Below are 57104 nucleotides of genomic sequence, written 5' to 3' on the forward strand. Positions count from 1 at the left end.
CGACACCACCGGCACGAACGACAGCGGCTCCGCCGAAGCCGGCAGCACCAACTGGCCCAAACGCGCCCGGCGCCGCCAGTCGTGCACCTGCTGGGGCCGGCAGCCATGGCGACGGGCGACGTCTGTGACAACCGCCCCCGGCTCGAGGCTTTCCGCGGCAATCTGTGCCTTCAAATCATCCGGCCACCGCTTGCGACCTGCGCCAGCATACACTTCGATACGCGGCGACAACGGTCGTCTTATGTCATCCGAATGGTCGTCCATTGTAAGCACCCTTGCTGAAGAAGACTCTTCTAACGGTGCTCTTAAGACCCCGCACAAACAATCCGACGGGCCTCTGCGCTACGCTTACGGTTCATCCTTATGGAATGTGACTATTTGAACGCTATCGGCCACCATAAAGGTAGACAATACCCCAATGCCGAATCGGCTGATCGCGGAGAAATTGGGGTAAGTCTCTCTAAACTTTGCATCTTGATACCGAGATGAGCCCACGTTCAGAAGATGATTAACAATGATGTCCTGGGTCATGCCGGTGCCATTGTCCTGAACGGACAAAGTCAGATCTTGCGAGTTCCAAGTAATCAGAATCTTACCTGAAACTTCAGAATCTACCGCATCCATTGCAGCTTGGAGTCGCACCGCATCGATCGCGTTCTGTACTAGCTCGCGAATAGCAACGGAGCTATCATTGTATAACGTGTGCCCCGTAAGAAGATCGAGTATTCTGGCCTGATCGATATGGAACTCGAATGGACTGGGAATGAAGCCAACTGCTTCGACCTCCGAGTCGTCGATTTCGCGCCAAGGAAAGACTAGCTTGTTGACCGTAGCAGCGTTTGCTCTCTGAACAGCGCCATACGAATATTCTAGCTGCTTTGCAGCGTAACTGAGATACGATGTGAGACCAAAGAACCCGTTCTCGTTGTCGAATTTGGCATAAACGGCGATCGTATTTGACTGCACGTCCGACGTTGCGGCTCCTGTCCTGTCCAATGCTGGTTTTGGAGATCCCTCTTACTGCGTTTTGCTTCGTCCATTCGATCTGACTAATGGGATCGGTCGGATTGATCATCCTAAACATAACAGATGGCGCCCGCTGCCTCGTTATCTGTAGAAGATCGACCGTGCGTAGAATGACTGCTGCATAAAGAACATTCGCTGTCTCTGGGGGAGTGCGTCCGTAGGGACGAAAGGGTCGATACTTCTGAAGATCATCTAGATCATCTAGATTGTGGCTTTCGCAAACGTTAGCTAAATCTCTCCGAAATTCGGAGTCGAGGCCACTGAGCAACCGATCAAGTTCTACGGCTTGCGCCCTTGCATAACCCAACTCAGTTGCTGCCCTGCCCTCAATCCAGGCACGCACTCTCTTGGCATGATTGAAACGAACAAACTCTTGATAAAAAAATCGCTCAGCTCGCTCCTTCCCCAAGGCCTCGACTTTCTGCCTATAATCCTTGCCGTCGTTGTGCTTGAACAACACTCCGTTGCAGAATTCGTCGAAGTTGGCCACATCTCGATTTTGAAACTCCTCTTCGGTAACTATTAGGCCAAGATCGTGAAAATAGATTGCTAGTGTGATCAATAGCCAATCGGCTGCGGTCATAACTTCCTTGGTCGATTCAGGAATAATCCATTCGAGATCCTCCAGCATAGCTTCAACATGTGAGAAATCATGAACAGTATACTCCGCAAAGAAGCTATTCCTGCCGAATAAATCCAGAATTTGCTTTACGGATCGCCGTACCTCATGAAGCTGTATCGCAAATGGAATGTATTGAGTTGCAACAAATGCCCGTTCTTCAGCCTTCGAAAGACCTTCCATAGTTTCCCCCAACTTGCCTGCTCGAATTCAAAGCGATTCATCTAACAGTAGCAACCAAAACATCGTTTCAATCCTCAACCGTCGATCGACTAGCAATTTTGCTACCGCACCGACCATCAAGCGTGGCCCGAAGGGCGCCATCGTCATGCTGCTAAAAGCGCGTCGAATACTGCTTCGGCAATATCATCGAGGCGTGCGGTAGCATCATGCCACGGAAGCAGATGCAGGTTCGATCCGAGCGGTTCGGGTTGAAGAACGCGGAAATGAGGCTGCGATCAGATAGTCCTAATGGCCGATCGGCGTGCTTTTGCTTTCCAGGTCGGCACGGATTTCGCCGGCATGCATCGCATCGTCGGTTTCGAACGGGAGAACATCGATGCCCAGATCAAGAAACCGCTCGAGCAGGCGTTCGTTGTGCTCGCGCCGGCCGCTCTTGGCGAAGCCATAGCGCATCTCAAAGAGCGCGACGACCGGCAGCGCAACCGGAGTGCCGGCCCGTATCTGCTCTCCGAGCCGATGGCGAAGCGATGAATGTCGCCTGTTCAAGATCCAGATGACGATGTTGGTGTCGAGGCAGATCATTCGTCGAAGAAGACGCGCGGATCCGGTTCGGCCGGCGGCTCGTCCGGGATGCCGTCGGGCAGAAAGTCCTTCGCCCCGAGCGCGTCAAGCTCGGCCCAGAACTTGTCGAGATCAATCGGCGGCTTCTTGATCGGCTCGAGGATCACCTTGTCGCCGATCTTGCTGACACGCACCTCGCTGCCCTCGAAACGAAACTCCTTGGGCAAGCGCACGGCCTGGCTGCGGCCATGCATGAACAATTTGGCGGTTGCAGTCATGATCCGCCTCTCCGATTTTGATAGATACTCGTGGTATATGTCGCGGTTCGCTTGGCGCGTTCAAGGACCAAAAACCCGCACGCTTTACGCCGTGCGTTCAACAAACGGATTGATGATCCTTACCCCGCCGATGGCGCGGCCGTGCTGCATGTCCTCGCTGTAGACGGTCGCACAGCCGGCCTCGATCGCGGCTGCGACGATCAGGGCGTCGTAGAAGGACAGACGATTTTCTTCGGCAAGCGTTCGCGCCAAGACGTGGAGTTCGAATGTCAGCGCGAGTGGAGGATCGAGCACAGTAAGGATGTCGGAGATGGCGTCGGAAATATCGTCCCAATCGTGCTGCAGCTTGCATCGCGCGACCGCGGTGAACTCATTGAGCACCTGGACGCTGAGCTTGCCGCCTTGGGCCAGCAAGGCGCGCGACTGGTCGGCTTTGGGACCGGTCTGTTGGGCGTAGATCAGGATGTTGGTGTCGAGGAAAGCGCTCACCGCGCGTTGGCCTCGTCGCGATCGAACCGATAGCCTTCGGGGAGCGTCCAGTTGCGCGCGGCCATCCGTTCAAGCGCGCGGCGGCGCTGAGCTTCCCTGGTTTCGACCTCGATCGTGCCGGCCTTGGCGGCGACCACGCGGAGTTCGTCGCCCTCCTTGAGGCCGAGTTGATCGACCAGCGCCTTGGGCAGGCGCACCGCAAGGCTGTTACCCCATCTCGAAACCTGCATTGCCGCCTCCACCATATACATTTTCAGCATGTAGATCATATAAAGGATCCGCACCCGCCTTCAAGTGTTCAACCGCGACACCCCGCGGACGGCGAGAACGGTGCGCCGCTTGGCTGGCGCGACGGTCATCTGATATCGATAGCGGCCCGATTTTCGCAGTGGAACGCAGATGATGCCTCGCGCGCACGATGTTTTGGCGAAATTGCCAACTTTGCTGCTTGGATCGGCGCTTCTCCTCTCTGCCCAACCCACCCTCGCCGCCGAGGAGCCCGAGTCCCCCAAAGGCGCCACGGTCACCGTGCTCAAAGCCTCGAAAACCTGCTTCGGCAATATCGTCGAGGTGTCCGGGATCATCATGCCGCGGGAGGAGACGCAGGTGCGCCCCGAGCGGTTCGGGCTGAAGGTGGCGGAGGTGATGGCGGACCCGGGGGATAATGTTACCGCGGGGCAGCAGCTGGCGCGGCTGAACCTGCCGGAGGGCGGGCAGCTCAACATCACCGCGCCCGTGGCGGGGACGATCTCGACCTCGAGCGCGATCGTCGGCACGATCGCCGGCGGCAAAGGCGAGGCGCTGTTCTCGATCATCGCGCGCAACGAGTTCGACCTGATCGGCATGGTGCCGACGCGGGATCTCGGCAAGCTGCAGCCGAACCAGACGGCGCAGATCACGGTCATCGGCGCCGGCGAGATGGACGGCAAGGTGCGGCGCGTGGCGCCGACGGTGGAGCCGAACAGCCAGCTCGGCCAGGTGGTCGTCGGCATCAACGCCCCCCGGCGGCTGCTGGTGAATTCATCCGGCCGCGCGCAGATCAAGACCGGGCAGAGCTGCGGCGTCGCGCTGCCGCTGACCGCGATCCTCTATGGCTCCGCCGGCACCGTGGTGCAGGTGGTCAAGCACGACCGCGTCGAGACACGGCGGGTGGAGACCGGGCTGATGCAGGCCGGCCAGGTCGAGATCCGCAACGGCGTGCAGGAAGGCGACATCGTGGTGGCGCGCGCCGGCGCGCTGCTGCGCGAGGGCGACCCGGTGCGGCCGGTGATGGCGGAAGCGAAATAGCGAGTGGCGAATAGCAGGATGGGCGAATAGGGAGTGGCGAATAGCGAAGGAAGTGGCTGACTTCTTCCCTATTCGCTATTCGCTACTCGCCGACCGCTATTCGCCAATCTCACCCGCCGATGCGGATGTCTTCCAGGAGCGAGGAGGAGACGGAGGGGACCTGCTCGCCTTCGCTGGAGCGGGAGATCGAGACGCGGGTCTTGTTGAAGGCGGACTCGATGCCGGGCTGGGTCTTCAGATTGGTGAGGAGCTCGGAGACCAGCACGCTGTTGGCGACCTTGGGCTCGTCGATGACCTTGCCCGGCGTTGCCGATGATATCACCAGCGTGTTCTCGGGCGGGCTGATCGGGGCGAGGCCGTGGCTGTAGGAGCGAAAGCGGCGCTCATAGGGGTTGCGGCGGGAGGCATCGAGCACCACGAGCTTGGCCTTCGCGCCCTTCTCGTCCATCGCGCTCAGGATCCGCTCGACGCTGAGGCCATCGCGGCGGACATCGGATTCCTTCCAGATCGCGGCGTCGACCGGGAGCATGAAGCTCTCGCTGCCGGCCTGCACGCCGAAGCCGCCGAAGAACAGCATCACCACGGTGTCCGGCCCGACCTTCGCCTTCAGGCGGTCGACGGCGCGGCTCATGTCGTCCTTGGTGGCGTCCTCGACCACGTCGACATCGAAGCCGCTCGCCCGCAGCGCCGCGCCCAGGTCGCGGGCATCGTTGATCGGCTGCTGCAGCGGATGGTTCGCGTCGGGGTAATGGCCGTTGCCGATGATCAGCGCAACGCGGGACGACTGGGCGGGCACGCCGCCCTGCTCGGTCGTGACAACCTTGGGGGCTTCGAGCGGCCGCTTGTTCAGCGCAGCATGCGCACCGATCGCCAGCGACACCATCGCAACGCAGGCGGCGGCGACGATGAACGTGCGGTGGGAAAGGGAAAGCTGCCTGAGCTTCATGCGTTTCTGATCCCAATCGTTGACCAAGGCGCGACTGTATAGTCGCGTCAAAGCCGTCTGTGGTTTTAGGGGTTGCCTGATCGAGTGCCGTCAGATTGTGCTCAATTTGCGGCGCCGCAACACAGAAACCCTTAACCTGCGAAGCCTTCCGGGGCAACCTGATTCGCCCCTCCAGCCTTATCCGTAATGCACCGGAGGTAGGATTGTGCCAAAACGCGGCAATGTATGTGACTAACATCACATTTGTGTTTTGCGCGATTTTGTGCTGCGATTCAAAGGTTTGGGGGGCTTCTGGGTGGGGCCTCCTTGGATAGCGCAGGATTTTTTCGGGCCGAGGCCGGTTCCCGGCCTCGCGAGAAGATCATGCGTGCCAGAAAGGGGTCGCATGGGCTTTCATGACATTGCGGGGGCGGTATGCCGGTCGCTGACGGTCCGGAAGGACGGGCCGTCGCTTTATGACGTCTGCGATCCCCTATTGCTGAAATATCGCGGCGGCGATGCGCATCTGGGAAAATTCTACCGGACCGCGATCGGTAATCCGGCACTACGCGGCCTGCTGCGGCGGACCGGCCTGTCGGCGCTCCGCGACAACGCGCGGCTCGGCGCGCTGCAGGCAGCGCTGCGCGAGGCGCGCGACGCCGAGGCGCCGGACTGGATGGCGATCGGCGCGCCTGTCGCCGCGCTGATGGAAGACATCGACGTGCGGCATCCTCAGCCCGCAGCCGCGGCTCCGGCGCAGGCGCCCGCGGCCGCCGAGATCGAGCGCGTGATCCGGGCCTGCGGCGCGCATCTGTTGCGTGCGTATGCCAAGAACGGCTTCATCCCGACCTATGCGGCGTTCAACCTGATCGGCGATGCCGACATGGGCGGGCGCGAACTGTCGATGGCGCTGACCGGGCTGAACTCGCGCGGCTACAAGAATTCGACATTGCTGTTCAACCTCGCGCGCATCTTCATCGCGCATTCGCCGGCGCGCGCGCTGATCAACCCGCCCTGGCGCGGGATCGCCGAGCCGATGTGGCAGCCGATGCAGATCCGCCACCGCTCGGCCTATTACGATGCGTTCTTCACCGAGGCGCTGCTCGGCTTCATCGAGACCGGGCTCGCCTCGAGCGCGGAGACCAGCGCCGCGCGCGGGGCGATCGCCGACATGGTCGACTTCTGCCTGTCGGTCAGCGCCGAGGAGGTGCCCTCGCACGACGGCTCGACGGTGAATGTGATCACGGCGCTGGCCCCTCTGCCGCATCCGCGCTTCTCGCGCTTCTTTGCCCATATCAAGCAGGATCTCGGCTTCGGCATCTATGTGCCTGACTGTGACACCACCGCCTGCTCGTTCTCGGCGGCGACGCAGGCCGGCAGCGAGCATCCGATCCTCAAGCAGCCGCTTTTGGATTTCTATCGCGGCTACCAGGTGCGGAGTGGCGCGAACGAGCCGCGCGTCACCGTGCCGCTGAACGACAATGTCGATTACGAGGGCGGCGTCGTCACCTGGATCGACAATCTCGCCGGCGACCGTCCCTACGGCAACGACCTCGATCCTACGCTCAATCTCGACATCCTCGAAGTCAGCTTCCGCAACCTCAAGCGCTGGCGGATTTTGGAGACGCCGCAGCGATTGGAGACGGTGCACCGCATCATCGATTTCCAGCGGCGGCTGGTGGAAAGCGGCGCGTTCAGGAATCCGCGCTCGCATATCTACTACCTGCCGGAGCTTTATTGCGCCTATTTCGGCCGCTGCTACGCCGCCTTCATCGCGCTGCCGCTGGCGGCGCAGCGCGTGATCGATCCGACCGGGGCGTTCGCGATGATCCGCGCGCAGGTGCTGCTCTACGTGCAGCAGGAATTGATCGCCTATGAGATGAACGCGTTTGACGCCGCGCTGGCGCTGATGGCGCTGGCGCACCTCGGCGCCGAGGTCGCAACGTTCACGCCGGCGCTGCACTGCGTCGTCGCGAGCTTCGGCGAAGGCGGCGGGCGCTCCCCGTACAAGGCCTATGAGTGGAACAAGATGAAGACGCCGACGCGGATCCTGGTGGGCGGGCCGGAGGTGACCTCGGCCTTCGTGCTGATGGCGCTGGCGCTGGCACGGAAGCGAATGGTGAGTGGCGAATAGCGAATGGAGAATGTGGGGCATGGTCGGACCTTCCCCTACTCGCCACTCCCTATTCGCCATTCGCCACCCGATGACGCGAAGTTGAAATGGCTGCGGCGTTCGCGCTACTGGTTTGCCTGCTCGAATCTCCGCACAATCGGGTCACCAATCCGTGAACTTGCCGATGCGATCCCTGCTCCTCACCGCCACCCTCCTGCTGTTGTCGCCCGCGCTGGCGCAGGCCGCCGAGCTCACCGGCGTGCCGAAGATCCGCGAGGGCGACCAGATCCAGATCGGCAGCACTCGCATCCGGCTCGGCGGCATCGACGCGCCTTCCACTGACCAGCTCTGCCTCAACACCCACGGCGAGCGCTGGACCTGCGGGGTCGCCGCGCGCGACGAGTTGATCAAGCATGCCGGCGGCAAAAGCTGGACCTGCCATCCCCGCACGACCGACCGCCGCGGCCGCGTTGTGGCCCGCTGCGAAGTCGAGGGGCAGGACATCCAGAGATGGCTGGTCGCCAATGGCTGGGCGCTCGCCTATACGCGCCTGACGCACGATTATGAGGCCGACGAGAAAGCCGCGCGCGAGGCCAAGGCCGGGATGTGGCAGGGCGCTTTCATCGCGCCCTGGGACTGGCGCATCCGCAACAAGAAGACGCCGATCCTCGGCGCGGTGAAGCCGCCGGAGAACGCGCGCAACATCCTGCTCGCTTCCGCATCCGGCCCGGTCGCGCCCTCACCGGATTGCACCATCAAGGGCAACGTCAACACTTCGGGCGAATGCATCTTCCACACGCCGCAAAGCCGCTGGTACGCCAAGATCCAGATGAAGATCGCCAAGGGTACGCGCTGGTTCTGCTCGGTCGAAGAAGCGGAAGCCGCAGGCTGCCGCGAGACGAGGCGATAGGTTAGACTGGCTGCGCAACCTCCGTTTGAGAGCGCGGCACGGTGACAGAGCTTGACGACAAGGCACAACCTTCGGCGCGGCGGGGACGGGTCCGGCGCATCCAATTGCTGCTGGCGGTGACGGTCGCGATCTATGCGCTTGCCGCCTATCTCGTGCTGCCGGCGCTCTGGACCCATCACGAGCACCAGAAGGGCCTCGCCAACCTGCCCATGGTGACGCGCACCGCGCAGGGGATTCCCGGCGATCCCATGAACATCGGATTGATCGGCGACAAGTATGACGTGGTCTGCGCCATGCACGCCGCCGGCTGGTACCCCGCCGATCCGATCACGCTGAAATCGTCGATCGAGATCGTCGGCAGCGTGCTGCTCGACCGCCCCTACCGCGACGCGCCGGTCAGCAATCTCTTCTATCTCGGCCGCCGCGAAGACCTCGCGTTCGAGAAGCCGATCGGAAACAGCGCCGATCGCCGCAACCATGTCCGCTATTGGCAGGTGCTCGACAAGGGCGAGGAGGGCCGGCCGGTGTGGCTCGGCGCCGCCACGCAAGATCGCAGCGTCGGCGTCAGCCATTATACCGGTGCGATCACGCATCACATCGGTCCCGATCTCGATGCCGAGCGGGCCTTGCTCGCCTCCGATCTGGAAACGGCCCGCATGGTGACCGCGAAATATCAGGTCACCGGCATTGGTCCGACGATCGCCGGCCGCAATGGCGGCGGTGACCTCTATTACACCGATGGCGAAATCTGGATCCTGACGCTGGTCGAAGCATGCAAACCGCGCGATGGCCCGGCGACGACGATCCCGAGCCCGCCCGCGGTCGAGATCAAGGATCAGATCTGGCATGCAGTCGCCAATGCGATCGGAAAATAACGCCTCTGTGGGTTGAAATTTGCAGCCAATCCCTGCATCCACGTGTGCAAGGCAGATCAAGCAGGAAGCCAACAATGACCGTTCGCGCGGGCCGGGAATTTCTGGCCATCCCCGGACCCACCACGATGCCCGACGAGGTGCTGCAGGCGATGCATCGCCCGGCGCTCGATATCTACTCGGCAGAGATGGTCGAATTGACCGAGAGCCTGCTGCGCGATCTCTCCAAGCTGTTCTCCACCAAGGGCAATTCCTACATCTATATCGCCAACGGCCATGGCGCCTGGGAGGCGACGCTCTCGAACGTGCTGTCGCGCGGCGACAAGGTGCTGGTGCTGGAAAGCGGCCGCTTCGCGATCGGCTGGGGTCTTGCCGCATCCGCGATGGGCGCCGAGGTCGAAGTGTTGAAGGGCGACTGGCGCCGCGCGATCCGGCCCGCTGAAGTGGAAGAACGGCTGCGGCGCGACAAGGAGCACGCGATCAAGGCGATCCTCGCGGTGCAGGTCGACACCGCCTCCGGCGCCTATAACGACATCGAAGCGATCGGCAAGGCGATCAAGGCGAGCGGCCATCCGGCGCTGTTCATGGTCGACACCGTGGCCTCGCTCGGCTGCATGCCGTTCGAGATGGACGCCTGGGGCATCGACGTTGCGATGTCCGGCTCACAGAAGGGCTTGATGACGCCGCCGGGCCTCGGCTTCGTTGCCGCGAACGCCCGCGCGCAGGAAGTGCACAAGTGCGCCAATCTGCGCACGCCCTATTGGGACTGGACCGAGCGCGGAGGCACCGAGCACTATCGCAAATATGCCGGCACCGCGCCGGTGCATCTGTTGTTCGCCTTGCGCAAGGCGATCGACATGCTCACCGCCGAAGGACTGGAGAATGCACATCTGCGCCATCGCCTGCTCGCGGAAGCGGTGCGGCGCGCGGTGGCAGTCTGGGCCGAGGGACAGGTGCTCGGCTTCAACATCACTGAACCCTCTGAGCGCTCGAACACGGTGACGACAGTCACGATGAACGGCCATGACCCGGCGGCGCTGCAACGCTACTGCAAGGAGAAATGCGGCGTCGTGCTCGGCACCGGCATCGGCGACCTGCAGGGCCAGGCCTTCCGCATCGCCCATATGGGCCATGTCAACGCGCCGATGATCCTGGGCACGCTCGGCGTGGTCGAGGTCGCGCTGAACGCGCTCGGCATTCCCCATGGCAAGGGTGGAACCGAGGCCGCGATCGAGTGGCTCGGCGAGAGCGTCGGAGCCGATTGACTTTGTAGCCCGGGTGAAGCGCAGCGTAACCCGGGACCGTCGCTACAGGTGGTGGGAGACCCCGGGTTGCGCTGCGCTCCACCCGGGCTACGGTTCGCGCATCTGGCAATCCTCGCCTGCGTCCCGATATAAGGCATAGCCTTTGAAACGGAACGAGGACCGAGTGGACCAATCCGCCAGCAAGAAACCTGCCCACCCTGCGCCCGTCGCGCCGCGACGGCCGCATTCCTTCACGCGGCACGGCATCACCGTAACCGACGATTATGCCTGGCTGAAGGATCCGAGGTGGCAGGAGGTGCTGCGCGATCCCTCGATCCTCGATCCCGACATCCGCACCTATCTCGAAGCAGAGAACGGCTATACCGAGAGCCTGCTCGGCCATACCACGCCATTGCAGAAGAAGCTGGTCGCCGAGATGCGCGGGCGGATCAAGGAGGACGATTCCAGCGTCCCCTCGCCCGATGGTCCCTTCGCTTATTTCCGCAAATTCCGTGACGGCGGACAGCACGAGATGTTCGGCCGCATGCCGCGCGACGGCGGCGAGGCGCATTTCGTACTCGACGGCGATGAGCTCGCAAAGGACCGCGACTATTTCAGGTTCGGCGGCAGCCGGCATTCGCCCGACCACAGGCTGCATGCCTGGAGCGCCGACACCAAGGGCTCGGAATATTTCTCGATCCGTGTGCGCGACTGGGCAACCGGCGCCGATCTCGACGACATCGTCGAGGAGACCGATGGCGGCGTGGTCTGGAGCGCGGACGCAAAGAGCTTCTTCTACGTCAAGCTCGACGACAATCATCGCCCGATGCAGGTCTGGCGCCATCGTCTCGGCACCAGGCAGGCCGAGGACGCGCTGATATACGAAGAGCAGGATTCGGGATGGTTCACCCATCTGCATGAGAGCGCGAGCGGGCGCTTCTGCGTGATCGCGGGCGGCGATCATGAGACCTCGGAACAGCGGCTGATCGATCTCGCCACTCCCGAGACGCCGCCGCGGCTGATCGCCGAGCGCGAAGAGGGCGTGCAATATTCAATCGCCGACCTCGGCGACGAACTGTTCATCCTCACCAATGCCGATGGCGCGATCGACTTCAAGGTGGTGACGGCGCCGCTTGGCTCACCGGAGCGCAAGAACTGGCGCGACCTGATCCCGCATCGCGAGGGCATCTACATCATCGACCTCGAACTTTTCTCTGGCCACATGGTGCGGCTGGAGCGCGCCAATGCGCTGCCGGCAATCGTGATCCGCGATCTGGCCACCAGCGAGGAGCATGCGATCGCCTTCGATGAGGCCGCCTACTCGCTCGACACCATGGGCTCCTACGAGTTCGAGACGACGAATCTCCGCTTCTCCTATTCGTCGATGACGACGCCGTCGGAAGTCTACGACTACGACATGACGAAGCGGACACGGGTGCTGCGCAAGCGCCAGGAGATCCCCTCCGGCCACGACCCGGCCAACTACGTCACCACGCGCATCATGGCGACCTCGCATGACGGTGCGCAGGTCCCCGTCTCGATCCTGCACCGCAAGGATTTCGTCCGCGACGGCAAGGCGCCGCTATTGCTCTACGGCTACGGCTCCTACGGCATGGCGATGCCCGCGTCCTTCAGCACCAACCGCCTGTCGCTGGTCGACCGCGGCTTCGTCTATGCGATCGCGCATATCCGCGGCGGCGCCGACAAGGGCTGGGGCTGGTATCTCGATGGCAAGCGCGAGAAGAAGACCAACAGCTTCGATGATTTCGCGGCCTCCGCCCGCGCGCTGTGTGAGGCAAAGTACACGAGCACGAAACGCATCGTCGGCCATGGCGGCTCGGCCGGCGGCATGCTGATGGGAGCGGTCGCGAACCGCGCCGGCGAATTGTTCGGCGGCATCGTCGCCGAAGTGCCCTTCGTCGACGTACTCAACACCATGCTCGACGACACGCTGCCGCTGACGCCGCCGGAATGGCCGGAATGGGGTAATCCGATCGAGAGCGAAAAGGACTTTCGCACTATCCTGTCCTATTCGCCCTACGACAATGTCGCGGCGAAGGATTATCCCGCGATCCTCGCCATGGGCGGCCTCACCGATCCACGCGTCACCTATTGGGAGCCGGCGAAATGGATCGCGCGATTGCGCGCGACCATGACCGGCGGCGGTCCGGTGCTGCTCCGCACCAATATGGGCGCGGGACACGGCGGCGCATCGGGCCGCTTCAACCGTCTCGATGAGGTCGCGATCGTCTACGCCTTCGCGCTGTGGGCGGTAGGGATGGCGGAAGCGAAGATATCGTAGCCCGGATGGAGCGCAGCGAAATCCGGGGTTCGCACGCGCGGACGCAACCCCGGATTACGCTGCGCTCCATCCGGGCTACGAATCCTGAAATGCCTCTCCGCTCTCGCCGCACCGTCGTCCCGGCTCGCGCTTCGCTTGGCCGGGACGACGGCGGAGTTTGAAGCACAAAACGACGGCGACGATTGTGAGGACGGCTGATGCCGCTACACCAAGACGGATTTCCCCGTCGATAACGTTCGCCGCTTTCTCGAGCCGGGGCCGATCGTGCTGGTCTCCTCCGCGCACCGGAATGAGACCAACATCATGACCATGGGCTGGCACATGATCATGGAGTTTCAGCCCTCGCTGATCGGCTGCTACATCTGGGACGCCAATCACTCCTTCGAATTGATCCGCCGCAGCAAACAGTGCGTGATCAACGTGCCGACTGTCGAGCTGGCGCCGACGGTCGTGAAGATCGGCAACAGCTCCGGACGTGACATCGACAAGTTCGCCGAGTTTGGCCTGACGCCGAAGCCAGGCGAGCAGGTGCGCGTGCCGTTGATCGAGGAGTGCTACGCCAATTTCGAATGCCGGCTGATCGATTCAAGCCTGATCAAGAAATACAGCCTGTTCGTGCTGGAGGTGGTGAAGGCGCATGTCGCGACCTCGCCCAAATATCCGAAGACGATCCACTATCGTGGCGACGGCGAGTTCATGATCTCCGGCGAGAACACGCGCAAATATCGCAAACTGTTCAAGCCGGAGATGCTGTAGCGGCGCGACTAGAGCCTGAGCCGATCAGGTTAATGCAGCCACGATGAAGCTGCGCTCCCTCTCCCGCTTGCGGGGGAGGGCTGGGGTGGGGGTATCTCCGCATTGGGACTCCCCGAGTGGAGAGAGCCCTCACCCGGCGCTACGCCATAGCCGAAGCTTCGCTTCGGCGTTTTTTAAGTACGGGCCGCCAAGGCGGCCTACGCCTCTCCCGCAAGCGGGAGAGGTGAAGATTCAGCCCGATCGGATCATGCTCTACGGATTCGTATAGGCGGTCTTCACCGTCGTGTAGAACTCGGCCGCGTATTTGCCCTGCTCGCGCGGACCATAGCTCGAGCCCTTTCGGCCGCCGAACGGGACGTGATAGTCCACGCCGGCGATCGGCAGGTTGACCATCACCATGCCGGCCTCGGCGTTGCGCTTGAAGTCGCTGGCGTATTTCAGGCTGGTGGTGCAAATGCCGGCCGAGAGACCGAACTCGGTATCGTTTGCGGTGGCCAGCGCCTCGGCGTAGTCGTTGACGCGAATGACGCCCGCGACCGGTCCGAAGATTTCCTCGCGCGCGATCCGCATCTTGTTGGTCACTTCGGTGAACAGCGCCGGCTGCAGATAGAAGCCGGGCGCATCGCGCTTCAGCCGATCGCCGCCGAACACCAGCTTCGCCCCCTCGTCCTTGCCGATCGAAAGATATTTGAGGTCCTGATCGAGCTGGCTCTGGTCGACCACGGGACCGATGTCGGTGCCGGCCTTCAGGGCATCGTCGACCTTGAGGCCGCCCAGGCGCTCGGTGAGCGCGGCGACGAACTTGTCATGAATGCCCTTGGTGACGATCAGGCGCGAGGCCGCCGTGCAGCGCTGGCCCGTGGAGAAGAACGCGCTGTTGACGGCGCATTCGACCGCGACCTTCAAGTCGGCGTCATCGAGAATGACCAGCGGATTCTTGCCGCCCATCTCGAGCTGGAACTTCTTCATCGGCCGCGACGCCACGCAGGCCGCGGCGACCTTTTGGCCGGTCGCCACCGAGCCGGTGAAGCTGATCGCGGTGACATCGGGATGTTCGAGCAGCGCGGCGCCGACCTCGGAGCCGCGGCCGATCACGAGGTTGAGCACGCCTTTGGGCAGGCCGGCGCGCTGCAGGATATCGACCAGCGCCCAGGTCGAGCCCGGCACCAGGTCAGCCGGCTTGATCACGACCGAGTTGCCATAGGCGAGCGCGGGCGCGATCTTCCAGGCCGGAATCGCGATCGGGAAATTCCAGGGCGTGATCAGGCCGACGACGCCCAAGGCCTCGCGGGTGATCTCGACGTCGACGCCGGGCCGCACGGACGAAAGCTTCTCGCCGGCCATGCGCAGGCACTCGCCGGCAAAGAACGCAAAAATCTGCCCCGCGCGCGCGGCCTCGCCGATACCCTCGGGCAAGGTCTTGCCTTCCTCGCGCGACAGCAGACGGCCCAGCTCATCCTTGCGCGCCAGAATCTCATCGGACGCTTTTTTGAGGATGTCGTAGCGGACCTGCGGGGTCGCGCGCGACCATGCGGGGAATGCCGCCTTGGCGGCAGCGACCGCAGCATCAAGCTGGGCGCGGGTGCCGCGCACGGCCTCGCCGACGATGTCGTTGGTATCGGATGGATTGACGTTGGGCGAGCGCGCGCCGTCCGACATCCATTCGCCGTCGATCAGATTGTTGAACATCAGCATGGCTTTCCTCCGTCTTGATCGGGCTTGGTGCCGACGATGCTTGAGAACTGGATTAGAGCACGATCCGGAAACGTTTGCCCGGCGATCATGCTCCAACAAAAGGATCTAGCGTCCGTTCCTTTTCCGCCACGCCGCGAAATCGGTCAATGTCTGCGGATCGGTGGCGGGGTAGAGGCCGAAGATGCCGCGGCCGTTGCGGACTTCCTCGGCGACGAAATCCTCGAATGCGGTCATCTCGAAGGCTTCCTCGGCGATCTCGTCGGCAAGATGCGCCGGGATGACGATGACGCCGTCGGCATCGCCAAGGATCACATCGCCGGGAAACACCGGCGCGTCGCCGCAGCCGATCGGCACGTTGATCTCGATCGCCTGGTGCAGCGTCAAATTGGTCGGCGCGCTCGGACGATGATGATAGGCGGGAAAGCCAAGCCCGGCAATTTCAGCGGAGTCGCGAAAGCCGCCGTCGGTGACGACGCCGGCAACGCCGCGCTTCATCAAGCGCGTCACCAGGATAGCGCCGGCAGAGGCGGCGCGCGCATCCTTGCGGCTGTCCATCACCAGCACCGCGCCGGGCGGGCAATCCTCGATCGCCTTGCGCTGCGGATGCGAATGGTCACGGAACACCTCGAGCTTGTTGAGGTCCTCGCGCGCCGGCATGTAGCGCAGCGTGAAGGCTTCGCCGACCATGGTCGGCTGGTCCCGGCTCAAGGGGTGCACGTCCTGGATGCACTGGATGCGGAGGACGCGCTTGTAGAGCGCGGTAGCAACGGTGGCGGTGGAGATGGTTTTCAGCTTGTTGCGGGTGGCGTCGCTGAGTTGTGGCATGGTGTTCGCCCTCTTTCTCTTGTCATTCCGGGATGGACGCTGGGCTCCCTCTCCCGCTTGCGGGAGAGGGCGGGGTGAGGGTGCCTCCGCGACGAAGACTCGTCGTGGGGAGAGAGCCCTCACCCGGCGCTGACGCGCCGACCTCTCCCGCAAGCGGGAGAGGTGAAGAGCACCGCGTCAATAAATCGACGGCTCGTCGACCGGCTTGCCGAAACCGGTTTCAAGAAAATCGAAATCGCAGCCTTCATTGGCTTGCTTGATATGGCGCGAGAACATCCAGCCATAGCCGCGCTCGTAGCGGCGCTCCGGCGGCTTCCAGGCGGCGCGGCGGCGCTCGAGCTCCTGCTCCGGCACATCGAGGGTGATGCTGCGGGCGGCGACGTCGAGCGTGATGCGGTCGCCGTTCTTCACCAGCGCGAGCGGGCCGCCGACGTAAGCTTCGGGCGCCACATGCAGGATGCAGGCGCCGTAGCTGGTGCCGCTCATGCGCGCGTCCGAGATCCGCACCATGTCGCGCACGCCCTGCTTCACGAGCTTGGTCGGGATCGGCAGCATGCCCCATTCCGGCATGCCCGGCCCGCCCTGCGGCCCGGCGTTGCGCAGGATCAGGACATGATCGGCCGTCACGTCCAGATCGGGATCGTCGACCGCCTTCTTCATCGCGGGGTAATCGTCGAACACCAGCGCCGGACCTGAATGCTTCAGGAAGCGTGGCTCGCAGGCGCTGGGCTTGATCACGCAGCCGTCGGGGGCGAGATTGCCCTTGAGCACCGCGAGCGCTCCCTCCTTGTAGATCGGGTTCGCGACGTCGCGGATGACATCGTCATTATAGACTTCGGCGCGGGCGATATTCTCACCCAACGTCCTGCCGGTGACGGTCAGGCAGTCGAGATGCAGATGATCCTTGATCCGGCTCATCAGCGCCGGCAGGCCGCCGGCATAGAAGAAATCTTCCATCAGATAGAGATCGCCGCTCGGTCGGACATTGGCGATGACAGGCACCTCGCGGCTGGCCTTCTCGAAATCGTCGAGGGAGATGTCCTGACCGGCGCGGCGGGCCTGTGCGATCAGATGGATGATCGCGTTGGTCGAGCAGCCCATCGCCATCGCGACCGTGATCGCATTCTCGAACGCTTTCCGCGTCTGGATCTGTTGCGGGGTCAGATCCTCCCAGACCATCTCGACGACGCGGCGGCCGCATTCGGACGCCATGCGGATATGACCGGCATCCGCCGCCGGAATCGAGGAGGCGCCCGGCAGCGTCATGCCGACCGATTCGGCGATCGCGGTCATGGTGGAGGCGGTGCCCATGGTCATGCAGGTACCGTAGCTGCGGGCGATGCCGGCTTCCATGTCGACCCAGTCATCATCGGAAATCTTCCCCGCGCGCCGCTCGTCCCAATATTTCCAGGCGTCCGATCCCGAACCCAGCGTGCGGCCCTTCCAGTTGCCGCGCAGCATCGGGCCGGCCGGCAGATAGATGGTGGGCAGGTTCATGGAGGTGGCGCCGAGCAACAGCGCCGGCGTGGTCTTGTCGCAGCCGCCCATCAGCACGACGCCGTCAACCGGATGGCCGCGCAATAGCTCCTCCGCGTCCATTGCCAGCATGTTGCGGTAGAGCATGGTGGTCGGCTTGAGCAGCGATTCTGACAGCGACAGCGCCGGCAGCTCCATCGGAAAGCCGCCGGCCATCAACACGCCACGCTTGACGTCGTCGACCCGGCTCTTGAAATGCATGTGGCAGGGCTGGGCGTCCGACCAGGTGTTGACGATCGCGATCACCGGCCGGTCCTTCCACTCCTCCGGCGCGTAGCCCATCTGCATGGCGCGCGAACGGTGGCCGAAGGCGCGCAAATCATCGGGCGCGAACCAGCGCGCGCTGCGGAGTTGGTCGGGGCGTTTCGTCTTGTCGCTCATGTCTGGGTGCCCCACTTCTGGACCGTGTTTCGCTCGATTGTACGGAAGATCAGGTTTTCGACGATCAGGCCGATGATGATCACTGTCAACAATCCGGCGAACACGGCAGGAATGTCGAGCAGGTTGCGGTTCTCAAAGATGTACCAGCCGAGGCCCCCCTGCCCAGACGACACCCCGAACACGAGTTCGGCGGCGATCAACGTGCGCCAGGCAAAGGCCCAACCGATCTTCAGCCCGGTCAGGATCGAACTGAAAGCCGCCGGGATCAGGATGCGCGCCACATAGGGCAGTCCGCGCAGACCATAATTGCGGCCGACCATGCGCAGCGTGTTGGATACGCTCTTGAAACCCGAATGGGTGTTGAGCGCCACCGGCCAGAGAACGGAATGAATCAGCACGAACACAAGACTGCCATTGCCAAGCCCGAACCAGATCAGTGCAAGCGGCAAGAGCGCAATCGCCGGCAACGGGTTGAACATCGCCGTGATCGTCTCGAGGAAATCCGTGCCGATGCGGGTCGAGATCGCGAGGATGGTCAAGATCGCGGCCAGGGCGATGCTGGCGGAATAACCCATAAACAGGACTTTTAGCGACGCCCAGGCCCGCATCGGGATAGTGCCGTCGCGCACCTTCTCGAACATGGTGATGACGGTGTCATGGAAGGTCGGGAACAGCAGGGGATTGTCGAGCAACAGACCGTAAGCTTCCCAGGCTGCCGCCAGGAGAACAATGATGAGCCCCTTGCGCACAAATCCGTCGTTCCAGAGCAACTCCCACACACTCAGCTTGCGCTCGACCTCGCTTGCCGCCGGCGCGGCCACTGCATTGCCCTCGCGCAGCAGGATGGTTGCCTCTCGCATCGCGCCCCTCCTCAATGTGCGGTTGCCGCATCGGCGAACAGCAGATCGTGTATCTGCTTCTCCAGCCGCGCAGCGCTGCCGTCTTCGCTGGAGACGCGGTCGACATCTGCGACCTCGGCCTTCACCCGCCCCGGATGCGGCGACAGCAGCAGGATGCGGTTGCCGATCTTGATAGCTTCCGCGATTGAATGGGTGACGAACAGCACGGTGAATTTGGTCTCGGACCAGAGCAGCAGCAATTCGTCCTGGCAGGTCCGACGCGTCATCGCATCCAGCGCCGCGAACGGCTCGTCCATCAGGAGAATGTCCGGCTCCATCGCCATGCCGCGCGCGATCGCGACGCGTTGCTTCATGCCGCCAGACAGCGTGTGCGGATAGCCATCGACCACGCGCGTCAGCCCGACTTTCTCGATATAGGCCCGCGCCTTCGCCTCGGCTTCCTTGCGAGGTAGCCGCCGCGCCGTCAGGAGCGGAAACATCACATTCTCCAGCACGGTTTTCCACGGCAGGAGCTGATCGAATTCCTGAAAGATCATCATCCGATCGGCGCCCGGCTCGACGATCTCGCGGCCGTCAATCCGCATCTTGCCCTCGCTGGGCTGCAAGTACCCGCCGACCGCCTTCAGCAGCGTGGATTTGCCGCAGCCGGACGGCCCGAGCAGCACGAAGCGATCGGAGCGATCGACCGTGAAGGAGACGCGTTCGGTCGCTGTGATGACCGCGCTCGACGTCTTGTAGCGCAGCGTCACGTCGGAGACGTCAAGGAGTGGCGCCATGGGATCAGCTGCCCTTCAGGTCATGCGCGACCGGCAGGTAATAGTCGGTCCACGCCTTGGGCTGCGTCTTCAGCGTGCCCGTCTTGAAGAGATGATTGGCGAATTTCATGGTGCCCTGCGGCTCCAGATTCCACTCCATCATGCCGGGTTCCTTCAGCCAGGCCTGCAGATCTTCAACTGACGTCTTGTCGCCAGTGATCTCCTTGTAGATTTCGAACGCGAGCTTGGGATCGCTTCGGATCAGGTCATGCGCTTCCTCGGTCGCCAGCCGCACGGCCTGGATGATTTTTGGATTGGCGTCGGCGAATTTCGTCGTGGTGAAGAATTGCGCCTGGCTGAGCGGGCCGCCCATCACGTCGGGCGAGTTCAGCACGACATGCGCGCCCGGCACATTCTTCAACTCAAGGAAGGTATAAGGAGGGATCGAGAAATGACTGTGCACCTCATGCTGCGGATTGGACATTGCTGCATAGGCATCGGGGTGGCCGAGCTGGACGGTGTTGGGATCGAGCTTCGACCATTGATCCGCGCCGAACAACTCGCCTGCCGCGATCTGCAGCACGATGGCCTGCGTCGAGACCTTCACCGTCGGCAACGCGATTTTATCGTTCGGCCCAAAATCCTTCAGCGACTTGATGTTGGGATCGCGGCTGATCAGCGTCATCGGCTGCGCAGAAGTGGCGACAATGCCTTTCACGCCACCGCGGGTACGATCCCATAGCAGCAAGAGATTGCCGGTGCCGGTGTTGAGGATGTCGACGCCGCCCGCAAGCAGCGCATCGGTCTGCGCGCCGCCGCTGGAGAATGTCAGCCATTTGGTGGTGACGCCGGGCACGCCAAGCGAAGCGGCGTATTTCTCGATCAGCTTCTGCTTCTCGATAATGTGGCTCGGAATGTAGAAGATGCCCGGCTGCCGCGAGAGGGCGATTTCCGTCTTTTGCTGCGCCAGCGCCGCCGATCCTTGCACCAAACCGATCGCCACGACGGCGCTCGCAAGCGTCCGCCATATCATCCTGTTCATTACGCGCTTCCTCTGAGGGTTGCGGATTGACCACTTTGGGGAGATGCACTAATGTATTAGTGTATCTTTGGCAAGCCTCTCGCCGGGCATAGCGGCAATTCAAATGGGTCAACCCGTCATCGGCCAGCGTCGTGTCGTCCCGCGATCGAGCGGGCTGCTCGACCGCGACCGTCAGGCGGCGCCGCAGGTGTTCGAGCGCCTTCGCGGCATGATCATCGCGCTGGAACTGCCGCCGGGCTCACCGCTGTCGCGCGCCGCGCTGGCAGAACAGTTCGGGGTGTCCTCGACGCCTATCCGCGATGCGCTGAAGCGGCTCGAGGAGGAAGGTCTCGTCGAGGTATTCCCGCAATATGCGACGGTCGTCAGCCGGATCGACGTGCGCCGCGCGCAGCAGGCACATTTCCTGCGCCAGGCGCTCGAGCTGGAGATCGTGCGCATGCTCGCGCTGAAACCGGACGAGGCGCTCGTCGCCCAGCTCAACTCCACCATCGCGCGGCAACAGCAGTTTGCAAAGGCCGGCGCCTTCGAGAAATTCATGGCCGCCGACAACGAGTTCCACGCGCAGCTATACGAGGCCGCCGACAAGCAAGAGATCTGGACCCTCATACGCAGCCGCAGCGGGCATATCGACCGGTTGCGCCGGCTGCATCTGCCCTCGCCCGGCAAGGCGCAGGATATCGTCCGCCATCACAAGCTTATCGCCGAGGCCATCGCCGGCGGCGAGCCGGAGGAGGCGCAAAAACATCTGCGAACCCATTTGTCGGGGACGCTGAGCGAGATCGCGCATATCCGCGCGCGGCATCCGCACTACCTCAACGACTGATCTGCGGCGCCGGCGAGCGAAAACCGCTCCGGCTCCGCAGCGACCCATAAAAATGCGTAAACCAAGCCGAGCCGAGAGGCGCGGGAACCGGTTGCATAAACCGGCCGGTTTCAGGAAAATCAACAACGTGCCGTTGCTGGATTGCGGAGAAGAGCGGTTGGCGACCATCCGGAAAACCGGTTTCCACTTTTCCGGATCATGTTCTAGCATCGGCTGTGCCAGGCTTGGCCGCAACTCCAAGGCCCCGTCGCCTGGTCCGGACGGAGGAAGGCTGCAGCCGCACAGATGACGCTCACAACCAGGCTCGCCATCTCGATGATTGCGCTGGTTGCGATCGCAGTGGGCGCGGTCGCGTGGCTGAGCTATCGCAACCTGGAACTGGCGATCGTGCCGCGCGTGCTCGACCGGATCGAGGCGCATTCGCGCTTCGTCGCGGGCGACCTCGCCACCTATGCCGACAGCGCGCGCACCGATATCGTGATCTTCCGCGATTTCGCCGCGGTGACCGGGATGATGCGGGCCCGTCTCAATGACGGGACGGATCCGGTCGATCATGTCAGCGAGGCGCTGTGGCGGGAGCGGCTGGAGAGCCGCCTCGCTGCGCAGCTTGCGATCAAGCCGGCATATGCGCGGCTGCGCTTTATCGGCGTTGCCGATGGCGGACGGGAAATCGTCCGCGTCGACCGTGCGGGGCCAAATGGCGCGGTTCGCGCCGTGCCGGAAGCGGAGTTGCCTCGCGCCGGCGATGCGCCTTATTTCCGCAACACGCTCGCACTTGGCGTCGGCGGGATCTACGTCTCGCCGGTCGAATTGGACAAGGATGCCGGCGCAGCGCAGCCGGCGCCGATCCTGCGGGTGGCGACGACGGTGCCGGCGAGCGACGGCAAGCCGTTCGGGATCATCCTGATCGAGATCGACATGCGCAGCGAGCTGGAGCGCGCGCGGGGCTCTGTGCGCTCGGGCGAAACGGCGTATGTGGTCGACGGCCAGGGCAACTACCTCGTCCATCCTGACCGGGCGCGCGAATTCGGCGGGCAGCCGGGAACGGGAGCCGACTGGCGGCGCGACTTCCCCTATCTGGCGTCGGCGCTGGGTGCGCCGCAGGGCTTCTCGCGCATGGTCGAAGGTGCCGGCGGACGGCCGAACGGCGTGGCGCTGGCGCCCGTGCTGCTTGTCGACAATCAATGGATCGCGGTGATCGAGACGGTTCCCAACGCGGTGTTCATGGCGCCGGCGGCGACCATCCGCAACAGCTCGATCGTGGTCGGCCTGCTCGCCGTGCTGGCCGCGGCAGGAATGGCGATCCTGATCGCGAGGTCGCTGATGCGGCCGATCAAGCAATTGACGGCGGCGATCGAGGGCGTCGCCCAGAAGGGCACGGACGCTATTCCGGTCGACGCACCGGGCGAGACCGGCGTGCTGGCGCGCGCCTTCGTGCGCGTCATCAACGAGGCGAACGCCAAGACAGTTGCGCTCGAGCGCGAGGTGGTCGAGCATCTGCGCACCGAAGCCGCGCGCGACCGCCTCGCCGGGCGCGAGCGCCTGTTCAGCGCCGCGGTCGAGTCCGCCAACGACGCCGTCATCACGGAGTCGCTGGAGGGCATCGTCACCGGCTGGAATCCGGCCGCCGAGCGGCTGTTCGGCTACACCGCGGCGGAAGCGGTAGGCCGGCACATCTCGCTGCTCGTGCCGCCCGACCGCACCTGGGAGACAGACGACGAACTCCGCCGGATCGGCGGGGGCGAGACGATCGCGAACAACGAGACCGTACGGCTGCGCAAGAACGGCACGCCGGTCGAGGTATCGCTCTCGATCTCGCCGATCAAATCGGCATCCGGCGCCATCATCGGCATCTGCAAGACTGCCCGCGACATGACCGAATGCCGCAAGGCGCAGGAGAATTTGCTCGAGAGCGAGCAACTGGCGCGCGGCATCATCAACAGCGCGCTCGACGCCTTCGTGCAGATCGATCAGAAGGGCGTCATCCGCTACTGGAATCCGCAAGCCGCAAGCCTGTTCGGATGGCCCCGCGAGGAGGCGCTCGGCAAGAACGTATTCCAGCTCCTGGGCCGGCCGGACGGCCCGCTGAAGGCGGCGCTGGCGCTCTTCCTGCAATCAGGCGGCGTGCAGTTGCAACAGCCGCGCCGCGAGGTGCTGGCACGGCGGCGCGACGGCACCGAGTTCACCGCGGAACTGAGCATCGCTGCGCTGAAGACCCGCGACGGTTTCGTGTTCAACGGCTTCGTCCGCGACCTCACCGAGAAGATCGCCGCCGAGGAACGCATGAGGCAGGCGGAGAAGATGGAGGCCGTCGGCCAGCTCACCGGCGGCATCGCGCATGATTTCAACAATATCCTCACCGTCATCACCGGTACGATCGAGATCCTGGCCGACGCGGTGAAGAACGAGCCGCAGCTTGCCGCGATCACCAAGATGATCGACGAAGCGGCCGCGCGCGGCGCCGAGCTCACCCAGCATCTGCTGGCATTCGCCCGCAAGCAGCCGCTGGAGCCGCGCGAGATCGACGTCAACCTGCTGATCGTCGAAACCACCAAGCTGTTACAGCGAACGCTCGGCGAGCATGTCGAGATCGAATCGATCTTCGAGGACGAGACCTGCCTTGCGATCGTCGACCCCAACCAGCTCGTCACCGCGATCCTCAACCTGGCGCTCAACGCCCGCGATGCGATGCCTGACGGCGGCAAGCTCGTGCTCGAGACCGGCACCGTCTTCCTCGACGAGACCTACGCCAAACTGCAGGGCGACGTCCGGCCGGGACGCTATGCGATGATCGCGGTGAGCGACACCGGCACCGGAATCCCCTCCGACATCATCGACAAGGTGTTCAATCCGTTCTTCACGTCGAAAGGTCCCGGCAAGGGCACCGGCCTCGGCCTGAGCATGGTCTATGGCTTCATCAAGCAGTCGGCGGGGCACATCAAGATCTACAGCGAGCAAGGCCACGGCACCACGGTCAGGATGTACCTGCCGCCTGCGACCCGCGCGACGGCCACGATCGAGCCGACGCTCGCAGGCAGGCTCGAGGGCGGCAACGAGACCATCCTCGTCGTCGAGGACGACAAGCTGGTGCGCGACTATGTGCTGACGCAATTGCACTCGCTCGGCTATGTCACGCTGGATGCCGCAAACGCGGCGGAGGCGCTCGCGATCACGCGCGCCGACCGGCTGTTCGACCTCTTGTTCACCGATGTGATCATGCCCGGCATGAACGGCCGCCAGCTCGCCGAGGAGATCCACAAGCTGAAGCCCGACGTGAAGGTGCTGTTCACCTCGGGCTATACCGAGAATGCCATCATCCATCACGGCCGGCTCGACGAGGGCGTGCTCTTGCTGGCGAAGCCCTATCGCAAGTCGGACATGGCGAGCATGATCCGCAAGGCGCTGAGCGGATAGAGCGGGAACCCATAACCACAGGCGCTTGTGGTTTGCTCCGCTGCAGCCCCTTGCTTGCGTCACAACCAGCACTTGTGGTTATGGGTCCCCGTTTTCGCGGGGACGACGGCTAGGCCGAGCGCTGCTGTTGCTGCTGCGCGGTCATCACGATGCGCACGAGGTCGGCGGCATTCCGAGCGCCGAGCTTCTTCATGATGTTGGCGCGGTGGTCCTCGATCGTGCGCGGGCTGATGCCGAGGTGACGTCCCGCTTCCTTGTTGGAAGCGCCCGCCGTGAATTGTTCCAGCACCTCGCGCTCGCGCCGCGTCAATGGCTCGCGTCCCGGAAAATGCAGCGTCGAAATCGGTGACGCGGAACTGTCCGCCTGCCGCCGCGTGAAGGCGCCGATCGCCTCATCGAGGCGAGCGACGATTTCGCTGCCGCGGAACGGTTTTTCGATGAAGTCGAGCGCGCCGTTCTTGATGGCGCTGACGGCCATCGCGATGTCGCCCTGTCCCGAGATCATGAAGATCGGCGCCGGATAATCCTCGCCGTGCAGTTCCCTCAGAATATCGAGGCCGGATTTGCCGGGGATGTGCACGTCGAGCAGGATGCAGGACGGCGTCCTGCTTCGCGCCACCGACAACAGCGCGGCACCGTCGGCAAAACAGATCACCCGATAGCCGGCTGCGGACAGAACCATCGAAAGCGTGTCGCGGACGGCTGGATCGTCGTCGACTACGAAAATCTCCCCGCGGGAGGGGGCACTCTCAGCCATGGGTCATGCGTCCCTGAGTGGTGAAACCTGCAACCGAAACAATGACTCCGATCGACATCGCATCGTATCGGCCCGTATTTGTACGGGACGGCGGCTTAACGCACAAGTAGCACCGCGTTCCCTAAAGATGGGGTCCCGTGGAGAATGCGCATGCAGAAAGCCGCAGAAAAGGACATCGCCACCGAGGCCTTCGACGGAAACGACGCCTATCAATCCATCGTCTCCGACCTGATGTGCCTGATCGGGCAGGTGCAGGCGAGCCTGTTTCGGATCGAGAGCGCGATCGCCTGCGAGACCTCGCTTGCGTCCGCTGATGCCGCCGACGCCGAGATTGTCGTGCTTGATGACATCACGCCCCGCTACGCCAAAGCGGGGGCGGCGCTGAAGGCATGCAACTCCGGCCTTGGCGCGGCCCTCGAGTTCCTGCTCGAGGCGAAGGCCATGGAGCGCCGGCTGAACTAGAGCATTTTCGGTTCTGATGGAATCAGCACCGAAGCCCTGGATTCTCTGGAGCGTTTTCGGTTCTGATTGAATCAGAACCGAAGCTCTAGATTCTTGTTTTGACGCGTTTTCTTCACGCGAACCGGTATCCACTTCGCTCGAAAACGCTCTAGCTGGAGGTTTTGCCGGTTTCGGTTCCATCCGTTGGAGCGACGCGCCCCTTCACGGGTTTGCCCCGGATGAACTGGATGTCCATCTCGGTGCCGTTGACGCGGACCAGTTCGCAGCGGCGGTAGGCAAGCCCGGTCGAGGACAACAGGAGGAAGAACTCCTTGAGGTTAAGGCCCTGGATCGAGCCTTCGACATTCAGGGCGGCGTCATTCTCGGAGATGGCGTTGAGCACGCAATCGCGCCGCCAGGTTCCATCGATAGCCATGATGCATACGTCGTAGCCGCGGCTGAATGTCACCCGCTCCGCTCGCCTGCTGGTCTCCTTCATCTGTCAACGTCCCCCGATCGCAGCCATCCTGGGCATGGCGGGAGGCGCCATCGGCACGACCGCCGGACGCGCGCCGGTCGGCCGATAGAGGCCACGCTTTTCAGGACAGGGTTTGAAGACGTCGGTCAGGCCGACGACGGTTTCGGCGGCGCCGAGCGCCAGGAAGCCATCTGCCTCGAGCGACCTGGCGAGGCGGTTGAAGACGTTGGTCTTGGTGTCCTGGTCGAAATAGATCAGGACGTTACGGCAGAAGATGACGTCGAAAGTGCCGAGCTGCGAGAAGTCATGCAGCAGGTTGAGCTGCCGGTGCTGCACCATGGCGCGGATGTCGGCATTGATCTGCCAGGGCTCGCCCTTCTGCTTGAAGTACTTGACCAGCAGTTGGATCGGCAGGCCGCGCTGCACCTCGAACTGGCTGTAGATTCCGGCCCTGGATTTCTCGAGCACTTCCTGCGACAGGTCGGTCGCGAGGATCTCGGTGCGCCAGCCTGCAAGCTGTGCGCTCATCTCCTTCAGGCACATCGCCAGCGAATACGGCTCCTGCCCGGTCGAGCCGGCGGCGCACCAGATCCGGATCGTCCTGCGGCTCGCCCGTGCCTTCAACAGCTCCGGGATGATCGTATCGCGGAAATGATCGAACGGCGCCTTGTCGCGAAAGAAGAAGGTTTCGTTGGTCGTCATGGCATCGACCGCCTGCGCGATATGGCCGGCCGATCCGCCCTTCATCTTCTGCACGAGATCGTCGATCGAGGAGAGGCCGCATTTGCGCGACAGCGGCAGCAGGCGGCTTTCGATCAGATATTGCTTGTCCGCGGACAGATCGAGACCGGAATGATCCTTGAACAATCTACGCAGATACTCGTAGTCGGAAGCGTTCACGACAGCCTCTCAGCGCGAGGGAATTTTCGAACGATCAAGCAGGCGTCGCGGCTGCGATCAGACCGACTTCGTGGAATTTGTCGGTGATGATGTCCCTGTCGAACGGCTTCATGATGTATTCGTCGGCGCCCGCCTCGAGCGCGCGCGAGATGTGATCGATGTTGTTCTCGGTCGTGCAGAACACGACCTTGGGCAAGTCGCCGCCGGGCAGCCGACGCAGCTCAAGCAGGAATTGATGGCCGTCCATCACCGGCATGTTCCAGTCGAGCAGCACCGCGGTGGGCATGGCGCGCCGGCAGGCCTCCAGTGCCCGCTCGCCGTTCTCCGCCTCGATGATCTGGAAATTGAGCTCTTCCAGGATGCGGCGCGCGATCTTCCGCACCACGCTGGAATCATCGACGACAAGGCAGGTCCGCACCTGCCCGCCGATCCGAACGTCGTCCATCTGACTTCGCCTCTCGATTATTCTTGTAGACGCTCGACAATCGATAGGCCCCAGGCGGCTCACAACCACTTAATTTTACCGCCCGTGCGAATACGGATGGCATGCTGATACCGCTCTGCTTGGGCTGCGCCGGATGCGCGGAAATCCATCGCCGCCGCGCGGCCGCCCGAAAGCAATGAATTCGTTGGAGTTTTCGCGCGCGAGCGGCGCCGGCCTGCTCACGCCGCGGCGCGCTGCATCAGCTTGCGGATTTCCTTGAGCGCCTTGTAGAGCGCACCGTCCGCCACGTGACGGTTAACCAGGTCGAGCGCCTCGCGCGCGGTGGCATCGGCCTCCCGCAGTTCCCTGGCGAAGCCGAGATAGGCGGTCCGATAACGCTGGACCTCGTTCTTCAGATACATGGTCTGGACGCAATGATAGAGCCGCCTCGCCGGGGTATTGGCGGTCTCCGCGGTCACGGTGTCCCTTTCGCGCAGGATCGGCGCTTCGCCGTCGATCAGGAAGGAGGTGCGGGTGCCGGAATTGATCAGCACGGTCTCGCCGATGACGATCCGTTCAAACGGCTTCAACTCGACGCGCAACGGCATGATCGTCTCCTTTTCTAGGCAACGGCTTTTCCAGGTAAGGGCGCGGACGTCTGATCGCCCTCGATCTTCGACGCGCGAACCGGCAGCAGGCGCGCCACCATCCGGTCTGGTAATTCGTCAGTCCGAAAGCGGCGGAGTTGTCTCCGCCGCTTTCGTGTTCGATTTGGTCGCAGGGCTCAGCGGAGCAACTGCAGCACGCTCTGCTGGCTCTGGTTGGCCAGTGCCAGCGCGGACACCGCGATCGACTGGCGGGTCGACAGCGCCTGGCTGTTGGCCGCTTCCTCGTTGGTGTCGGCCAGCGTCAGGTTGGACGAGCCGGTCTGCAGCACGTTGATCAGGTTCTTGGAGAAGTCCTGACGGATCTGCACCACCGACAGGTTCGAACCGAAGGCCGACGCCTGCGAACGCAACGTGCTCGACGCATCGTTCAGCGACGTGAGAACCTTCTGGGTGGTGTCGTTGTCGATGAAGTCGGTCCCTGCGGTCAGCGACGAAAGGCCGAGGCCGGCCGGATCGTCAACCACGCCGTTGATCGTCAGCGACGACTTGCCGGTTTCGTTGAACACCAGCTTGAGCTGATCGCCGTTCAGCAGGTTGACGCCGTTGAAGGAGGCATCCTGCGCCGTCGTCTTGATCTGGTCGATCACGATATTGTACTGGCGGACCAGATCCGCGCGGGTGTTCTGCGCATTGACGTCCTTGACCGGAGCGGTCGTGCTGAGGGCTCCGAGCAGAGTGCCGGCGCCGGTGGCGCTGCCGGTGATCTTGCCGGTCAGATCAATCGACGCATCGTCGTTCGCAGTTGTGATGCTGAGCTTGCCGTCGCTGGACAGCGATGCCACCAGGTTGCTGTCGGCGAGCTTCTTGTTCAGATCGTCGAGCGTGTTCACCGCACCGGCACCGGTTCCGATGGTGATGGACTGAGCCGCCTTGCTGCCGATCGCAGCAATGTTCAGGACCTGACCATCCGTGGCGTCGGCCGGCCTCGTCGTACCAGCCGTAAGGCCAAGCTTCGCCAGAACGGTGCTGGCTCCACCGAGGACGATGCTGTTGCTCTTGTCGGTGGTGGCGTTGCTGATGGTGAGGGCGTTCGTGGCAATTGTTGTCGTACCGCCGGTGATGCCATTGATCGCAGAAATGACATCCGCCACGGTCGTGTCGGTGCTGCCCGCGCCGTACTTCAGGTTGATCGTGACGTTGCCGTTGGCGTCCGTGGTCGAGGCCGCGGTGGCGCTGGTGCCGCCGGTCGCGAACGTGATCGTCTTGCCGTTCACCGTGAACGAGTCGCCGTCGGCAAATGTAGCCGTGGTGGTGGTTGTACCGGTGGTGAGACCGCCCGCAACCGCAGTACCGGTCACGGTCGCTGCCGTATCGCCATCGCCGAGCAGGTTGTTGGCAGTCGCGCCGGTGATGACTGCCGAAGTGGCCGTCGACTTCGACGAATAGCCCGTGGTCGCCTGCAGCGCCTGGTTGGCGATCGACTTGGCGCTGTCGACCAGCTTCTGCAACGAGGTGATGCCGGTGTTGGCCGCCTGCAGCACCTGCACGCCATTGCCGATGCCATCGAGCAGATTGTTGATGTCGCTCGCACGATTGTCGAGCGAAGCGGCGGTGAAATAGTTGGTTGGATTGTCGAGGGCCGAGTTGACCTTCTTGCCGGTGGAGAGACGGCTCTGCGTGGTGGCGAGCAGATCAGCGGTCGACTGCAGCGAGAGCAGGTTCTGGCGAACCGAAGCCGAAAGAACAATGCCGGACATAGTTTGATACCCTTCTGGATGAACACAATTGACGCAGCCGCCGGAAATTTCACTCCGGCGACCGAGCCACACTGTTCCAGCGACGCTAACCCGTTCGTTAAATCGCCCCTCAGTACAACTACCCAGAAAACGCGTGCGCAGACGCATTTCTCAGTAGTTCTACTGAGATCATCGCATGCGTGAATGCACAGATCGAAACGGCGGCGCGCATCTTGGATCGCGATCGTGGATCTCGCGCAGCAGACAATCCCGTCGACGACGGATCGAGCGAGCGTCAAGCGCTCGCGCTGTTCACGACGATCGAGAGAACGTTGCGCAATGACTTTTATTCAAATCGTCGGCGCGCGACTTTCTTGTTTGAATTCTGCGCTGCTCGAATTCTGCGCGAACGCTTCGTGCCTGTCTCCTCGCGCCAGACAATCGCCTTGCATAGAAAAGTTCGACTCAATCTCGCCGAGCAGTATTTCGCATAGGCCGGTGATCGCGCCATTCTGCACAGCCGCCGATTGCTTGTCCGCGCGCCGTCGATGTCATCAGCGGCTTGCTCGCAAGAACGAATCAGCGCGCCATTTCCTTTCGCGTGCAAACGACGCGATCTGTCTGCCCGGTAGGGTGTATAGCGACGAACGCGTAACCCTTGTGCAATCGTGCGAGAAAGCTATTCTTCGTGCCATCCGACATGCCAAGAGTAGGTGACGCGAGACCGTGAGCTCCCGCCTTTCGGCAGGAGAGGGAATGTCTGGATCTTCGCGTCCATCCAATCATCTATTGCAGACTCTGCCAGCGGCGGAATTCGAGTTGTTGCGGCCGCATCTCGCGACCGTCGAACTGACGAAGGAGACCGTGCTGTTCGAGACCGGCGCGCTGATCAGCGAAGTCTATCTGCCGCACAGCGGCGTGGTTTCGATGATCGTCGGCTTCGCGGAAGGAGAGACTGTCGAAGTCGCCAAGATTGGCCGCGACAGCATTGTCGGCACCACTGCCGTGTTCCATGACGGACCATCGCTGGCGGACGCGGTCGTCGTCGTACCCGGCATTGCATCGATTCTCGCAACTGATCGCCTGCATGCCGTAATGCAAGGAAGCTGCACCCTGCGGCACCTTCTGATCAGGCATCAACAGGCGCTGTCCGTGCAGGCCCAGCAGGCCGCGACATGCCACGCATCTCACACGGTCGAATCCCGCCTGGCGCGCTGGCTGCTCCACGCGCGGGAGTTGTGTGAAGGCGGGCCACTGCCGCTGACCCAGGAATCTCTGGCACAGTTGCTCGGCGTTCGGCGCAATGCCATTTCGATCGTGGCACACGCATTCCAGGAAGCCGGCCTGATCCGCTACAGCCGCGGGAACATCGAAATCATCGATCTCGACGGCCTGCAAAAAGCCGCCTGCGAGTGCTACGCCGCGGTGAGGACGCAATGCGATCGGCTGCTCAATGCGGGATGAGAGGGTCTGCAGGTGGCGGAACCTGCGTCGCCGAGGCCACAGTCGTGGACGAGTATCGAACGGCATTGGGTAAATGGCAGGTTTTCCTTGCCCGCGATACGTGACAAGGTCATCCTGCAACTCGGGCAGCGTGTGTCGGCTGCCCGGCCGAGAGACGCGCAAGCTATGAGGCAGGAGACTGCTTTGAATTCGGTTCCTCGTCCGCCGAACGGATTCTTGTCCGCGCTGTCGGCATCCGACTTCGAACTGATCCGCCCGCATCTGCGAACCGTCGATCTCACCCAGGACACGGTTCTGGTCGAGGTCGACGAAGTGCTCAAGCGAGCCTACCTGCCCCACAAGGGTGCGATCTCCCTGGTCGTCAAGCTCGCGCGCGGCGAGCAGGTGCAGATCGCCCTGGTTGGGCGTGACAGCATCCTCGGTGCGTTCGCCGCGCTCGGAGACGCGACCGCGCTGAACAGCGCGGTGGTGGTGGTGCCTGGCATCGCTTCGACGATCGAACTCGAGCAGCTCCGCCTCGCCGCCGACCGGAGCGCGACGTTGCGCTACGCGCTGGCGCGGCACGGACTCGCGGTCGATGCTCAGATCCAGCAGACCGCCGGCTGCAACGCGTCGCACACAGTGGAATCACGGCTCGCGCGATGCCTCCTGCACACCCGCGACCTGTCCGGAAGCGACAAGATCGTGCTGACGCAGGAAGCAATGGCGCAGATGATCGGCGCGCGCCGCAACAGCGTCTCGCTGGTCGCGCACACGCTTCAGCAGGCGGATTTCATCCATTACAGCCGAGGCCATATCGAGATCACCAATCTCGACGGCCTGATGAAGACCTCATGCGAATGCTACGCGACGGTGAAAGCCCAATACACGCGCCTGATTCAGGGGGGCGCGTCGATCACGGCATGAGCGCAATGGCGCGCGTGCTCCCCGCGTGGAAATCCGGCCGTACTTCTACGGTTCCAAATTTTCACGGACGGCTAAGCTTAACCGGCGATAATCGGCGTGAACACGGGAGAGTTGACATGTTCACGTTCGAAACGACGGACCAGAAGGAAGTCAGGCGTTTTCGTATCGCACAGTTCAACGGCAGGACCGCGACGGCGCGTTCGGCCGGCGCGACGGTCACGGGTCACGTTCGATCCATCGTGGAAAAGAAGGCGAGCGTTCCGGCGGTCTGGACCATCACGATCATCCCGGAAGCGCCGAAGCGCGCCACCGTGAACTTGCGCACAGCCCCGCGCGTTCGTACCTTCGCGGAAGATTATCTCTGAATGCGCTCGCAGCCCGGCGACGCAAACGCGTGACCGGCCCAGAGCATTTTCGGTGCTGATTGGATCAGAACCGAAGCTCTAGATTCTTTTTGACGCGCTGCGCGGATGCGCTGCGAAATTCGAACATTATCAATTTGAATCGAATCGTTGTTTGCTTGAGCGCAAACTTCGCGCAAATGCACCGTGCTCTATATCGCTTTCGCGATCAGGAGGACTGCATCAGCGCCTTGCGGACGAGATCGGCGGTGTTGCGCGCGCCGAGCTTGCGCATCGCTTCGGCGCGATGGCTTTCGAAGGTGCGCGGGCTGATCTTCATGCGCAGCGCGCCCTGCTTGTTCGAATAGCCTTCGCTGATGAGGCGGAGCACCTCGCGCTCGCGCCTGGTAAGCGGCTTCTGGCCGGCCTTGGATGCAACCGTCAGCTTTGGCGGACGGCTTTCACCCTTGATGCGTGCGGGCGAATTGTCCCACCCCGTCTGCTGATCGATGACGGGAGCGGATCCGGAATGAACGTCGGAAATCTGCTTCAGCATCGCACAGACGCGCTCAGTCTGCTGCAGTGCGTTCTCGACCACCTGCTGCAGGTAGATTTGCGCTGCCGGCGAATGCGCGAACTGATGACTGTGCTGCTTGATCTCGTTCATGTAGAGCAGGAGCGCCGTCATCGGACCGTTGAACTGGCGCGCGATCGCAGCGCCCGCCTCTTCCGTCGCCCGCGCGCGCTGTGCAGCGAGTTCCACAATCTCACGATTGCTCTCGAATGGGGCGCGGTCTTCCATCCACTTTGATAGATGAGACCCGTCGGCTCGATGCTCGTGCTGTGTCATGCGACCGATCTAGCGACCCTAAGGCTGTTCCCGCGTTAACTCGGCACTCGGTAGGAATACTGAGAACGCGACCATGTGTTGCCAGCTCACAAGGAAATAGAGGCAGACGCGCCTAGAGTTTGCAACAATTCTCGCAGGAATGTGGCAAATCTCAGTATTTCTACTCATCGGGAAAATACTGAAATTACGGCGGAATATCGTAGTTTCACGAACATGTTTGTGAGTTCCAGCCCCCGAATGTTGGCGATTCCCGGGCGCGCGGCGAATCACCGATGAAGCGAATGCGATCGCGCGCGTTCGAGAACTTCCCAGAGAATCCTTTTGCGGACCTGACGACGAAACACGCGGCGCTCGCGCGAACATGACGCAGGAGCGGAACGACGCTTGCGCGAGAAGTCATGCGGCGGCAGAGAGCCGTCGCACGATTTGTGATCGATGCACGACACCTCGCGCCGGAGCTTTACAGCTTTCACCGGCACCACGATGATCGCGATCTCAATCCTCACAACAATGAAGGAAGACGGCGATGGCGCGAGCAACGGGATCATGGATGACGATGTCGGCGCTCGCATGCGCGCTGACCTTCACATCAGTCGCGAATGCCCAGACCGCACCCGCGGAGAACACGACGCCGCCGACCGCCGACAATGCGGTGATGATCACGGTGTTCCTGAAGCATGATCAGTCGCGCCCGCTCGGCGAACTCAACGCGCAGCTCGAGAAGCAGGGCTACTACAAGGCGTTTCCACCTGCGGGCGTCGAGGTCGTAAGCTGGTATGTGATGATGGGCATCGGCCAGGTGGTGACGCTGCGGCTGCCGGCGTCGCGGCTCCGCGAGGTCAATCGCGTGCTCGAGGACAAGGCCTGGGGCGCCTATCGCACCGAATTCTATCCGACCTATGATTACAAAGCGGTCGGCATTGCCGCGCACGAGAAGGCGCAGTAGCGCGGAGGGTGCGAAGGAGTTTTCGGTCCCCTGGAGTCAGCCGCGCGCCACTCCCCGCCCCACCGCCAGGTGAGCGCGCTCAGGCCACGGACGACCGCCTCAGGCGTGCGCCCTCGGCTGCTGGCTCAGCTTCTTCGCCAGCGTCTTCAAATCGTCAACCCGCCGGCTGCACAAGAGCCGGGCGAATTCGTCGGCATCGATGGAGGGTTGCGGAAAGACGGGCGATTGGCGCAACTCCCGGCGCCGCCAGAACAGCCGGGAGAGACGCTGCAGCAGCTTCATTTTCTTGAGCCTCGATGAAAGCCTGCGCGGATAAGTCGCCGGGCCCGTCCTTGGTTCCGCGCGTTACCCCTTCCTCCGTTCTTTTCCGCAAAGAGCGCCAAGTCCCCGGTCCTGCCGGGCCTCCTTTCGCATCCGCGTAATAATGGTGGGCGACAATCTTGCCGGCCGCTGCCGCCGGGCTCATTCTTCCGGGCGCCACGCGTTCAGGGGGAGGACAGATGCCTGGGCCGGATCTCACCCGTGCTCCGATGGGCGGCACGCTCGTGCCGGGCGGGGCGACATTCCGGGTCTGGGCGCCGCGGGCCAGCGCGGTCCATGTCTCCGGCGACTTCAACGATTGGAGGCAGGATGCCAGCTCGCTGATGTCGGAGATCGGCGGCGGACACTGGGCCTGCTTCGTGCCTGACCTGAAGGACGGCGATGCCTACCTGTTCTATGTGGAGGGCGTCGGCTCATCCGGTTTCAAGCGCGATCCGCGGGCACGGCTGTTGAGCGTGCAACCGTCCTTTCCTGCCTGCAATTCCCTGCTGCGCGATGCCTCGCGATTTCCCTGGCACCTCGAGCGCTTCGTGCCGCCGGCATTCAACGACCTCGTCGTCTACCAGCTTCACGTCGGGACCTTCGCGCCGCATCCGGAAAACGCGGACGGCAAGTTCTTTGACGTGATCGAGCGCGTGCCGCACCTCGCCGCGCTCGGGGTCAACGCCATCGAGCTGTTGCCGATCCAGGAATTCCCGACCACGTTCAGCATGGGCTATAACGGCGTCGATCTCTACAGCCCGGAGAACCAATACGCCGAGGCCAACGAGGCCAAACTCAGCCGCTACGTGGACCGCACCAACGCGATCCTGCGGGCCGCCGGCCACGCGCCCTATCCCGGCGTCGACACACTCAGGCACAGCGACGACCAGCTCCGCGCGCTGATCGACATCTGCCATATCCATGGCATCGCCGTGATCTTCGACGTCGTCTACAACCACGCCGGTGGCGGGTTCGACGACAAGAGCATGTGGTTCCTCGACCGTGAGATACCCGGCGACAACAACAACAGCCTGTATTTCACCGACCAGGGCTGGGCAGGCGGCCTCGTGTTCGCGTTCTGGAACGATGGCGTCAAACAGTTCCTGATCGACAACGCCACGTTCCTTTATGAGGAGTATCGGATCGACGGCTTCCGTTTCGATGAAGTCAGCGTGATCGATCGCTTCGGCGGCTGGGCCACCTGCCAGGACCTCACCTCGACCTTGCGCGCGCAAAAACCCGAGGCGATCCAGATCGCCGAATATTGGCCGGTCAATGCGTGGATCGTGAAGGATCGCAGCGAAGGCGGAGCGGGCTTCGACGCCACCTGGAGCGACGGCATCCGCAACAGCGTGCGGGCGGCGATTGCGAGCGCGTCGCAGGGCGCCACCGCGCGCGTGCCGATGTCAGCGATCGCGGACGCGATCGCTGCGATGAGCCTGCGCAATCGCTGGCGCGCGGTGCACGCACTCGAGAACCACGACATCGTCTATGCCGGTCGCGACGAGCGGATCGCGGCGCTTGCCGACGGCAGCAATCCACGATCCTGGTATGCGCGCAGCCGCAGCCGCGTTGCGCTTGGGCTGCTGCTGACCGCGCCGGGCATTCCCATGCTGTTCATGGGCCAGGAGATACTGGCGTCAAAGCCATGGAGCGACACGCCGGGCACGGACACCGAAATCGACTGGGCGGCGTTCGACCGCGGCGATGACGTGATGGCCGGCTTCCTGCGCTTTGCCCGCGACCTGATCGGCCTGCGCCTGACGACGCCGGGGCTGCGCGGCGAAGGCAGCGCCGTCGTCCATGTCCAGGACGACAACCGCGTGCTGGCGTTCCAGCGCTGGGTCGAGGGTGACGGCGGCGACGTCGTGGTGGTCTGCAGTCTCAACGAAAGCCCGCTCCACAACTACGCGATCGGCTTTCCCGCTGGGGGCCGCTGGCGCGAAATGTTCAACAGCGACATTTACGACCGCGAGGCAGGCCCGACCGTCACCGCCGATGGCAGCGTACGTGCCGACGGCCCGCCGCTGCACGGCCTGCCCGTGTCGGCTGCAGTGACGATTCCGGCAAACGGGCTGCTGGTTTTCGCAAGAGGCTGACACCGTCAGCAGACTCCTCGGGCGCCGGGCGATGACATTCCCGCGCGGACTGCGTTATGCTAGAGCGTTTTCGAGCGAAGTGGACACGGGTTCGCGTGAAGAAAACGCGTCAAAACAAGAATCTAGAGCTTCGGTTCTGATTCCATCAGAACCGAAAATGCTCTAGGGCTTTCGTTCGAGCGGCACTCCCCGCCGCGATGCAAGTCGAAGAACAATGGCCGCACCTTACGTTCCGCAGATCGCCCTTTATCGCCGCTGGCTCGAGGAGCAGCGCGGCCTGAGCTTTTCCAGCTTCGAGGACATGCGCCAGTGGTCGGTTCGCGACCTCGACGCCTACTGGCAGAGCATCTGGGATTATTTCGACCTGCGCTCGCCGACGCCGCATCGCGCGGTGCTGGCGGAACGGAAGATGCCGGGCGCGGTCTGGTTTCCCGGCGCGTCCGTCAATTACGCCCAGCAGGTGTTCCGCCACGTCAAGGCCGCCGATGCCGCGGGCCTGCCGGCGATCGTGAGCAGCGGCGAAGACGGCGCGCTGAAGGAAGCGAGCTGGCCCGAATTGCGGCGACAGGCGGCCGCGCTTGCGGTTCACCTGCGGGAGAAGGGCGTCAAGCCCGGCGACCGCGTCGCGGCCTATCTGCCCAACATCCCCGAGACCATCATCGCCTTCCTCGCCACCGCGAGCCTCGGCGCGATCTGGAGCGTCTGCGCGCCCGACATGGCGGCGCCGGCGGTGATCGATCGCTTCAAGCAGATCGAACCGAAAGTGCTGATCGCCTGCGATGCCGTCACCTATGCCGGCCGGCGGCATGACCGCCACGCCGTGATCGACGAGCTCCGGCGCTCGCTTCCGACGGTCAAGCACTTCATTCTGCACAGTGACGCGGAGAACGCCGAGACAGCCGATCCGCTGTTGTCGGCGATCTTCACCCGCCGGAGTCCCGCGATCGATGCGTTCGAGCCGGTGTGGCTGCCGTTCGATCATCCGCTCTGGATCGTCTACTCCAGCGGCACCACCGGCCTGCCGAAGCCGATCGTGCACAGCCATGGCGGCATCATCATCGTGGTGCTGGCGCTGAACACGCTGCACAACGACATCGGCTGCAGCTATCAGCCGAACTCGCTTGGCGAGCGCTTTCACTGGTACAGCTCGACCGGTTGGATCATGTGGAACTGCCAGGTCAACGCGCTCCTGGGCGGCACCACCTGCTGCATCTTCGACGGCAGCCCGGGCGGATCAAAGGACAGACCGGACTGGACCACGTTGTGGCGCTTCGTCGCCGACGCTGAGGTGACGGTGTTCGGCGCCGGCGCGGCGTTCTTTGCCAATTGCACGAAAGCCGAGATCGATCTCGCCACCGTCGACGACCTCTCGCGCCTGCGTGCGCTCGGCTCGACCGGATCACCGCTGAGCGCCGACACCCAGGCCTGGTTCAACGAGCGCTTCGCCGCGCTCTCGAAGGTCAATGGCAACACCGCGCAGGCGGACATGTGGTGGGCGAACATTTCCGGCGGCACCGACTTCGCCGGCGCCTTCATCGGCGGCAACAGGGAATTGCCGCAGACGCCGGGCACGATGCAATGCCGGATCCTGGGCTGTGCCGTGGAGGCGTTCAACGAGCAGGGACGGCCCGTGATCGACGAGGTCGGCGAGCTCGTCTGCACCGAGCCGCTGCCGTCGATGCCGCTGCGCTTCTGGAACGATCCTGATGATGCGCGCTATCGCGCCAGCTATTTCGAGACCTATCCGGACAATTTCGACGGCAGCGGACGCGGTCCGGTGTGGCGGCATGGCGACTGGCTCAAGGTCGCCGCCGACGGTTCCTGCGTGATCTATGGCCGGAGTGATGCGACCATCAACCGGCACGGCCTGCGCATGGGAACGAGCGAACTTTACTCGGCGATCGAGGCGCTGCCGGAGATCCTGGATTCGATGGTGGTCGATCTCGAATATCTCGGGCGCGAAAGCTACATGCCGCTGTTCGTGGTGCTGCGCGACGGCCTCGCGCTCGACGAGGCGGTGCAGGCACGGATCAACAAGGCGATCGAAGCCGGCCTGTCGCGCCGCTTCCTCCCCAACGAGATCTTCCAGGTGCCCGAAATCCCGCGCACGCTATCGGGCAAGAAGCAGGAGCTGCCGATCAAGAAGCTCCTGCTCGGCCATCCGATCGAGAAGGTCATCAACAGGGACGCGATGGCCAATCCCGGATGTTTGGAGTGGTATCTCGCCTTTGCGGATAGCTATCTGCAAAAGAATGCAGGCGCCGCATAAGGCAGCGCCTGTTACTTCGCCTGCTCCTTCGCCAGTTCCAGCCACTCGCGCGTGAGCACGAGGTCGGCCCGCGCGAGTTGATGCCCGACCGGCAGGGTCCGGTACGTGACATCGGCGCCGGCATCGAGCAGGATGTCCGCGAGTTTCGCCGAGTTGGAGCTCGGCACGATCGGGTCCATCTGTCCCGAAGCGATCAGCACCGGTATGCCGCCCAAGTCAGCGCGCGGTGGATCGGACAGCGGGACCATCGCGCGCAGCAGCGCTGCGCCCGAAAGGGTGCCGGGGCGAAGCAGCATCATCGCCGCGGCGATGTTGGCGCCGTTGGAATAGCCCACTGCCACCGGCGCGCCGATGCCAAGACGGCCGCGCGTCTCGTCGACGAAATCAGCCAGCTCGATGGCGCGCCGCCGAACGTCGTCCTCGTCGAACACCCCTTCCGCAAGACGGCGGAAGAAGCGCGGCATCCCGTTCTCCAGCACGCGGCCGCGCGGCGACAGCAGCGCCGAACCCGGCGACAGCATCCTGCCGAGATCCAGCAGGTCGTTCTCGTCGCCGCCGGTGCCGTGGAGCAGCAGAAGGGGCGGAGCGCCCGCCCCTTCCGCCGGCTCGAAGCGATAGACAAAGGCTGTCTCGTTGGTCATGCGACCTCTCCCAGATCCGGCAGCGCGCTTTCGATCTCCTCGCGATGCCGCTCGAGAAACGCCGGCAGCTTCAACGCGTGGCCGAGACTCTCGACGGGTTCATCCACCGCGAAGCCGGGAATGTCGGTCGCGATCTCGAACAGCACGCCGCCGGGCTCGCGGAAGTAGATCGAGCGGAAGTAGTTCCGATCCCTCTGCTCGGTCGGATGCAGGCCATGGGCGGCGACCAGCTTCTGCGCCATCTGGCCCTGTTCCGCGTCGTCCACCGCGCGGAACGCGATGTGATGCACCGAGCCGACGCCCTGGCGGCCGCGCAGGAAGCCCTTGGCCTCGTAGATATCGACGATGCTTCCCTTGACGTCACCGGGAGTAGCAAAGCGGATCACCGAACCCTCGCGCGCGACCTCGCGGAACCCGAACACATCGATGAGGACGGCGGCGGTCTTGGCTGCACTCTCGAGCAGCAGGGTCACGCCGTGGAAGCCGCGGATCGCGTGCTCGGCCGGGACATCGCCATTGCTCCAGGCCGGCTCGTCTTCAGCGCCGGGAATGCCGACCAGAGCGAGCGCAGTGCCATCGGGATCAGTGAAGGGAAGGACCGACTCCCCAAAGCGCTTCTCCAGCGGCTGATGGGGGATGCCCTTCGCGACGAAGCGCTGCACCCAATAGCCGAGCGATCGTGCAGGCACGCGGAACGCGGTCTGGTGGGTCTCGCCAACGCCACGGCGGCCGGCCGGCGCGCCCTCCCAGGGGAAGAACGTCAGGATGGTTCCGGGATGGCCGACCTCGTCGCCGTAGTAGAAATGATAGGTGGTGGGATCGTCGAAATTGACGGTCTTCTTGACGAAGCGCAGGCCGAGGTCGCGCGTGTAGAAATCGAAATTCCTCAGCGCGTTGCCGGCGATCGCGGTGACATGATGAATGCCAGACATTGGTTTTTCCTCCTCAACTCGAGAGCCCGACCGGGCTCGTTGGGCTGAATATCGGCCCGCTATATTCCGAGAACAATCCATGCTTTCATGGCGCCTATGTCTACGATTTGAGGACAATCGGCCGGAGGCTAGATGGACAAGGTCGCGAGCTTGCGGGCGTTCGTGAAGGTCGCGGAGACCGGCAGTTTCGCCGAGGCCGGCCGGCAGCTTCGGCTCTCCCGCTCCGCTGTCAGCAAGTATGTGGCCGAGCTCGAAGAGAGCCTGGGCGTGCAGCTCCTCAACCGGACCACCCGCCACGTCAGCACCAATGAGAGCGGCCAGATGTATTTCGAGCGCGCGCTCTCGATCCTGTCCGAACTCGACGCGGCGGATCAGGCAGTGTCGCAGGCGCAATCGACGCCGCACGGACTGCTTCGCGTCAACGCGCCGATGTCGTTCGGCACGCTGCGGCTCGGCCCGGCGGTCGCGGACTTCATGGAGAAATATCCCAAGATCCAGCTCCAGCTCGTCCTGAGCGACGACCTGCTCGATCCCGTGCAGGACGGCTTCGACGTCACGTTACGGATCGCGGAGCTGGAATCGTCGAGCCTGATCGCGCGCAGGATCGTACCGATCGGCCGCGTCGTCTGCGCCTCGCCGGGCTACCTGGCCCAGCATGGCATGCCGGCCCATCCGCGCGATCTTCGCGATCATACGGCGCTGACTTACGGCTTCCTGCTCACCGGCAACCAATGGAAGCTGACCGGCGCGGATGGCGATCACTGGATTCAGCCATCATGGTCCCTGTGCGCGAACAATGCCGAGGTGCTGCGCGACGTCGCCACGAAGGGCCACGGCATCGCGCTGATACCGACCTTCATCGCCGACGATGCGCTCCAGACAGGCGCGCTGAAGATCATCCTCGCGGATTACCACGCACCGCCGCTGACGCTCTATGCGATCTATCCTCCGACCAGGCACCTCTCGGTAAAGGTGCGGCTGTTCATCGACTTCCTGGTCGAGCGCTTCGGCGCGGGAGTGGATTAGCGCGTCGTTCCGTAGCCCGGGTGGAGCGGAGCGCAACCCGGGACGTCTGCGTCCGCGTTTGAGGGCGGTCCCGGGTTACGCCTGCGGCTCCACCCGGGCTACAAGCACCTTCACACCAGGAACACCGTCGATCCCGTGGTCTTGCGGGCGGCGAGATCGGCGTGGGCCTTGGGGGCGTCCTTGAGCGGATAGGTCTGGTTGATCTCGATCTTGACCGCGCCTGATTTCACTACGTCGAACAGTTCGTTCGCCATCGCCACCAGGTTCTCGCGCTTGGCGCCATAGGTGTTCAGCGTCGGGCGGGTCACGTACAGCGAGCCCTTCTGCGCGAGGAGGCCGAGATTGAGCGGCTCGACGCTGCCTGAGGACTGGCCGAACAACACCGCGACCCCGAGTGGCGCGAGGCAATCCAGCGATTTCAGGAAGGTGTCCTTGCCGACGGAGTCGTAGACGACAGGAACCAGCTTGCCTCCAGTGATCTCCTTGACGCGGGCGACGAAATCCTCGCGCGTGTAGACGATGGCGTGCGCGGTGCCATGGGCTTGCGCGAGCTTCGCCTTCTCATCGGTCGAGACCGTGCCGATCACGGTGGCGCCGAGATGCTTCGCCCATTGGCCCAGGATCATCCCGACGCCGCCGGCCGCCGCATGCAACAGGATCGTGTCCCCGCTCTTGACGCGATAGGTCTGGCGGATGAGGTACTGCACCGTCAGCCCCTTGAGCATCATCGCCGCGGCGGTCTTGTCATCGATGCCATCGGGCAGCTTGAGCAGACGGTCGGCCGGGATCAGCCGCTCCTCGGCATAGGCGCCGAGCGGCGAGCTGCCATAGGCGACGCGATCGCCCGGCTTCAGGTCGGTGACGCCGGGCCCGACCTCCTCGACCACGCCGGCGCCCTCGCTGCCAAGGCCGCTCGGCAGCGGCACGCCATAGACGCCCGCGCGGTTATAGATATCGACGAAGTTCAGGCCGACTGCCGTGTGACGGATCCGCGCTTCGCCGGCGCCAGGCTTGCCAAGCTTGACCTCTTCCCACTTCAGAACCTCGGGACCACCGGCCTGATGAAAGCGAAAAGCGTGTGTCATGAAAAACTCCTGCAGCGCGGGATGATGGTGAATCTCGGCGAAAGCGGCGAATGCAATCTCCATTTTCGCCGGCCGCAGACCATATCAGCGCCCCGCACGGCGGCAAGCGGCGCGCAGGGTCATCTTGCCGTGACAGCCCTGATGCATTGCAGAATTTCGAATCCCGCAGGTCAGGCTGGGATGCGCAGGTCAGATCACCACGACGACCTTGCCCAGCGCACGCCGGTCGGCGAGATGCTGGATCGCCTTGCCGCCTTCCTGCAGCGGAAATTCGGCGCTGATGCCGGGCGACAGGGCGGCTCGCGAATACCAGGCCTGGAGCGCGCGCCGATTCTTGGCGACGCGCGGATCCTGCGACAGCGTGAACGTGCGCCAGTTGATCCCGAGCACATCGCAATTCTTCAGCAGGGGAAGGTTGAGCGGCAGTGATGGAATACCCGCGGTGAAGCCGAGCACGAGATAACGCCCGCCCTCTGCGATGCAGCGAATGGCAGCTTCCGAGAGCCATCCACCGGCGGGATCGATGATCACATCAGCGCCGCGCGAACCGACCGCCTGTCTCACGCGCGCCGCGAGTTCGCGGCCGTCCCCCGCTGTGTCGGCTGAGTAGATGACGCCGTCGGCGGCGCCGTGCTGGCGTGCAAAGCCGAGCTTCTCTTCCGATGAGGCCGCGGCGACAACGCGGGCGCCGAGATTGCGCGCGACCTGCACGGCAGCAATACCGACGCCTCCTGCTGCGCCCAGCACCAGCACGGTTTCACCGGCCCGCACGCCGGCACGGGTGTGCAGTGCGTAATAGGCGGTCTCGAAGGTGAACTGCATGACCGCGGCATCGACGAACGACATGCCCTCGGGAATCGGGCTGCAGCGCGCGGCATCGACGGCGACGAACTCAGCCATGCCGCCGGTTCCGGTCCGCGCGGCGACCCGATCGCCGACGCACAGCCCCGCGACGCCCTCCCCTGCCGCCGCCACGACGCCGGCCACCTCGGCGCCCGGCGCGAAGGGCCGCGGCGTCTTGATCTGATAGCGATCCTGGATGGTGAGGAAATCCGGATAGTTCACGCCGCACGCCTTCACCGCCACCAGCACCTGTCCCGGTCCTGGGACCGGCTCCGGCACATCGAGCAGCCGCAGGGTTTCCGGGCCGCCCGGCTCGCAACTCATCAACGCGCGCATCAATTGTCCTCCGGCGGCAATCTCGTCAGCGACAATGAAAAGAAGCCTTGCGTCCGCAATGACGAAAACGACCAGTTGCGTTGACATTGCCTGCCACAGGAGTGGTGGCGACGGAACAATCCCGGCGCTAGAGCGCGATGACTTTTCTTCGAATCGTCATCCCGCTCTAGCTCTTTGTTTGAGCATGATCTTTTTCGGAAAACCGGTCTCCACTTTTCCGGATCATGCTCTAACATGACGACGCCATGCCGGGAGCCTCCGCCGCACGTCGATCATCACACACCGCGCCGTCGCGTTCAGCGATCGACTCCGGCTATGTCGGCCTGGTGCTGAGCGGCGTGCGCGAAGCCGGCCTCGATATCGACCGGCTGCTGGCACGCGCCGGCATCGCGCCCGAGCAACTCGGGAAGCCGGGCGCCAGGCTCCCGCAGGACCAGTTCGCGCGCCTGATCGCGATCCTGACCCGGGAGACGCGCGACGAGCTCTGGCTGTTGTGCAACCGCCCGATCAAGCCGGGCACCTTCCGCATGATGTGCCGGCTGCTCATACGCTGCGCCAATTTGCGCGAGGCGATCCGCATCGGCTGCCAGTTCTATCATCTGGTCGCCGACGATTTCGTAGTACGGCTTGCGGAAGGCCCGGATGACGCTTCGCTCTACGTCACCGACACCATCGCCCAGCTCAACCGGCGGCGCATGGTCAACGGCGCGATCCTGCTGTTCGCCTATGGGCTGATGTGCTGGCTGGTGGGACGCCGGCTGCCGCTGATCACGGTCCACTACGTCTTTCCCGAAGAACCGTTCAGTTCGGAGCTCGAGCCGTTCTACCGGGCACCGATGCTGTTCGAGCAGCCGCGCACCGAAATCCGTTTCGATGCCGAGCTGCTCGATCTGCCGATCATGCCCGACGAAGAGCGGCTGCGGCGCTTCCTGGCGTCGATGCCCAACGCGCTTTTGGTGCGCTACCGCGACGACAGCAGCATGGCGGAGCGGGTGCGCGGCATTCTCCGCCGCAACCTCAAGCGTCCGCTGTCGTTCGAGGACATCGCCGGGATGCTGGCGGTCTCGCCGCAGACGCTGCGCCGCCGCCTGCTCGAGGAAGAAAACTGCGGCTTTCAGGACATCAAGGACCGGCTGCGCCGCGACCTCGCCACCCACCTGCTGCAGAAGTCCCGGCTGCCGCTGGAGGAAATCGCGGTCTCGCTGGGCTTCTCCGAGCTCAGCACCTTCCACCGCGCGTTCAGGCGATGGACCGGCGTGGCGCCCGGCGAATTCCGCGAGCGCGGCCGCTCGCCGGCAAAATAGGGCCGTCGGATTCCGCCAATCGGATTGGCACGCCCGGTCATTCAACGAATGCGCGCTGACACGGATAATCCCCGCAAGGCCGAGTTCTCGGCAAACACGGGGAAGAAATGCCAATCCTGCGCCAATGGGCTGAACGTCATCCCGACAAGACCGCCGCGCTCGTCGCCTTTTCCGACCAGGCGATTACCTATGGCGAACTCGATCGCCGCGCCAATGCTGTTACGCAGCTCCTGATCTGGATGGGGCTCGCCGCCGGCGACGGCATCGCGATCATGCTCGACAACGACCCCACCTATTTCGAGCTGATCTGGGGCGCGCGCCGCCACGGCATCTACTACACGCCGGTCAGCACGCATCTGAAGCCCGAAGAAGCCGCCTATATCGTGCGCGACAGCGGCGCCAAGCTGTTCTTCGTCGCCGCGCGTTTTGCGGACGCGGTCCAGGCGCTGCTGGCCGACAATCCGCACCGGTGCACGGTCTACGCGCTGGGTGGCGCATTGGACGGCAGCTTCGACTATGCCGCGGAGCTGGCGCGTTTCGATCGCCTGATCGAGATCCCCGACGGCCCTGTCGGCAAGGATTTCTTCTATTCCTCGGGCACGACGGGGAGGCCCAAGGGCATCAAGCAGCCGCTGTTCGCCAACCTTCGCCAGGCGCAGGCGTCCGGCGACTGGGTGCGCGACAATTTCGGCTTCGCGGAAGACACGGTCTATCTCTCCCCGGCACCCCTGTACCACGGCGCGCCACTTCGTTTCACCATGCGCACGCTGGAAAGCGGCGGCACCGCGGTGATCATGAGGAAGTTCGTGCCTGAGCAGGCGCTCGCGACCATCGAGCACTACCGCATCACCCACAGCCAATGGGTGCCGACGATGTTCTTCCGCCTGCTCGCGCTGCCGGACGAGATACGCGCCCGCTACGATCTGTCATCGCATCGCTGCGCGATTCACGCCGCCGCACCTTGTCCGCTCGAGCTCAAGGAGCGGATGATCGACTGGTGGGGACCGATCGTCTGGGAGTATTACGCGGGCTCGGAACGCAATGGCGCCACCTGCATCTCGACCGCGGACTGGCTGACGCATCGCGGCTCGGTCGGGCGCGCCTGCGTCGGCACCATCCACATCCTCGACGAAGCGCAGAACGAACTCGGCCCTGGCGAGATCGGCGACGTCTATTTCGACGGCCCGCAATTCGTCTATCACAACGATCCCGAAAAGACCGCGCGCTCGCGAACCGCCAAGGGCTGGTCGACCATCGGCGATGTCGGCTATCTCGACGAGGATGGCTATCTCCATCTGACCGACCGCCGCTCGCACATGATCATCTCCGGCGGCGTCAATATCTATCCGGCCGAGATTGAGAACCACCTGGCGCTGCATCCTGATGTCGCTGACGTCGCCGTGTTCGGAATCCCCAATGCGGAATATGGCGAAGAGGTCAAAGCCGTCGTGCAGCTCAGGGAGCCGTCGAAGGCATCATCGGCGCTGGCGGCCGACCTCATGGCATTCTGCCGGGACGACCTGTCGCACGTCAAATGCCCGCGCTCGATCGATTTCGAGGCCGAGCTGCCGCGGCAGGAGAACGGCAAGCTGTTCAAGCACGTGCTGAAGCAGCGCTATCTGCAGCCGGCCTGACCAGAGATCATCAACAACGAAGACAGGAAAAGAGCATGAAGAAGCTCATGGTAGCGACCTGTGCGATCGCATGGGCGGGCTTGTCGTCCTCCGCATTCGCTCAGGAGAAGAACTACGGACCCGGCGTGACCGATACCGAAGTCAAGATCGGCCAGACCATGCCCTATAGCGGCCCCGCATCGAGCTTCGCAGCGATCGGGCGTGCGATGACCGCCTATTTCCAGAAGGTGAATGCGGAAGGCGGCGTCAACGGCCGCAAGATCAACCTGATCTCGCTCGACGACGGCTATAGCCCGCCCAAGGCAGTCGAGCAGACGCGCCGCCTGGTCGAAAGCGAAGAGGTGCTGGCCATCGTCGGCACCTTCGGCTCGCCGACCAACTTCGCCACGCAGAAATATCTGAACGCCAAGAAGGTGCCGGGCTTGTTCCTCGGCACCGGGGCCAACCGCGTCTCCGAGCCCGCGACCTATCCATGGTCGATGGGGTGGCAGCCAAACAACCATGCCAAGGGCGTGATCTACGCCAAATATCTCCTGAAGGAGCGACCGAATGCGAAGGTCGCGGTGCTGTTCCAGAACGATGATTTCGGTCGCGACCATCTCAAGGGCTTTCGCGACGGGCTTGGCGACAAGGCCGCCTCGATGATCGTCAAGGAGCTCAGCTACGAGATTGCCGAGCCGACAATCGATTCACAGATCCTGATCCTGAAGGCGACCGGCGCCGACGTATTCCTCGACATTTCGACACCGAAATTCTCTGCACAGGCGATCAAGAAGATGGCGGAGACGAAGTGGGACGCGCTGCATCTTCTCAGCGATGCGGCCGGCTCGATCTCCAGCACGCTGGTGCCGGCGGGACTGGACAATTCCAAGGGCGTCATCACGGTCGCCTTCCGCAAGGATCCGAACGACGCGGCATGGGTCGACGATGCCGGCATGAAGGAATATCTCGCCTTCATGAAGCAATACATGCCGGAAGCCAATCCGTCCGAGACCTATCACGTGTTCGGCTATGCGACGGCACAGACCTTCATTCACGTCCTGACGAACTGCGGCGACGACCTGACGCGCGAGAACCTGATGAAGCAGGCGACCAGCATCAAGGATCTCGTCCTTCCGATCATGCTGCCCGGCATCAAATTCAACACCAGCCCGACGCGCTATACGCCGATGAGCCAGGAACAACTGATGCAGTTCGACGGCGTGAAATGGAAGCCGATCGGCGAGGTGATCGACGCGGAGAAGTGAGGGCAAGTTGCGTCCGCGATGGAAGCTGCGCTCCTCCCTCTCCCCGCTTGCGGGAGAGGGTTGGGGTGAGGGTGCCTCCGCATAGGGATTCCCCCGGTGGAGAGAACCCTCACCCGACGCTCCGCGTCGACCTCTCCCGCAAGCGGGAGAGGTAAGAAAGGCTCCGCGCCCGTTAGCCCGCCGCTACTCACACTCGCGCAGCACTTCGCGGGCGATGGTCATCTTCATCACTTCGGTGGTGCCTTCCGCGACCTGCGCGATTCGGCTCTGGAAATAGAGCTGGCCGAAGCGGTTTTCCCTGAGCACGCCGAGGCCGCCGTGGATCTGGATGGCGCGGTCGATGACGCGGCAGGCCGCAAGCGGGGCGAAACATTTCACCATCGCGGCTTCCTTTCGCGCGTCAAGGCCGCGATCGAGCATCCAGGCGGCCTTGTAGGCCATCAGCCGCGACTGCTCGATGTCCATCTCCGATTCCGCAAGCATCCATTGAATGGCCTGACGTTCCGCGAGCGGCTTGCCGAACGTCTCGCGCTCGCGCGCTCGCTTCGCAGCCTGCGTCTGCGCCCAGCGCGCCGTGCCGGTCAGGCGGGCCCCGATCACGGTGCGGTTGCGGTTGAGCTGGTCCATCATGTAGCGGAAGCCCATGCCTTCCTGACCCAGCATGTTCTTAGCCGGCACCACGCAATCCTTGTATTGGTAATCGCAGCTGCGGCCGAGATAGGTGCCTGGCGCCATGGTCTCGTATTCGCGCAGCACCGAGACGCCGGGATTGGGATAGTCGACCAGGAACAGGCTAATCCCTTCATAGCCCTTCGCCGGATCGGTCACGGCATAGCACAGCAGATATTTCGGCGTGATGCCCGGATGGTTCGGCGGCGGCGCCCAGCGCTTGATGCCGTTGATGATGTAGTTGTCGCCATCGCGAACGGCGGTGGTCTTTATCCCGGCCGCGTCGGAGCCTGCGCCCGGCTCGGAGATGTTGATGTGGTAGAACTTGTCGTCTTTCAAAATCGGATAGAGATACGCCTCCTTCTGCCATTCCGGCGCGACGTGAAGCGCGGGGTGCGGATCGAGAAAGCCCGACCAGGTCGCGAGCAGGCCATGCATCACGGGCGAGCTCACGATCTCCTCATAGACCAGGCACTTCGCCACCGTCCCGAGTCCTTGCCCACCGGCCTCCTTCGGCACCGCCAATCCCCTGAAGCCGTATTCGCGGAATTTCCGCACCACGCCCATGAAGATATCGTGCGGCACGGCGTAATCATCCGTTCCCCAGTCATCCTCGAGCGGGCGGCAGACTTCCTCCACAAAGGCGGCGGCCCGGGCCTTGATTTCGCGTTCTTCCCTGGACAGTTCAAAATCCACTGTTCTCTCCAAGCCTTGTTTGCAAGGCTAGAGACTAGGTCGGCTGGGTCGGGGCGATTATGGCGTGGAGAGCCAATCTGGTTGGCTGATTGCATCACCTTCGGGAGACTAGCGGAACAGGCCCGCAAGCACGGGCACGAGGATCGCGGTCAGCAAGCCATTGAGGCCGATGCCGAGTGCTGCGAAAGCGGCCCCGAGTTCGTCGCGCGCGGCGACTTGCGCTGCGGCGACGCCGCTTCCGGCAAGGCCGGCGGCAAGTCCCTTGGCGCGCCAGTCCCTGACCTTCAGGCCATGCAGCATGTGCTGACCGACAACAGCGGCAAGGATGCCGCCGAGGATCGCAAGCGCGGCGGTGAGCGCGGGCACGCCGCCGATCTGCTCGGAGACCGCGACCGCGATCGGCGTGGTGACGGCCCTGGGCGCCATCGACAGCGCGACCTCGCGCGTGCCGCCGAGCAGCCAGACGATGCCGACGCCGCTTGCGATCGACGTCACCGATCCCGCAAGCAGCGCAAGGCCGATTCCGTGCATGTTTTCGCGGACGAGGCGCGCGTTCCTCGCCAACGGGATCGCAAGCGCGATGGTGGCGGGGCCGAGCAGGAAGTTGATGAATTGCGCGCCGGCAAAATAGGTCACGTAGCTGGTGCCGCTCGCGAGCACGACGACGGCGGCCAGAACGATCGCGATCAGCACGGGGCTTGCGAGAGCCGAGTCGCGGCACGCGCGCTGCAACGCGCACGCGACGACATAGGCCGCGAGCGTAACGACGAGCCACAGCAGCGGCGTCGTCGAAAGCGGCATCCACAGATGCTGGATGGCATGGTTCATCGCGCGCCCCCGTGATGGCCGACCAGATCGGGCGGCGCGGCTTCGCGCGCAACAGATGGCGCATCGCCGCGGGGCCGCGTGGTCCAATGCATCACCAGTCCGGTCACCGCGAGGCTGAGAATGGTCGAGCCGACCAGCCCGGCAAGGATCGGCAGCCACTCAGCGCGCAGCAATCCGGCCTCCGCGATGAGGCCCACGCCGGCGGGAACGAACAGCAGGCCCATGTGGCTGATCAAGCCCTCAGAGGTCCGGACAAGCGCTTCAGGGATCGCCGGCGCATCCGGTCTGTCCTTCCTCGCGATCAGGACAGCCGCGAGCAGGAACATCCCGATCACTGGACCGGGAATGGGAAGATGCAGCGCGCCGCGCACGAGCTCGCCTGCGAGCTCGAACGCGATCAGCAGCAGGAAAGCGGCGATCATCGCAGCACCTCAGCTCTGGCGGGGCTTGTCGTTGGCGATCGGGAGGCGGGACGGCAGGCCGGCATCGCGCGCGGCGAGCAGCCCGAGCGCAGACCAGTCGAGATCGGCCCAGCCGCGTGCGATGAGTCCGACCAGGCGATCATGGGCGAGGCTCGCAGACGGCATCGGCACCGCAGTTCGCTCCGCCTCCGCCAGCGCCAGCCTGAGGTCCTTGACCGCGAGCGGCACGGCCATTCCGGCCGGCGAGTAATGCTCATTGAGGATCTTGCCGCCATAGGTCTTGTGGACCTTGGCGTCGAACAGCGAGTTCGTCAGCACGTCGAACGCGACCTCTTGATCGACGCCGCCCTTGCGCAGCAGCGCCAGCACTTCGCCCATGGCCTCGAGCGTCGTCGCGGTCAGCACATTGCCGGCGAGCTTCATCAGGTTCGCAGCCGCGGGGTCGTCCGAGATGACAAAGAGGCGCTGGCCAAGTCTCACGAGCAGCGGCTTCGCTCGCGCAAGCGCATCCGGATCACCCGCGGCCAGCACGAACAGCTTGCGGCTGTGCGCGAGGTCGGGATTGCCGAGAACCGGTGCGGCGACATAGTCCTGGCCTCGGGCGCGGTGCGCGTCGGCAAGGCGCGCGGAAAGACCGGGGCTCACGGTGCTCATGGAGATGTGGATCGCGCCGGGATGCATGACGTCGAGCAGGCCGCCCGGGTCCAGCACGGCAGGGCCGAGTACCGTGTCATCAGGAAGCGCGGTGATGATGAAGTCGCAGGCTGCAAGGTCCGAAAAGCCCGCTGCCGGTTTCGCGCCTGCCTGCACCAGCAGCGCGACCCGCTCCGGACCACGGTCGAAGGCCCACACCTGATGACCATCGGCCAGCAGGTTCCGGGCGAAGGCCTCACCCATATGGCCGAGGCCGACGACGCCGACCCGCGCAGTCTGGCGCTCCGTGATTACACCCCCATTCTGCAAAGACTGGCCGGCAGTCCAGCGCTCGGCGCCATCCTTTGAAATTTCGATGATTTTGCTTGTCATGGCGGAATCTCCGGGTTGTCTACTCGGAAGATCGTGTATTCTTGCACGCTGCGGAATGGCTCCTTTGGCAAATGATTGTTGCAGGAAGGGGAAAGATCGGTGGACTATCTTGAGGCCATGACGGCCTTCGTGCGGGCGGTCGAGCTCGGCAGTTTCTCCAAGGCAGCCGCCGAGGCCGGGCTGAAGGTCTCGACCGTCTCGCGCTATGTGAGCGGGCTCGAAGCCGACCTCGGTGCTGCGCTCTTGAACCGCTCGACACGGCGGCTGAACCTCACCGAAGCCGGCCGGCTGTTCTACGACCGCGCCACGGGGATCCTCGCCGAGGTCGACGAAGCCAGGGATGCGACGCGATCTCTGAACGCGCGGCCGCAGGGGCTGTTGCGGATCAACATCCCCGGCGCCTTCGGACGCCGGCATGTGATGCCGCACATGACGGATTTCCTCGCCGCCTATCCGGACATCAAGCTGGACGCGACGCTCACGGACACCACCGTCGACCTGATCGAGACCGCAACCGATGTCGCGATCCGGATCGGTGCACTGGTCGACTCCACGCTGATCGCGAGGAAGCTGGCGCCGCAGCGCCGCGTGCTGGTCGCAAGCCATGACTATCTCGACCGTGCACCGCCGCTGCATGCGCCCGCCGATCTCGGTCGTCATGAATGTCTCGCCTTTGCGCTGCAGCCGGGCGAAGCTTGGTATTTTCGCGTAAACCGAGATCCATCCGCTGCCATCGGCGAGATTGCGGTGAGCGGCCGCCTGCGCGCCAACGACTCCGAGGCGCTGCGCGAAGCCGCTCTGGCCGGGCTCGGCATCGCGCTGCTACCGACATGGCTCGTCAGTGCCGACGTGCAGAGCAAACAGCTCGCAGCGCTCTTGACCGAGCACGAATGGCTGATCTCGCCCGGCGCCGAACGCGCGATCTGGGGCGTCTATCCACCGAAACGAACGGTCTCGCCCAAGGTGAGGGCATTCCTCGCCTTCATCGAGCAACGCTTCGGCCAGCCGGCCTATTGGGATCTGGCGTCGCCGTCAGCGTGATTGCCAGCTTCTTGCGTCGCGTCCCTCGATCAGGCCGCGCCGTTTGGACAACGCGCCCGCCACAAAGTCCAGCACCGTTCGGATGCGCGCAACCTTGCGCAGGTCCGGATGGGTAAGCAGCCACAAGGCGCCCTCCATTTCCGGAACAGGCGACGCGACGCGGCGCAGCTCCGGTACCTCGTCCGCAAGGTAACAAGGCAATGCCGCCACGCCCAATCCGGCGCGCGTGGCCGAGCGCAGCGCGAGCAGCGAATCCGCGCGGAAGACAATCCGCTCTGCAGGCAAGTGAGCCGCCATCCACCGCGCCGAGCGAAGATGGCTGAGGCTCTCGTCGAATCCGAGCCAGTGATATTCGGCAAGCGGCTTCTCGCCGTTTCTCCCGAGATAGACCGACGAGGCGTAGGGAGCTGTTGCAACCTTTGCAAGCCGCCGGCCGGCGAGTTGCTCCGGCGCCTCGGCGGCAGGCCGGAGCGCGATATCAGCCTCGCGCTTTGTCAAAGTGAGGAATTGATTTGCAACGGTCAGTTCGACGGCGATGCCCGGGTGGTCGGCCCTGATCTCGGCCAATATGGGCGCCATCAGATCGACGAGCGTGTCGGTCGTGGTCACCCGCACCGTTCCGGTGGGACGCAGATCTTCGCCGGCCAGCCGCTGCTCGAGATCTGCAAGACCGGCAAGGACATGCGCTGCCGTCGCGATCGCCATTTCGCCCGCCGAGGTCGGCGTGTATCCGTCCCGCGCCCGCTCGAACAGCTTGGCGCCGAGGCGAACCTCGATCGCGCCGAGGCGGCGAAACGCGGTGGAGTGGTCGATCTTCAGCAGGCGGGCCGCGCCGGTCAGCGTGCCGGCGGTGCCAATGGCACGGATCAGGCGCAAATCATCCAGCGAGAAAGTCTCACGCATCTGCAAGGCTCCTGAGCATGCTTGCATCTAACGCAAGCTCAGCCTGCAGGCTCGTCACATTTCCTTGCGGAATAGCCACACCCATGTTGAGCCCCGGACCGCGGCAACAATCAGGAGACCATCATGGGCGCCCCATCCCCGGAGCTGTGCAACCTTTGGCTGGCACGAGCCTTCAACGCGAACGATGTCGACGCCGCGGTCGCGATGTATCATCCGGAGGCCTCGATCGTGCAGGTCGACCAGGTCCATGGGGGCACCACGATCGCCCGAGGGGCGGATGCGATCCGGCAGACGATGGCCGCTTATATCGGCCTGAACCCCCACATGGACGTCATCACCCATCACACCACCATCGCCGGCGATTTTGCGATGACGCGATCGCAGTGGCTGATCCGCGGCGTCGGCAAGGACGGCAGGCCCATCAATGTGCATCATCACGGCATGGAGGTGCACCGCAGGCTGCCGGACGGCACCTGGACGTTCTTCATCGATCACCCCTTTGGCGCCGATCCATCCTGGGCCATCCCAGCCCCGCCGCCGACGGAATAGCGCGCCCGAACGGCCCGCGACCAGCCGCGTCGCATCCCGCGCGTTGACATAGGTCAAGCCTGGCTCGTGGAACTGACGCCACGAATGGACCCAAGCGGCGAGTCCGCATCACGCTCTGTCCTGACCGAGATGGCTTTGCTCGCATATCCATTCGGTGGCCGCCTCAGCGCAGCCTGGCTGCGAGCGTCAGGACGTTCCCATCTCGGACCAACGGCGATCACCAGGAAGCTGCTTGCGATCGCCGCGATTTGCTTCGCCGGAGAGTGTGCGGGCATGGAGATCTCGAGGGTGACCGGATGTTCCGGTGACGTGTTGAGACTGCGAGGCGTCATCGAACGAGGCGACTACCTCCGCCTGAGGTCTTATTTCGGTGAACGCAGGATTGTCGGACTCGACCTCGGTTCGGAGGGCGGCTCGCTTGAAGACGGCTTCCGGATTGCGAGATTTGCGCAGCGGAAGCGGCTGACCGTTTACGCTTCCGAGGAATGCGATTCGGCGTGCGCCTTCATTTTCCTGACGAGCCGGAAACGCTACATGTCTCCGCGCGCCAGGATCGGGGTCCACGCGGTCGGCAACCCGCATGGCGGCGAAGATGTCAGGACAATTCGCGATACCGTCGAGCTCGCGCGGCTATCCGCCAAGCTTGGCGTGCCCTCCTCCGTGATTGGGAGGATGGTTACAACGCCGCCAGGCAAGATGTCTTACCTCGATGAAAGAGATCACCTGGCGCTCAAGACCGTCGCCCGCGACCCTTTTGCCGACATGCGTGAAAGCACAATCAGGAATTCGGAAAAGACCGCCACGACGTGTGGTCCCAATGCTGAAAAGGAAGTCTCCCGGCTGGAATAGAACCGGCGAGCGGATGACCCGGAAAGGGACGTTCCACCACGGCGTGCTTCCCGCGATCAGAATCCGATCAATTAGATTTCGTCTATTCTGCGCGACGACGTCCAAGTCGTGACATATCGTCGCTTCCATGGCGACAACTTTCCAAGCGTTGCCTTTTCCGGCCAGCAATGGACGACACTTGAGCGAAACTAGCATTGCTCCAAAACCATCTGATGGTTGATTCAAAACTAACTGCTTCAGCTACTTCAAAACAAATGGTCGCCCCGCGTACTAACTATTCCCGGGGCGAGCTTGATTGCATTTCTGCATTTTGCCAACGTCAGGACGAGCGATTCACATCGCTGCTTCAAAAGAACGGCAAATTTTTGGAGCGCCCAACAGGGGAAAGGCGCTCCGAAACAACTGAGCTGGCCGTTCCATCTTCGAGGTGACCACCTGTGTGTTAGGGGCACCTTCACGACTGTGTGCGTGTGCGTTTGTGGCGTCTCGTCGAGTCTGAACTTCAAAAAAACTGAATCCGCGACGCGCTGAGCTCACGCCACAACCGCTGAATCTGCAAGTGACCCATCCGGAAAGAAAGAACTGCCTGCGCAGGGCAATTTCTGCGACCAACGTGGGCAGCAGCATCTGCGCGCGCCGTCAGCATCACCGGCACGCGCCGAACGAAAAAGTCCTACAAAAAATTCCAACAGGCCAGGCGAATGGGGGCTAATACCGCATGTACGTGATCATTGACGATCGGGAGAACGTTGCGACCAGCTATATCGGCGGCTTCGATCGTGAAGGCGTTTCTGCTGCCGGATTTTCGTCAACGGAGTTCCGGGAGTGGCTGGAATCTGCGAGCGACGATGACCTGTCGGCCATCGATGCCTTTCTTCTTGGAGATTGTGATACTCGCGCCACCTTGCCCCGCAGCGTCCGCAAGCGCTGCCGCGCGCCGATCATCGCGCTCAGCAACCAGCGCATGCTTAAGAACACGGTTGAGCTCTTTGACGCTGGCGTGGATGATGTCGTCCATGTTCCGGTCCACCCACGCGAGATCCTGGCAAGAACTGCCGCGATCTCCCGTCGCAGTTTCGGAAAATCCGCCCATGGCAGGCAAGGTGCGATTCGAGTCTTCTTTGACGGAAGAGATCCGGAAGTTGGAGGAGCAGTCATGACGCTACCGCGTCGCGAGCTCCGTATCCTCGAACACATGGTTGGTCAGCAGGGGAAATGGCTGACCAAAACGCAGATCTTCAATGCGGTTTACGGCATCTTCGAGTCAACGTTCGATGAAAACGTGATCGAAAGTCACGTCAGCAAATTGCGCAAGAAGCTGCGTGACCGTCTCGGCTACGACCCGATCGTCTCCAGGCGATATATCGGCTACCGTCTCGATACCTCGACCGGCGTGCCCGTAGACGATGCGACGCGAGATCTCCAAACCCTGGGCATGCTGGCCAAGCAGGCGCCAGCGAGACTGCGACCTGTCCTCACTTGAGAGAACGTGATCATCACTTGGGACAGGTCACACACTGCCGCGAAAGCAACCGCGTGACCGACGACCGGGTGGCGTCTGCACAGATTCGGTAACGGGCTGGCGCAAGCCAGCCTGTCACTGCAGCACCCGCAGGCATCTCCCATACCGAACGACGGGTTTGCGCGACGTGCAG

55 protein-coding genes are annotated in these 57104 nt (G+C 63.4%); 25 read left to right on the plus strand and 30 right to left on the minus strand.

Going from position 1 to position 57104, the window contains the following annotated elements; genetic code table 11:
• The 6 genes from K288_RS0122675 to K288_RS0122715 all read right to left on the minus strand — a co-directional run.
• Positions 1–264 (minus strand): transposase (locus K288_RS0122675; protein WP_043160474.1); only part of this gene is annotated, 264 nt, incomplete at its 3' end.
• Positions 265–348: 84 nt separating this feature from the next.
• A complete protein-coding gene (locus K288_RS0122680) occupies positions 349–966 on the minus strand; it encodes an ATP-binding protein (protein WP_160168995.1) in 618 nt (205 codons plus the stop codon).
• Positions 967–2113: 1147 nt separating this feature from the next.
• Positions 2114–2410 carry a PIN domain-containing protein gene (locus K288_RS46275; protein ID WP_043160476.1) on the minus strand — a complete coding sequence of 99 codons (297 nt, stop codon included), beginning with the start codon at positions 2408–2410 and terminating at the stop codon, positions 2114–2116.
• Positions 2407–2667 carry an AbrB/MazE/SpoVT family DNA-binding domain-containing protein gene (locus tag K288_RS0122705; RefSeq protein ID WP_027581626.1) on the minus strand — a complete coding sequence of 87 codons (261 nt, stop codon included), beginning with the start codon at positions 2665–2667 and terminating at the stop codon, positions 2407–2409. Before K288_RS0122705 ends, K288_RS46275 begins: the two co-directional genes overlap by 4 nt.
• An 84-nt stretch (positions 2668–2751) precedes the next feature.
• Entirely contained in the window at positions 2752–3156 is a 405-nt protein-coding gene (locus tag K288_RS0122710) for a PIN domain-containing protein (protein ID WP_027581627.1), read from the minus strand.
• Positions 3153–3386 carry an AbrB/MazE/SpoVT family DNA-binding domain-containing protein gene (locus K288_RS0122715; protein ID WP_027581628.1) on the minus strand — a complete coding sequence of 78 codons (234 nt, stop codon included), beginning with the start codon at positions 3384–3386 and terminating at the stop codon, positions 3153–3155. Before K288_RS0122715 ends, K288_RS0122710 begins: the two co-directional genes overlap by 4 nt.
• Positions 3387–3555: 169 nt before the next feature.
• On the opposite strand from K288_RS0122715, the gene K288_RS0122720 reads away from it, so the two are divergent.
• On the plus strand, positions 3556–4443 hold the full coding sequence (locus tag K288_RS0122720) for an HlyD family efflux transporter periplasmic adaptor subunit (protein ID WP_027581629.1): 888 nt from the start codon (positions 3556–3558) through the stop codon (positions 4441–4443).
• Between the two features lie 109 nt (positions 4444–4552).
• Here the strand turns inward: K288_RS0122720 and K288_RS0122725 are convergent, their stop codons facing one another.
• The gene (locus K288_RS0122725; RefSeq protein WP_027581630.1) at positions 4553–5389 is read right to left on the minus strand and encodes a caspase family protein; all 837 of its coding nucleotides are present in this window, start codon (positions 5387–5389) and stop codon (positions 4553–4555) included.
• 385 nt (positions 5390–5774) lie between these two features.
• Between K288_RS0122725 and K288_RS0122730 the strand changes: the two genes are divergently transcribed.
• The 6 genes from K288_RS0122730 (at position 5775) to K288_RS46280 (ending at position 13565) form a co-directional block, all read left to right on the plus strand.
• The gene (locus tag K288_RS0122730) at positions 5775–7502 is read left to right on the plus strand and encodes a hypothetical protein (protein WP_027581631.1); all 1728 of its coding nucleotides are present in this window, start codon (positions 5775–5777) and stop codon (positions 7500–7502) included.
• Between the two features lie 163 nt (positions 7503–7665).
• Positions 7666–8391, plus strand: coding sequence for a thermonuclease family protein (locus tag K288_RS0122735; protein ID WP_027581632.1), 726 nt, complete (start codon positions 7666–7668; stop codon positions 8389–8391).
• A 41-nt stretch (positions 8392–8432) separates the two neighbouring features.
• A complete protein-coding gene (locus K288_RS0122740; protein WP_027581633.1) occupies positions 8433–9266 on the plus strand; it encodes an LssY C-terminal domain-containing protein in 834 nt (277 codons plus the stop codon).
• A 74-nt stretch (positions 9267–9340) separates the two neighbouring features.
• Positions 9341–10528, plus strand: coding sequence for an aminotransferase class V-fold PLP-dependent enzyme (locus K288_RS0122745; protein WP_027581634.1), 1188 nt, complete (start codon positions 9341–9343; stop codon positions 10526–10528).
• 163 nt (positions 10529–10691) lie between these two features.
• Positions 10692–12809: a S9 family peptidase gene (locus K288_RS0122750; RefSeq protein WP_027581635.1), complete on the plus strand. Its 2118-nt coding sequence runs from the start codon at positions 10692–10694 to the stop codon at positions 12807–12809.
• Between the two features lie 261 nt (positions 12810–13070).
• A complete protein-coding gene (locus K288_RS46280; protein WP_084799696.1) occupies positions 13071–13565 on the plus strand; it encodes a flavin reductase family protein in 495 nt (164 codons plus the stop codon).
• 252 nt (positions 13566–13817) lie between these two features.
• On the opposite strand, the gene K288_RS0122760 is transcribed toward K288_RS46280, so the two are convergent.
• From K288_RS0122760 to K288_RS0122785, 6 genes are all read right to left on the minus strand, one after another.
• On the minus strand, positions 13818–15260 hold the full coding sequence (locus tag K288_RS0122760; protein ID WP_043160467.1) for an aldehyde dehydrogenase family protein: 1443 nt from the start codon (positions 15258–15260) through the stop codon (positions 13818–13820).
• 105 nt (positions 15261–15365) lie between these two features.
• On the minus strand, positions 15366–16085 hold the full coding sequence (locus K288_RS0122765) for a ribonuclease activity regulator RraA (protein ID WP_027581637.1): 720 nt from the start codon (positions 16083–16085) through the stop codon (positions 15366–15368).
• Between the two features lie 177 nt (positions 16086–16262).
• The gene (araD, locus tag K288_RS0122770; RefSeq protein WP_027581638.1) at positions 16263–18002 is read right to left on the minus strand and encodes an L-arabinonate dehydratase; all 1740 of its coding nucleotides are present in this window, start codon (positions 18000–18002) and stop codon (positions 16263–16265) included.
• Entirely contained in the window at positions 17999–18862 is an 864-nt protein-coding gene (locus K288_RS0122775; RefSeq protein WP_027581639.1) for an ABC transporter permease, read from the minus strand. The genes araD and K288_RS0122775 overlap by 4 nt, the downstream gene beginning before the upstream one ends.
• An 11-nt stretch (positions 18863–18873) precedes the next feature.
• A complete protein-coding gene (locus K288_RS0122780) occupies positions 18874–19638 on the minus strand; it encodes an ABC transporter ATP-binding protein (RefSeq protein WP_027581640.1) in 765 nt (254 codons plus the stop codon).
• A 4-nt stretch (positions 19639–19642) separates the two neighbouring features.
• Positions 19643–20650, minus strand: a complete 1008-nt coding sequence (locus tag K288_RS0122785) for an ABC transporter substrate-binding protein (protein ID WP_051334683.1) — start codon at positions 20648–20650, stop codon at positions 19643–19645.
• A gap of 112 nt (positions 20651–20762) precedes the next feature.
• On the opposite strand from K288_RS0122785, the gene K288_RS0122790 reads away from it, so the two are divergent.
• Together K288_RS0122790 and K288_RS0122795 are read left to right on the plus strand one after the other, a co-directional pair.
• Entirely contained in the window at positions 20763–21482 is a 720-nt protein-coding gene (locus K288_RS0122790) for a GntR family transcriptional regulator (RefSeq protein ID WP_051334674.1), read from the plus strand.
• Positions 21483–21767: 285 nt separating this feature from the next.
• A complete protein-coding gene (locus K288_RS0122795) occupies positions 21768–24896 on the plus strand; it encodes a PAS domain S-box protein (RefSeq protein WP_027581643.1) in 3129 nt (1042 codons plus the stop codon).
• 109 nt (positions 24897–25005) lie between these two features.
• On the opposite strand, the gene K288_RS0122800 is transcribed toward K288_RS0122795, so the two are convergent.
• A complete protein-coding gene (locus K288_RS0122800) occupies positions 25006–25653 on the minus strand; it encodes a response regulator (RefSeq protein ID WP_027581644.1) in 648 nt (215 codons plus the stop codon).
• A gap of 150 nt (positions 25654–25803) precedes the next feature.
• Between K288_RS0122800 and K288_RS0122805 the strand changes: the two genes are divergently transcribed.
• Positions 25804–26115: a hypothetical protein gene (locus K288_RS0122805; protein WP_027581645.1), complete on the plus strand. Its 312-nt coding sequence runs from the start codon at positions 25804–25806 to the stop codon at positions 26113–26115.
• 148 nt (positions 26116–26263) lie between these two features.
• On the opposite strand, the gene K288_RS0122810 is transcribed toward K288_RS0122805, so the two are convergent.
• The 5 genes from K288_RS0122810 to K288_RS0122830 all read right to left on the minus strand — a co-directional run bounded on the left by K288_RS0122810 (position 26264) and on the right by K288_RS0122830 (position 30261).
• Positions 26264–26593, minus strand: coding sequence for a hypothetical protein (locus K288_RS0122810; RefSeq protein WP_027581646.1), 330 nt, complete (start codon positions 26591–26593; stop codon positions 26264–26266).
• A gap of 3 nt (positions 26594–26596) precedes the next feature.
• Positions 26597–27472 (minus strand): protein-glutamate O-methyltransferase CheR, encoded by an 876-nt coding sequence (locus K288_RS0122815; protein ID WP_027581647.1) that lies wholly within the window; start codon positions 27470–27472, stop codon positions 26597–26599.
• A 34-nt stretch (positions 27473–27506) separates the two neighbouring features.
• Positions 27507–27890, minus strand: a complete 384-nt coding sequence (locus K288_RS0122820) for a response regulator (protein WP_027581648.1) — start codon at positions 27888–27890, stop codon at positions 27507–27509.
• A 245-nt stretch (positions 27891–28135) separates the two neighbouring features.
• Positions 28136–28504: a flagellar biosynthesis repressor FlbT gene (gene flbT, locus K288_RS0122825; RefSeq protein WP_027581649.1), complete on the minus strand. Its 369-nt coding sequence runs from the start codon at positions 28502–28504 to the stop codon at positions 28136–28138.
• Between the two features lie 176 nt (positions 28505–28680).
• The gene (locus K288_RS0122830) at positions 28681–30261 is read right to left on the minus strand and encodes a flagellin (protein ID WP_027581650.1); all 1581 of its coding nucleotides are present in this window, start codon (positions 30259–30261) and stop codon (positions 28681–28683) included.
• 179 nt (positions 30262–30440) lie between these two features.
• Here K288_RS0122830 and K288_RS0122835 point away from each other — a divergent pair, with 179 nt between their 5' ends.
• From K288_RS0122835 to K288_RS0122850, 4 genes are all read left to right on the plus strand, one after another.
• Positions 30441–30734, plus strand: coding sequence for a hypothetical protein (locus K288_RS0122835; RefSeq protein WP_027581651.1), 294 nt, complete (start codon positions 30441–30443; stop codon positions 30732–30734).
• 262 nt (positions 30735–30996) lie between these two features.
• Positions 30997–31704, plus strand: a complete 708-nt coding sequence (locus K288_RS0122840; RefSeq protein ID WP_027581652.1) for a Crp/Fnr family transcriptional regulator — start codon at positions 30997–30999, stop codon at positions 31702–31704.
• 183 nt (positions 31705–31887) lie between these two features.
• Positions 31888–32610 (plus strand): Crp/Fnr family transcriptional regulator, encoded by a 723-nt coding sequence (locus K288_RS0122845; RefSeq protein ID WP_027581653.1) that lies wholly within the window; start codon positions 31888–31890, stop codon positions 32608–32610.
• 116 nt (positions 32611–32726) lie between these two features.
• Positions 32727–32975: a hypothetical protein gene (locus tag K288_RS0122850; RefSeq protein WP_027581654.1), complete on the plus strand. Its 249-nt coding sequence runs from the start codon at positions 32727–32729 to the stop codon at positions 32973–32975.
• Between the two features lie 205 nt (positions 32976–33180).
• Here K288_RS0122850 and K288_RS0122855 read toward each other — a convergent pair whose 3' ends face one another.
• On the minus strand, positions 33181–33753 hold the full coding sequence (locus K288_RS0122855; protein ID WP_244443223.1) for a helix-turn-helix transcriptional regulator: 573 nt from the start codon (positions 33751–33753) through the stop codon (positions 33181–33183).
• A gap of 574 nt (positions 33754–34327) precedes the next feature.
• Here K288_RS0122855 and K288_RS0122865 point away from each other — a divergent pair.
• On the plus strand, positions 34328–34747 hold the full coding sequence (locus tag K288_RS0122865) for a hypothetical protein (RefSeq protein ID WP_027581657.1): 420 nt from the start codon (positions 34328–34330) through the stop codon (positions 34745–34747).
• 99 nt (positions 34748–34846) lie between these two features.
• On the opposite strand, the gene K288_RS0122870 is transcribed toward K288_RS0122865, so the two are convergent.
• Positions 34847–35029 (minus strand): hypothetical protein, encoded by a 183-nt coding sequence (locus K288_RS0122870; RefSeq protein WP_027581658.1) that lies wholly within the window; start codon positions 35027–35029, stop codon positions 34847–34849.
• A gap of 218 nt (positions 35030–35247) precedes the next feature.
• Here K288_RS0122870 and K288_RS0122875 point away from each other — a divergent pair, with 218 nt between their 5' ends.
• Both K288_RS0122875 and K288_RS0122880 read left to right on the plus strand, forming a co-directional pair.
• Positions 35248–37149, plus strand: a complete 1902-nt coding sequence (locus tag K288_RS0122875; RefSeq protein ID WP_027581659.1) for an alpha-amylase family glycosyl hydrolase — start codon at positions 35248–35250, stop codon at positions 37147–37149.
• 214 nt (positions 37150–37363) lie between these two features.
• Positions 37364–39418 carry an acetoacetate--CoA ligase gene (locus K288_RS0122880; protein WP_027581660.1) on the plus strand — a complete coding sequence of 685 codons (2055 nt, stop codon included), beginning with the start codon at positions 37364–37366 and terminating at the stop codon, positions 39416–39418.
• Positions 39419–39429: 11 nt separating this feature from the next.
• Here the strand turns inward: K288_RS0122880 and K288_RS0122885 are convergent, their stop codons facing one another.
• Together K288_RS0122885 and K288_RS0122890 are read right to left on the minus strand one after the other, a co-directional pair.
• On the minus strand, positions 39430–40059 hold the full coding sequence (locus tag K288_RS0122885; protein ID WP_027581661.1) for an alpha/beta hydrolase: 630 nt from the start codon (positions 40057–40059) through the stop codon (positions 39430–39432).
• Complete coding sequence (locus tag K288_RS0122890) at positions 40056–40991, minus strand: ring-cleaving dioxygenase (RefSeq protein WP_027581662.1); 936 nt, start codon at positions 40989–40991, stop codon at positions 40056–40058. Before K288_RS0122890 ends, K288_RS0122885 begins: the two co-directional genes overlap by 4 nt.
• 132 nt (positions 40992–41123) lie before the next feature.
• Here K288_RS0122890 and K288_RS0122895 point away from each other — a divergent pair, with 132 nt between their 5' ends.
• Complete coding sequence (locus K288_RS0122895) at positions 41124–42017, plus strand: LysR family transcriptional regulator (RefSeq protein WP_027581663.1); 894 nt, start codon at positions 41124–41126, stop codon at positions 42015–42017.
• A gap of 110 nt (positions 42018–42127) precedes the next feature.
• On the opposite strand, the gene K288_RS0122900 is transcribed toward K288_RS0122895, so the two are convergent.
• On the minus strand, positions 42128–43102 hold the full coding sequence (locus tag K288_RS0122900) for a quinone oxidoreductase (RefSeq protein WP_027581664.1): 975 nt from the start codon (positions 43100–43102) through the stop codon (positions 42128–42130).
• Positions 43103–43291: 189 nt separating this feature from the next.
• The gene (locus K288_RS0122905; protein ID WP_027581665.1) at positions 43292–44281 is read right to left on the minus strand and encodes an NADPH:quinone oxidoreductase family protein; all 990 of its coding nucleotides are present in this window, start codon (positions 44279–44281) and stop codon (positions 43292–43294) included.
• A gap of 245 nt (positions 44282–44526) precedes the next feature.
• Here K288_RS0122905 and K288_RS46285 point away from each other — a divergent pair, with 245 nt between their 5' ends.
• The 3 genes from K288_RS46285 to K288_RS0122920 all read left to right on the plus strand — a co-directional run bounded on the left by K288_RS46285 (position 44527) and on the right by K288_RS0122920 (position 48466).
• On the plus strand, positions 44527–45585 hold the full coding sequence (locus tag K288_RS46285) for an AraC family transcriptional regulator (RefSeq protein WP_084799697.1): 1059 nt from the start codon (positions 44527–44529) through the stop codon (positions 45583–45585).
• A gap of 107 nt (positions 45586–45692) precedes the next feature.
• Positions 45693–47219 carry an acyl-CoA synthetase gene (locus tag K288_RS0122915; protein ID WP_027581666.1) on the plus strand — a complete coding sequence of 509 codons (1527 nt, stop codon included), beginning with the start codon at positions 45693–45695 and terminating at the stop codon, positions 47217–47219.
• A gap of 35 nt (positions 47220–47254) precedes the next feature.
• Complete coding sequence (locus tag K288_RS0122920; RefSeq protein ID WP_027581667.1) at positions 47255–48466, plus strand: ABC transporter substrate-binding protein; 1212 nt, start codon at positions 47255–47257, stop codon at positions 48464–48466.
• Between the two features lie 183 nt (positions 48467–48649).
• On the opposite strand, the gene K288_RS0122925 is transcribed toward K288_RS0122920, so the two are convergent.
• From K288_RS0122925 to K288_RS46295, 4 genes are all read right to left on the minus strand, one after another.
• Positions 48650–49831, minus strand: a complete 1182-nt coding sequence (locus K288_RS0122925) for an acyl-CoA dehydrogenase family protein (protein WP_027581668.1) — start codon at positions 49829–49831, stop codon at positions 48650–48652.
• A gap of 108 nt (positions 49832–49939) precedes the next feature.
• Positions 49940–50659 (minus strand): LrgB family protein, encoded by a 720-nt coding sequence (locus K288_RS0122930; protein WP_027581669.1) that lies wholly within the window; start codon positions 50657–50659, stop codon positions 49940–49942.
• Entirely contained in the window at positions 50656–51081 is a 426-nt protein-coding gene (locus tag K288_RS46290) for a CidA/LrgA family protein (RefSeq protein ID WP_051334675.1), read from the minus strand. The genes K288_RS0122930 and K288_RS46290 overlap by 4 nt, the downstream gene beginning before the upstream one ends.
• Positions 51082–51090: 9 nt before the next feature.
• The gene (locus K288_RS46295) at positions 51091–52107 is read right to left on the minus strand and encodes an NAD(P)-dependent oxidoreductase (RefSeq protein ID WP_084799699.1); all 1017 of its coding nucleotides are present in this window, start codon (positions 52105–52107) and stop codon (positions 51091–51093) included.
• A 99-nt stretch (positions 52108–52206) separates the two neighbouring features.
• On the opposite strand from K288_RS46295, the gene K288_RS0122945 reads away from it, so the two are divergent.
• A complete protein-coding gene (locus K288_RS0122945; RefSeq protein ID WP_027581670.1) occupies positions 52207–53148 on the plus strand; it encodes a LysR family transcriptional regulator in 942 nt (313 codons plus the stop codon).
• On the opposite strand, the gene K288_RS0122950 is transcribed toward K288_RS0122945, so the two are convergent.
• A complete protein-coding gene (locus tag K288_RS0122950; protein ID WP_027581671.1) occupies positions 53140–54051 on the minus strand; it encodes a LysR family transcriptional regulator in 912 nt (303 codons plus the stop codon). The two genes, K288_RS0122945 and K288_RS0122950, sit on opposite strands and share 9 nt — an antisense overlap.
• Before the next feature lie 123 nt (positions 54052–54174).
• On the opposite strand from K288_RS0122950, the gene K288_RS0122955 reads away from it, so the two are divergent.
• The 3 genes from K288_RS0122955 (at position 54175) to K288_RS0122965 (ending at position 56932) form a co-directional block, all read left to right on the plus strand.
• Entirely contained in the window at positions 54175–54600 is a 426-nt protein-coding gene (locus tag K288_RS0122955) for a nuclear transport factor 2 family protein (RefSeq protein WP_027581672.1), read from the plus strand.
• A gap of 309 nt (positions 54601–54909) precedes the next feature.
• The gene (locus tag K288_RS0122960) at positions 54910–55449 is read left to right on the plus strand and encodes a hypothetical protein (protein ID WP_152535636.1); all 540 of its coding nucleotides are present in this window, start codon (positions 54910–54912) and stop codon (positions 55447–55449) included.
• Positions 55450–56167: 718 nt separating this feature from the next.
• On the plus strand, positions 56168–56932 hold the full coding sequence (locus tag K288_RS0122965; RefSeq protein ID WP_027581674.1) for a response regulator transcription factor: 765 nt from the start codon (positions 56168–56170) through the stop codon (positions 56930–56932).
• The last annotated feature ends 172 nt before the right edge of the window (positions 56933–57104 follow it).

It is taken from the genome of Bradyrhizobium sp. Ai1a-2 (assembly GCF_000426245.1).
GTDB lineage: Bacteria > Pseudomonadota > Alphaproteobacteria > Rhizobiales > Xanthobacteraceae > Bradyrhizobium.

Excerpts from the sequence above, each read along its gene's own strand:
- K288_RS0122715 (WP_027581628.1), bottom strand. The coding sequence starts at position 3,386 with ATGCAGGTTTCGAGATGGGGTAACAGCCTTGCGGTGCGCCTGCCCAAG.
- araD (WP_027581638.1), bottom strand. The coding sequence starts at position 18,002 with ATGAGCGACAAGACGAAACGCCCCGACCAACTCCGCAGCGCGCGCTGG.
- K288_RS46275 (WP_043160476.1), bottom strand. The coding sequence starts at position 2,410 with ATGATCTGCCTCGACACCAACATCGTCATCTGGATCTTGAACAGGCGA.
- K288_RS0122705 (WP_027581626.1), bottom strand. The coding sequence starts at position 2,667 with ATGACTGCAACCGCCAAATTGTTCATGCATGGCCGCAGCCAGGCCGTG.
- K288_RS0122745 (WP_027581634.1), top strand. The coding sequence starts at position 9,341 with ATGACCGTTCGCGCGGGCCGGGAATTTCTGGCCATCCCCGGACCCACC.
- K288_RS0122780 (WP_027581640.1), bottom strand. The coding sequence starts at position 19,638 with ATGGCGCCACTCCTTGACGTCTCCGACGTGACGCTGCGCTACAAGACG.
- K288_RS0122785 (WP_051334683.1), bottom strand. The coding sequence starts at position 20,650 with ATGATATGGCGGACGCTTGCGAGCGCCGTCGTGGCGATCGGTTTGGTG.
- K288_RS0122950 (WP_027581671.1), bottom strand. The coding sequence starts at position 54,051 with ATGCGTGAGACTTTCTCGCTGGATGATTTGCGCCTGATCCGTGCCATT.
- K288_RS0122725 (WP_027581630.1), bottom strand. The coding sequence starts at position 5,389 with ATGAAGCTCAGGCAGCTTTCCCTTTCCCACCGCACGTTCATCGTCGCC.
- K288_RS0122890 (WP_027581662.1), bottom strand. The coding sequence starts at position 40,991 with ATGTCTGGCATTCATCATGTCACCGCGATCGCCGGCAACGCGCTGAGG.
- K288_RS0122905 (WP_027581665.1), bottom strand. The coding sequence starts at position 44,281 with ATGCGCGCGTTGATGAGTTGCGAGCCGGGCGGCCCGGAAACCCTGCGG.
- K288_RS0122880 (WP_027581660.1), top strand. The coding sequence starts at position 37,364 with ATGGCCGCACCTTACGTTCCGCAGATCGCCCTTTATCGCCGCTGGCTC.
- K288_RS0122920 (WP_027581667.1), top strand. The coding sequence starts at position 47,255 with ATGAAGAAGCTCATGGTAGCGACCTGTGCGATCGCATGGGCGGGCTTG.
- K288_RS0122840 (WP_027581652.1), top strand. The coding sequence starts at position 30,997 with ATGTCTGGATCTTCGCGTCCATCCAATCATCTATTGCAGACTCTGCCA.
- K288_RS0122930 (WP_027581669.1), bottom strand. The coding sequence starts at position 50,659 with ATGAACCATGCCATCCAGCATCTGTGGATGCCGCTTTCGACGACGCCG.
- K288_RS46295 (WP_084799699.1), bottom strand. The coding sequence starts at position 52,107 with ATGACAAGCAAAATCATCGAAATTTCAAAGGATGGCGCCGAGCGCTGG.
- K288_RS46290 (WP_051334675.1), bottom strand. The coding sequence starts at position 51,081 with ATGATCGCCGCTTTCCTGCTGCTGATCGCGTTCGAGCTCGCAGGCGAG.
- K288_RS0122795 (WP_027581643.1), top strand. The coding sequence starts at position 21,768 with ATGACGCTCACAACCAGGCTCGCCATCTCGATGATTGCGCTGGTTGCG.
- K288_RS0122830 (WP_027581650.1), bottom strand. The coding sequence starts at position 30,261 with ATGTCCGGCATTGTTCTTTCGGCTTCGGTTCGCCAGAACCTGCTCTCG.
- flbT (WP_027581649.1), bottom strand. The coding sequence starts at position 28,504 with ATGCCGTTGCGCGTCGAGTTGAAGCCGTTTGAACGGATCGTCATCGGC.
- K288_RS0122765 (WP_027581637.1), bottom strand. The coding sequence starts at position 16,085 with ATGCCACAACTCAGCGACGCCACCCGCAACAAGCTGAAAACCATCTCC.
- K288_RS0122865 (WP_027581657.1), top strand. The coding sequence starts at position 34,328 with ATGGCGCGAGCAACGGGATCATGGATGACGATGTCGGCGCTCGCATGC.
- K288_RS0122895 (WP_027581663.1), top strand. The coding sequence starts at position 41,124 with ATGGACAAGGTCGCGAGCTTGCGGGCGTTCGTGAAGGTCGCGGAGACC.
- K288_RS0122800 (WP_027581644.1), bottom strand. The coding sequence starts at position 25,653 with ATGGCTGAGAGTGCCCCCTCCCGCGGGGAGATTTTCGTAGTCGACGAC.
- K288_RS0122735 (WP_027581632.1), top strand. The coding sequence starts at position 7,666 with ATGCGATCCCTGCTCCTCACCGCCACCCTCCTGCTGTTGTCGCCCGCG.
- K288_RS0122775 (WP_027581639.1), bottom strand. The coding sequence starts at position 18,862 with ATGCGAGAGGCAACCATCCTGCTGCGCGAGGGCAATGCAGTGGCCGCG.
- K288_RS0122900 (WP_027581664.1), bottom strand. The coding sequence starts at position 43,102 with ATGACACACGCTTTTCGCTTTCATCAGGCCGGTGGTCCCGAGGTTCTG.
- K288_RS0122850 (WP_027581654.1), top strand. The coding sequence starts at position 32,727 with ATGTTCACGTTCGAAACGACGGACCAGAAGGAAGTCAGGCGTTTTCGT.
- K288_RS46285 (WP_084799697.1), top strand. The coding sequence starts at position 44,527 with ATGCCGGGAGCCTCCGCCGCACGTCGATCATCACACACCGCGCCGTCG.
- K288_RS0122720 (WP_027581629.1), top strand. The coding sequence starts at position 3,556 with ATGATGCCTCGCGCGCACGATGTTTTGGCGAAATTGCCAACTTTGCTG.
- K288_RS0122915 (WP_027581666.1), top strand. The coding sequence starts at position 45,693 with ATGCCAATCCTGCGCCAATGGGCTGAACGTCATCCCGACAAGACCGCC.
- K288_RS0122870 (WP_027581658.1), bottom strand. The coding sequence starts at position 35,029 with ATGAAGCTGCTGCAGCGTCTCTCCCGGCTGTTCTGGCGGCGCCGGGAG.
- K288_RS0122790 (WP_051334674.1), top strand. The coding sequence starts at position 20,763 with ATGGGTCAACCCGTCATCGGCCAGCGTCGTGTCGTCCCGCGATCGAGC.
- K288_RS0122955 (WP_027581672.1), top strand. The coding sequence starts at position 54,175 with ATGGGCGCCCCATCCCCGGAGCTGTGCAACCTTTGGCTGGCACGAGCC.
- K288_RS0122760 (WP_043160467.1), bottom strand. The coding sequence starts at position 15,260 with ATGCTGATGTTCAACAATCTGATCGACGGCGAATGGATGTCGGACGGC.
- K288_RS0122855 (WP_244443223.1), bottom strand. The coding sequence starts at position 33,753 with ATGGAAGACCGCGCCCCATTCGAGAGCAATCGTGAGATTGTGGAACTC.
- K288_RS0122805 (WP_027581645.1), top strand. The coding sequence starts at position 25,804 with ATGCAGAAAGCCGCAGAAAAGGACATCGCCACCGAGGCCTTCGACGGA.
- K288_RS0122875 (WP_027581659.1), top strand. The coding sequence starts at position 35,248 with ATGCCTGGGCCGGATCTCACCCGTGCTCCGATGGGCGGCACGCTCGTG.
- K288_RS0122885 (WP_027581661.1), bottom strand. The coding sequence starts at position 40,059 with ATGACCAACGAGACAGCCTTTGTCTATCGCTTCGAGCCGGCGGAAGGG.
- K288_RS0122810 (WP_027581646.1), bottom strand. The coding sequence starts at position 26,593 with ATGAAGGAGACCAGCAGGCGAGCGGAGCGGGTGACATTCAGCCGCGGC.
- K288_RS0122730 (WP_027581631.1), top strand. The coding sequence starts at position 5,775 with ATGGGCTTTCATGACATTGCGGGGGCGGTATGCCGGTCGCTGACGGTC.
- K288_RS0122965 (WP_027581674.1), top strand. The coding sequence starts at position 56,168 with ATGTACGTGATCATTGACGATCGGGAGAACGTTGCGACCAGCTATATC.